The following is a 57,276-nucleotide window of genomic DNA, read 5'->3' as shown; positions in this document are numbered from 1 at the left end:
TGCCGTACGTGAGAGGACGCCGCTCTGCGCGCCTTTCTTTGCGGGAGAGGCATCCCGTACGACGGCACGGGCGGGGGCGGCTTCGGCGGCTCGTACCAGGGTGAACCTGGACGATGTGGAGGCCGTCCGCCCGGGCGGAGTGAACTGATCAGGGCTGCGATGCGCAAGGCGCCCGTCAGCTCGCCTGGAAGGTCACCACAATCGAGTGGATCGGCATCCGCTTCGGCACAATGGTCGCCGCTCGGGACGCTCGGGAGGTTTCCCGAGGAGTACCGGCCGGTGGTCGACGCGGCGATACACGAGCGCATGAGTGCGGTGATGGCCAGGGGGTCAGGCGGGCCGGGCGGGCGGGCCGGGCAACATGCCTGTCCAGCGCGGCTCGGTCGCCCTGATGACCCGGGAGTCCGCACAGTTGTCGCCGCGGCGAACGCCTGAGCGGCCGCCCCGAACACGCCCGCCTGACCGGCTCAGCCGGGGGCTCCGTTCCTCGTCGTGGTCACGGTCGTCGCCCAGTCCACAGACGCCCACCCCCGTGTGGCTTTCACAGCGCGCAGGAGTTCTGCCCGCAGTCGCCCTGTCCGTACGCGCACGGCCCACCTGCAAGAGAGGTGATCTGGCCATCCACCGCTCAGGGCCGACCGCAGCCCCTCAGGAGGGATCGGGCGGTAGCTCACCAGGGGCGTTGTCAGTGGTGGCAGGCAGGATGATGGGCATGACGACTCCAGCTGCTCAGATCGTGGATTCCGCCGCCTACGCCCAGGCGGTCGAGACCGTGGTGAAGGCCGCGGCCGCCTACTACGCGGACGGCACCTCGCCGATGGACGACGACACCTACGACCGTCTGGTGCGCGGCATCGCAGCATGGCGGTCGCTGACCTGCACCGCGTCCGGTGCGCCGTCGGTGATGGCCTGGCGGTAGACCAGCGAGCCGTCCCGGCAGACCACCTCGACACCGGGGTGCGTCCGCAGCCAGGCGGCCAGCTGCTCGGCGTCGCGCCCGGCCCACAGCTCGATCGGCAACCGGGTGTCGGCATCCACCAGCAGGGTTCCGTAGACGTCCGCATACAGCGCGAAGTCGTCCACTCCCAGCACCCGCGGGGTCGCTGCTGGCGGAAGCGGCAAGCGCATCAAGTGGAACAGCACGCTGGTCCGCGACAGCGGCACATTCAGGATTTGCAGGAGCCGGGCGCCGCCCCGGCCGGCGAGCAGCACCCCAGCCATCTCCACCAGGTGCTGCAGCAGCGGGCTGCGGCGCTGGTAGCGCACCGTCAGCCCCTCGACCCGTTCGGCAAACGTCCGCCGACCGCAGCTCGGACTGTCACAGAACAACCGCCGCACCGACAGCCCGATCAGCACCGGACGCCCACCGACAGCGACATCGGCCAGCGCGCGGCAATAGCGACTGTGCACCCGCGCAGAACCGCGACCACAGTCCGGACACGCCACCGTCAACTCGCGGGTGCAGGCCGCGATACGGACCACGCCGCCCGCCACCCACACCCGTTCCACCCGCACCGCATCGAGATGCGGAGACATGATCCGTACGAGGTCATCACACTCGCTGACAGTGCCGCTACTCGTGACGGAGCGTCACCGGCGCACGGTGGCACACCCTAGCTTCACGAAAATCTTGCCAGGGCCACGTTCGCGTGTACGCGAAGACGACCATAGGCATCGGGAACTTGGCCACCTACACCGTCCCGTGCGCGGACACGCCCTCAACGACTTACAACGAGATCGGGCTGGGCAACAATAAGCAACACGTCAAGATGACGATCACGGCCGGTGCCGGAGTCCACTGGGGCTTGTCCGTCGGTTGGCGTTCGGGCTATCAGAACCCCTCCTGACGCAGTAGTGGAGACGGCCATGGCGCGGTACGGCGTCAGGAACCGGCGCGTCCTGGGCGGTGCGGGGAAAGGGAATCGTCAGCCGGCCTCCGGGATCGGCCTCGCCGAGCAGGACGCCGAAGAAGCTCCACACCAGTGCGCGTGCGCTGTCCGCCCATGGCATCAGCACCGGCGAGTTCGTCCTGGCGACCCGAAAGAGACAGGGGCGGTCGGTCGACCGAGGCTCGACCATCGGACGGCCGTGGCCTGCAGACCGCGACGGCACTGATCCCGACCGCCGAGCACAGCCTGTGCCGATGAGGTCCGAGACCGATCATCAGGCACGGACAGGGACGACACACGCAGTACAGAGGCCCTACGAGGCGGCTACCGGGACCGGGTGATCCGGAACACCAGCCGGTCGGGATGCCGCTTGCGCCCCGGATGCCGGGTCCGACGCTCCACCTTCGGCAGCGGCGGCTCAAACACCGCCCACGGCTCGTCGTCGTGCAGCGCGACCACCGGAGACCGTATCGCCGTTACCCTTCATGGTGTCAACGGCGTCACATAGCGGGCGCCAAACCACTGGAGGCAACACCCCGTGCTGATTGCTCAGCGTCCGTCCTTGACCGAAGAGGTCGTCGACGAGTTCCGCTCCCGGTTCGTGATCGAGCCGCTGGAGCCGGGCTTCGGCTACACCCTCGGCAACTCCCTGCGTCGTACGCTCCTCTCCTCGATCCCGGGTGCGGCGGTCACGTCCATCCGCGTCGACGGCGTTCTGCACGAGTTCACCACCGTGCCGGGCGTCAAGGAGGACGTCACCGACCTGATCCTCAACATCAAGCAGCTGGTCGTCTCCTCGGAGCACGACGAGCCGGTCGTGATGTACCTGCGCAAGCAGGGCCCGGGTCTGGTCACCGCCGCCGACATCGCGCCCCCGGCCGGTGTCGAGGTGCACAACCCCGACCTCGTCCTCGCCACGCTCAACGGCAAGGGCAAGCTGGAGATGGAACTGACGGTCGAGCGTGGCCGCGGTTACGTCTCCGCCGTGCAGAACAAGCAGGTCGGTCAGGAGATCGGGCGTATCCCGGTCGACTCGATCTACTCGCCGGTTCTCAAGGTCACCTACAAGGTCGAGGCGACCCGTGTCGAGCAGCGCACCGACTTCGACAAGCTGATCGTCGACGTCGAGACCAAGCAGGCCATGCGTCCGCGTGACGCCATGGCGTCGGCCGGCAAGACCCTGGTCGAGCTGTTCGGTCTGGCCCGTGAGCTCAACATCGACGCCGAGGGCATCGACATGGGCCCGTCCCCCACGGACGCCGCCCTTGCCGCCGACCTGGTTCTGCCGATCGAGGACCTCGACCTCACCGTCCGTTCGTACAACTGCCTCAAGCGCGAGGGCGTCCACTCCGTGGGTGAGCTCGTGGCGCGTTCCGAGGCCGACCTGCTCGACATCCGCAACTTCGGTGCGAAGTCGATCGACGAGGTCAAGGCGAAGCTCGCCGGCATGGGCCTGGGCCTCAAGGACAGCCCGCCCGGATTCGATCCGACCGCCGCCGCACTCGGTGCGGACGACGACGCGGACGCGGGTTTCGTGGAGACCGAGCAGTACTGAACACTGCGCTGCGCCGGTCATAGCGACACCTGAGCGGAGACAGGAGAACATCCACTCTGTTCCCTGCCCGCTGGGCGACGTCGACCGGATCCGCGCCCACGCACAACCCGGGAGGAAGGCAGCCGGCGACAACGCGGCGCAGCTCGGCCACTTCACGTGCGGCCCGCTGCTCGGCCAGCGTATGGTCGCCGGCTTCCGGCCTGGTCTGCTGTGCTCGTCACCGAGCTGCTCTGACGCGAGGCGACCTCGGCCGGCATCGGCCACTCAGGGGCGTACATCAGAGGCCCGACCGCAGAGATGCTGGGGCCAGCGTGGTGTGCGGGCCTCGGGCCGGCTGACACTGCGCCACGCAATGACCCAGTGTCGGCGGTCGGGCCGGGCGCCCGGGGCGGGACCCCGCCCCGGGCGCCCGGCGTGGGCAGCCGAACCCGTTGCGGCGGACGGGGTGCAGCAGCCCGTGCTCGGCCAGGCGTCGCGGGCTTCCTTGACCGCGATGACGGCGATGGCGGCGATGGCGGCGATGACGAGGGCAGCGACGGGGTCGGCCCAGGACCAGCCGAGGGTCGCGTTGAGGACCAAGCCGACCAGGAGCACGGCGGAGAGGTACGTGTACCTGCTCCCTGGCTCGGCGAGATCGAAGGACTGGCGCGCCGTCGGCGGCCTCGCGCGCGCTGAACGCGCCACGGCACCCGAGGTCGCGGCGGTCTGCTTCCGATCCCTCTCGGATTCGTAACCTCGCAGCTCGCGGAGCGGCTCGCGGAGCGGCTCGCGGAGGGGAATGCAGGATCGTTGCGGCAGAGGACCCTCTGACCTGTGCATACGCGCCTCTGAGGTACTCCGGGAGGGGTGACCGTCCGCTGTGCGTCCAGCGTCCCGCTTCGGGCGTCGTGCTATCCGTTCACTTCCGGCACACGCTGCATGCCTGAGCGATGAGTTCGGGCGGCGAAACGGGTCTGCCCTGGCATGACTCGAATCATCGCTGACATCTCCGTCTCCCTCGACGGCTTCGTCACCGGGCCCGACCCCGGCCCGGACAACGGTCTGGGCACCGGCGGCGAGGCCCTGCACACCTGGGCGTTTTCCGACGACCCCGACGACCGCCGGTTCCTGCGCGAGGGGACCGCCCGTTCGGGCGCCGTCGTCCTCGGCCGCCACCTCTTCGACGTGGTCGACGGGCCGAACGGCTGGGACGACAAGACCGGCTACGGCGCCGGCGAGGTCGGCAAGCCCGCGTTCGTCGTCGTGACGAGCTCGCCGCCGGAGTCGGTGCGGCTCACCGACCTCGACTGGACGTTCGTCACCACCGGTCTGCCCGACGCCGTCACCGTGGCGCGCCAGCGCGCCGAGGCGGCGTCGTCGGACAGCGGCAAGGACCTCGACGTCGTCCTCATGGGCGGCGGTGCCACGATCGGCTCGGCGATCGACGCCGGGCTGGTCGACGCACTGACGCTGCACCTCGCGCCCGTCGTGCTGGGTGCCGGGACGCCACTGTTCACCGGCGGAGCGCCACGCACACTGGTGCAGCGGAAAGTGACCTCGACCTCGACCGCGACGCACCTGACCTACGACGTCCTCCCGGTGATCCGATGACCACCGTCAACGTCGATGAGATCGCCTTGGGCATCGAGTCGTTCGGTGACGACGACGCGCCACTCGTCCTGCTCGCGGGCGGGACGACGATGCTCTCCTGGCCCGACGCGCTGTGCGAGCGCCTCGCCGCCGGCGGGCGCCGCGTCGTGCGCTACGACCTGCGCGACAGCGGAGAGTCGACGACGGCGGACCCGCAGGCGCCCGCCTACACCCTGCGCGACCTCGCCGCCGACGCGGCGGCCCTTGCCGACGCGCTCGGCGGCGGGCCCGCGCACCTCGCGGGGATCGGTGTCGGTGGGATGGTCGCCCAGGTGGCCGTGCTCGACCATCCGGGCTCGTTCTCGGCGCTCACCCTGGCCGGCACCCGCGCGGTTGCGCCCGGCCCGCCCGACGACGACCTCCCCGACCATGACCAGGCGACGATGAGCCGGCTGTTCTCGCAGCCGATGCCCGACTGGACCGACCGCGAGGCGGTGGCGGAGTTCGCCGCCGCCGGCGCGGAGATCCTCGGCGACGACCCCGTCGCCGCGCGCGCGATGGCCGCGCGCATCTGGGACCGCACGCCCGGCACCGCACCCCCCATCCAGATGGCCAACCAGCTGGGCATGGTGTTTTCCAGGCTCGACTGCACACCCCGCTGGCGCGAGCGCCTGCCCGAGATCGAGATGCCCACGCTCGTCGTCCACGGCCGCCGCGACCGGTTCTTCCCCGTCGGCAACGCCGAGGCGATCGCGCGCGAGATCCCCGGAGCGCGGCTGCTCGTCCTCAAGGAGGCCGCCACCGCGATCCCCGACGCGGCGGTCGACGAGGTCGCCGAGGCGATGCTCACGCTCGGGTAGAGGACGGCGCGTGCCGCGCGGGTATGGCATCCGCGCGGCAGCGGGCGTCGGAGGCACGACCCGGCCGCGCGCCCGCGATCGGCGCTCGCGGATGACCGACCTCACGGAACAGTCCACCGACGTCTCTGATCAGCGGATCTGCAAGGCCGCGGCCGTGGTCTCCATCGACCTGAGTGGCTGTCGTACGGCAACAGCTCCACTCCCGGTGTCCGTTACGCCTTCCGGGCGAGTCCGCCGTGCTCGGCGATGACCTCCGGGGTGGGCGAACCGGGCTCCGGGCGCCACTGCGTTACCGAGACGACGCCGGGTTCGAGGAGCTCCAAACCGTCGAAGTACGTGGTGATCTCGTCGACGGTGCGCAGGTTGTACGGGACGGCGCCGCTGTTGTTGTAGGCGTCCTGGGCCTGCTCGAAGACCGGGTCGATGCCGCGTGAGCCGTCGTTGATGGAGAGGTAACTGCCCGAGGGCAGGGCGTCCATCAGCCGGGTGACGATGGAGCGGGCCTGATCGTAGTCGGCGACGTGGCCCAGGATGTTGCTGAGGATGAGCGCGATGGGGCGGCCGAAGTCCAGTGTCTCGGCGGCGGCCGCGAGGATGCGGTCCGGATCCGTCACGTTGGCGTCGATGTAGGCGGTCGCGCCCTCGTGGCTGGAGTACAGCAGGGTGCGGGCGTGGGCGAGGACCATCGGATCGTTGTCGACGTAGACGATCCGCGTCTCGGGGGCGAGCCTCTGAGCGACCTCGTGGGTGTTCTGAGCGGTCGGAAGGCCGGTGCCGACGTCCAGGAATTGCCGGATGCCCGCCTCGGACACGAGATACGTGATGTTGCGGCGCAGGAACGCACGGCTGCAGCGGGCGATGGTGACGATGCCGGGGAAGACTGCGGTGTACGCGTCACCGGCCTCCTCGTCGACGGGATAGTTGTCCTTACCGCCTAGCCAGTAGTTCCAGATACGGGCGGAGTGCGGAACCGACGTGTCGATCTTCTGATGCTTCGCTGGTTCGGGCGTCGTCACAGGGTCGGTCATAGCTCGCGTCCGTCCTTCAACCGAGGCGTGGATCATTCACGGCACAACCTACGTCCGAACACCCTGCGTGTGCCCACTAGTTCGGGTTTTCCGGCTGGTCGGTCAGCGACGTCCGGTCCCCGACCGACCCGAGCCGTTCCGCCGATCAAGCGCACGGGCAATCAGCTGCGCTGGTCATGGGGAGGGCTGATATTCACTCAACGAAGTAAGGGCTGGCGACACGCAGGGCGTAGCCGCCACGGAAACTCGGCCACCACCAATCAAGCCGCGAGGGTCACTGGCGCCGTCGACGCGGCGGGAAATGCCTTGCCGGGATCGAACTTCTCCCCGGTCTGCAGGCAGTGGCAGTGGCGGAGGCATCCCAAGAAGCGATCAATCGCGTGGCGCGGGGATGCGTCGACGAGGACCCGAAGCCGGCCCAGGCGTCGCCCGCGTGAGAATGCGGCTCGGAGGAGCCGCCGATGCTGAAGAAGCGGTACGGGATTGTCCACGACCTTGGCCGCCGTGCCGTGGACCAGCTGACGTAGCAGCAGGCGGGACGGGGTGGCTTCACAGTTCTGGGAGACGAGCGCATGCGTAGCTCGTCAGCCCTTCGGACAGAACCACACCGCGGTCTCGCCCGCAGCTGGGGACCGCCATCCCCGCCCCGCCGCCGAGCGACCTACACGCGACGCACGCGGTCCGGCGCCTGTTCGCCACCACGACCTGGCCAAGGACAAGCTCTACGGTCACATCAAGCCGAAGAAGAATCAGACGGATCAGACGGGGTTTCTCGAATTCTGCCGCTGCCTGCGCAGCCTGCACTCACCCGAGATCCGGAATGCCGGGCATGCCCGAGCGGCGCACGCACGATTACCGTCTTCGACGGCGCCATGATCCTCTCTGTCAGGCGATGTTCACGAGGCTCGACGGCGCTGAGGCGGGGCCGGTCTACTGCGACTTCGGGGCCGCGGCTTCCAGATCCTCGATCCTGCCGGACATGATCGTGCGGATGTGCTCGGTGATGTGTGGGGCCGGCCAGTCCCACCAGGCGACCGCCAGGAGGCGGGCGATGTCTTCGTCGCCGAAGCGACTGCGGATGAGTCTGGCGGGGTTGCCGCCGACGATTCCGTAGTCGGGGACGTCGTCGACAACGACGGAGCCGGAGGCGATGACCGCTCCGTGGCCGATGCGGACGCCGGGCATCACCATGGCCCGGTATCCGAACCAGACGTCGTTGCCGACCACGGTGTCACCGCGGCCGGGCAGGGCTGTGATCAGGTCGAAGTGGTCAGCCCAGGAGCCGCCCATGATCGGGAAGGGGAACGTCGAGGGACCATCCATACGGTGGTTGGCACCGTTCATGATGAAGCGCACGCCCTCGCCCAGCGCGCAGAATTTGCCGATGACCAGCTTCTCCGGCCCGTAGTGGTACAGCACGTTGCGGGTCTCGAACGCGGTCGGGTCGTCCGGATCGTCGTAGTAGGAGAACTCTCCCACCTCGATCAGCGGCGAGGTGACCAGTGGCTTGAGCAGGACGACCCGAGGTTGGTCGGGCATCGGGTGCACCACGGTCGGATCGGCAGGAACAGCTGGCATCACGGTCGGCTTCCTCACACGTCGCAGACTGCTTACGCCCATGATCGCAACCGGCGCCTCTACGTCGCCACCGCATTTTCCGCGACGGCGTCGGCACCGCCGTCGCATAACACGACAGGGGGCACCGTCGCACACCCACGCCGGTGACCCGCCCACTCCGACACGGTCCAGCTCGATCACTGACGCGGAGCCGCCCATGGCCATCACGACCAAGACCGACACCACCGCATCAACCGGCCGCCGATCCCCCGCACATACCCGCGGTACCCGCGACCCGACTACCCGTTCTGCCCGCTCTGCCCGTTCGTTCTGCCGCATCGCGCCCCGAGGGCGCGACATCCGCCCAGTTGCGTGCGATGTTCACCAGTTGATTCCGGCCGCCACCGGCAGGTGGTCACTCCCCGTGGCCGGCAGCGACCACGCGCTCTCCGGCTTCACGCCGCGGACCAGGATCTGGTCGATCCGTACCACCGGGAACTTGGCCGGCCAGCTGAAGCCGAAGCCGTCCCCGGCCGCGTCCTGGGCAGAGCGCAGCTGTGAGGCGATGTCGGCGAACGCGCGGTCGTCCATGGTGCCGTTCAGGTCGCCGAGCAGCACCACGCGCTCATTCTGTTCGGCGGCGATGGCCTTGCCGAGCGCCTGCGCGTTTCTGTCCCGCGAGTCCGTCCAGAAGCCCGTCCTGGGAGTCACCCGTGCGGACCCCAGGTGGGCCACATACACCGCCAGCGGACCCTGGTCCGTGGCCACCGTGGTGCGCAGCGCCCGGTTGTCGGTCATCTTGACGTCGGCCGGCTTGGTGTCCGCCAGCGGCCCGACGTCCTGCTGGATGTCGACCGGCTGGGTGTCCGACAGCGGCAGCTTGCTCCACAGCCCGACCGTGCCCTGCACCGTGTGGTAGGGGTACGCCTTCGCCAGGCCCTTCTCGTACGTGCCCCGGGCCTGCTCGGTCATCTCCTGCAGGGCCAGCACGTCCGCGCCGGAGGCGGCCAGGTCGCGCGCGGTGCCGGCCGGGTCGGGGTTGTCGGCGCCGACGTTGTGGCTGGCCACCGTGAGGTCGCTGCCCGGGCGGGACTTGTCGCTGAGCAGCCCGCCGAAAAGGTTCAGCCACACCATGACCGGCAGCAGCAGCGCGGCCACCGCGGAGGCGGAGCGGCGCAACAGTGCCCCGGCAAGGAGTACCGGGATGAACAGGCCGAACCATGGCAGGAAGGTCTCCACGAGGCTGCCGAGGTTCCCGACCCGGTTCGGGATCTTCGCGTGCAGCAGCATGAGCAGGCCCAGCAGTAGGGCCAGCGCGGCGAGCACCGGGCCCCGCTTCCAAAGCCCCGGCCGGAAGCCGGTGCGGATCGCCCGGCGGATGCCCGCGTGCCAGGCACCGGAGCCGGCTCCCCAGCGGCCTGAGCCGTCCCGTCCGGTCTCCGTCGTGCCAGCCGCGTCCACCGCGTCCGCCGCGTCCACCTGCTTCATCGTCTGTCCTCGCTCGCTGCCGGTCACTGCTGCATCCTCGGGTCCTGGGTGGGATCGGCATACATACGCGGGCAACCACGGTCGATCGCATCGGCGCGCAATTCGTAGTGCCAGGGTTCGTTCTCGTAGATCTGGCACAGCCCGTACTCGGCACCGTGCTCGGACAGCCACTCCGTCGCATCGGAGTTCCCCATGTCGACCGCGTCCCCCGACACGTGAGGAGACGTCGTCGCGGTGGCCACCCATCGGGCGGCCTCCTCTTCCGACCCGTACTTGAAGACCGCCTCACGAAGAAGCTCCTCCTGGTACTCCGGGGAACGCCAGCCGCTGTTGACGTAGAACTCGACTCCGTCGTCCGCGGCAGCCGTCGCAGCCTGGCGGAGGGCGTTGAGCAGACCTGGATCGAGTTTGGACACAGCCGGAATCGCGTCGTCGTAGATCGTCACGCCATCGGGGACGACACCGTCGGCCGAACCGAGCGCACCGAGCGCACCACGGTGTTCACTCCGAGGTGCATGCGAGGGTGCTGCGGCCGAGGGGCTCGAAGGCGACGACGAAGGTAAGGAAGGCAAGAAGGACAAAGAAGGCAGGGAAGACGAAGAAGGAGACGAGGACTGCGGCGCCCGGTAGCCGAGGACTGCGGCGATCACTGCTGAGACGACCATCAGGCCGACGACCATCAACCGGCGAACCCGGCGGGTCGTTGTTCGTGCTGAGGGTGGGGTTCGACGCATACCGCCACTCAAGGCAGCGCGGTGTTGCCGACACGTATGCGGTTTTCGATATGTCGACGATATGCGCCGACTCGTAGCCTTGATGACATGCGTGTGTTGATCGTCGAGGACGAGCTCTATCTGGCAGAAGCCATCCGCGATGGTCTTCGCCTGGAAGCGATCGCCGCCGACATCGCAGGTGACGGCGGCACCGCTCTGGAACTGCTGAGCATCAACGCCTACGACATCGCCGTCCTCGACCGAGACATTCCCGGGCCCTCAGGAGACGAGATCGCCCAACGCATCGTCGCCTCCGGCAGCGGCATGCCGATCCTCATGCTCACCGCCGCCGACCGTCTCGACGACAAGGCCACCGGGTTCGAACTCGGTGCCGACGACTACCTCACCAAACCGTTCGAGCTTCGAGAGCTCGTCATGCGGCTCAGGGCGCTCGACCGCAGGCGCGCCCACAACAGACCACCCGTACGAGAGATCGCAGGCCTGCGGCTGGATCCGTTCCGCCGCGAGGTCTACCGCGACGACCGCTACGTCGCGCTCACCCGGAAACAGTTCGCCGTGCTCGAAGTCCTCGTCGCCGCCGAGGGCGGTGTCGTCAGCGCCGAAGAACTCCTGGAACGCGCGTGGGACGAGAACGCCGACCCGTTCACCAACGCCGTGCGCATCACCGTTTCGGCACTGCGCAAGCGTCTCGGCGAACCCTGGATCATCGCCACCGTGGCCGGTGTCGGCTACCGGATCGACGCAGCGCCCGGCACCGGACGTGTGGGAGAAGACCGTGGATAGAGCCCCTGGTTTGAGTGTCCGCCTCAAACTCACCCTCAGCTACGCCGGGTTCCTCATGGTTGCCGGTGCCTTGCTGCTCGCCGCGGTGTGGTTGTTCCTCCTGCGTTATGTCCCCGACCGTGCGATGCTCATCAACCCCGATGACATGCCCGGGAATGGTGTTTTTCCCGTCCGCTCCGCCCTCCTGGACGTTTTCGCTCCGAGGGCAGCCGCAGTACTGGCGTTCCTGCTGGTGTTCGGCCTCGTGGGAGGGTGGGTCCTCGCCGGCCGCATGCTCGCCCCGCTGACCCGCATCACCGAGGCCACCCGTCTGGCCACGAACGGATCGCTCTCCCACCGGATCCGGCTGCCGGGCCGCAAGGACGAGTTCCGGGAACTCGCCGACGCCTTCGACACAATGCTCGTACGGCTTGAAGCACATGTCGCCGAACAGCAGCGATTCGCGGCCAACGCCTCTCACGAACTGCGCACCCCGCTGGCGATCTCGAAGGCCCTTCTCGATGTGGCCCGCACCGACCCGAACCGCGACACCGGGGAACTCATCGACCGCCTGCACGCCGTCAACACCCGGGCGATCGCCCTCACCGAGACACTGCTCCTGCTCAGCCGCGCTGACCAGCGGTCCTTCACCCGCGACCACGTCGACCTGTCCCTCCTGGCGGAAGAATGCACCGAAACGCTCCTCCCCCTCGCGGAAAAGCACGGCGTCACCATCGAGACCAGCGGCGACATCACCCCCACGATCGGATCGCCGGCGCTCCTGCTGCAGCTGACCACGAACCTCGTACACAACGCGATCGTCCACAACCTGCCTGAAGAGGGCACTGTGTGGGTCCGCACCGGCGTCCACTCCAAGACCGCGGTGCTCACTGTCGAAAACACCGGCGAGCAGCTCACCCCACAGCAGGTCTCGACCCTCACCGAACCGTTCCAGCGCGGCACCGAACGCATCCACACCGACCAGGCAGGCGTCGGCCTCGGCCTGACCATCGTCAGAACCATCACGCACGCACACGACGGAACACTCACCCTCACCCCGCGCCCTGCCGGTGGGATCCGCATCACCGTGGAACTCCCCGCGATATCCCCTCATACGGACAGGTGAGTCAACGACCACGGGAGCAATGCGCCGCCATCGTTACCGGCTCACCAGGTCCTCGATGACCAGGACGCCGCGGGCCACGAGGGCTTCACGGTTGCCGGTCCGGCGCAGATCACCGAGGACCTCGGCGATCACTCCGGAGGAAGTGATCCGGCGATGGCGCCCGGCACGGCGTTGAACACGATGTCGACTACGCCGGAGGGGTATTGGGTCTTGAGGTTGGTGACGAGGTCGGAGGCGCTGCACTCCAGACCGAACGAACTGCCAGACAGCGCAGCTGCACACAGATCCGACCGGCTACGTCAGCGGCGTCCACCGAGGTGAGCGGCGCATGCTCTCTGACACGCCCCGGGAGACCGAGGACCTGGCACAAGGTCTGCGCATGGTGGTGATACGGCGGGGCCGCGACACGGCAGGCGACACGAAGCGGTCCGCGGGCCCCTGGCCCACTGACGACGTGTTCCGGCACCGACGCAGGCGGACACAGCCAAGCTTTCCGCTCAGGCTTGCCTCTACGAGCCATGGCGGGTGGCACCCACGGGAGACCACCCGCCGGAGGCGTTCACAGTGCGCCGTACCTGTTCAGTGCTGCCGCTTGCCGTGGTAGCGCTCGGCGAGGCGCGCGAGTGCGACGGCGCCGAGGAGCAGGCCGAAGTCGCGCAGTGCGATGTCGTAGTAGTCGGGAATGGTCAGCAGGTTGATGATGATGCCCGCCAGCCACCCGGCCACCAGCCAGGCTCCGAAGCGGGGCGCGAGGGCTACGGCGATGCCCGCCGCGATCTCGATCGCGCCCACCGCGTACATGGCCGCCTGGGCGCTGCCGGGGACGACGTCGTTGATCCACGGCGCGAGGTAGATGGGCCAGTCGACGAGCAGGTTGGCGAACTTGTCCAGCCCGAAGAGGATCGGCGCCACCGTGAAGGCGGTGCGCAGGACCACGAACGCCTGGTAGCCGGGGTCGGCGAGCAGCGCACGCCGCGGGGCGGCGGACGTCGTGCTGGTGGTTGCGGAGGACATGGTGGCCTCTCCTTCTATTGACAACCTTCATTAACTATAGAAGCGCGGAAGTTTTCTTTAGTCAATGGCCGTGGGTTTTACACTGGTGTTCGTGGACATCCCGAACGAAGTACGCGACGCCGACCTCTCCGCCATCGCTGCTCTGGATGAGCCGACGCGCAGGCGCCTGTACGACCACGTGGTGCGCCAGTCGGGGCCCGTCGGCCGGGACGAGGCAGCCGCCGCCCTGGGCCTGGCGCGGCAGACTGCGGCGTTCCACCTCGACCGGCTCGCCGATGAGTCCCTGCTGGACGTGGTCTACGAACGACGCAGCGGCCGTACCGGGCCGGGGGCGGGCAGGCCGGCAAAGCTGTATCGGCGCTCGGCGAAGCAGATCGCGGTGAGTCTGCCCGACCGCCGGTACGAACTGGCCGGGCGACTCCTCGCACAGGCGGTGGAGGAATCCGGCGCAACCGGTGAGCCGGTGACGGAGGTTCTGCACCGCAAGGCCGAAGAACTCGGCACACACCTGGGTGGGCAGAACAGCGCACGCCTCGTCGACCTGCTGGAGCGGTACGGGTTCGAGCCACGGCACGAGGAAGGCACCGTCGTGCTGGCCAACTGCCCCTTCCACGCCCTGGCCCGTGAGCACACGCAGACCGTGTGCGGTATGAACCTGCACCTGCTGCGCGGTGTTCTTCACGGGCTGGGCGAGTCCGGATACACGGCCTGCCTGGCGCCGAGCCCAGGCCGGTGCTGTGTCCGGCTTGAACCCGTCACCTGATCACCTCGGGCGCCAGGCCGGACCGTGCTCCGCGCGGACGGCGGACGGACTGGCCGTGCCGGTATGCCGCCGCTGTGCAGTTCGATGACAAGCGGAAGATGAAGCCGGCGCCGATGCCGGCGTTGACGGTGCGGGGCACAGCCTGCCGGAGTGCCCGCTTGGCGGTGCGGGCGAAGGGTGCCTTGTCGCGGCGGCTGAGTTCTCTGATGCGGTCGAGGACGACGACCGAGTCGTTGACGAAACAGTCGATCACGGTCAGGAGCGCAGCCAGGAAGACGCCGTCGACCGGTCCTGCCGAACCCGGCGAAGATGCCGACCATCACCTGAGCGGCTCATCCCGTCCGAGTGGCGGCGCAGCAGCGCCCGGACGTGTCCCTCTGTCCCGGCTGACAGGTAGTCAACGTGACCCGGCCCTGAAGGACCGGGCTTGGAGGTAGTGCCCGGCTGGCTGCTGGGGTGGACTCCTCCGTCCAGACACCCCTATTGGGTGGCAGGGACGCGTGACTCACGCCCCGCGTTCCACACGCTGTCGCCACGGGTGGCGATGTTGTGGGAAGCGTTCCGGTCGGCGTGGGCAACGACCCCGCACCCCCGGCAGATGAAAAGCCCCTGGTCGACACGGTTGCGCTTGTCGACGTGGCCACACTCGGCGCACGTCTGCGACGTATACGCGGGATCAACGAAGACCAGGGGCACACCGGCCCGCTTGGCCTTGTAGACGACGAAGTCTCCGAGCTGGGCGAAGGCCCAGGAGTGGAGTGCGACCCGTTGGGGCTTGCGGAGCCGTACCCGGTTGCGGATGCCCTTGAGTTCTTCGAGGGACAGGCCGCGCCCGGTGCGTTCAGCCTCGGTCACGATCGTCTTGGAGATGATGTGGTTCTGGTTGGCGGCGTGCCGCGCCTCTTTGCGGGCACGGGCCTTGAGCCGCCGCTTGGCGCTCTTGGTGCGCTTCTTCTGGAGCTTGGCGCGCAGGGCAAGCTGTCGCTTGCGGTACCGGTTGAGCCCCCGCCCGGCCGCGAGGTAGCCGGTGGAGGCGGTGGCGATGTTCTCGATACCGAGGTCCACGCCGATGAAGCCGTCCGGCTCATACTGCTCGGCCTCGGGCGCGTCGCAGGTGGCGACGAGGTAGAAGACGCCGTCGCGCTCGATCAGGTCGGATTCGCCCTGCCGGTGCGCCTGGAGCATCTTGAGCGCGTCGACGGAGCAGGCGAAGCGGATGTTCTTGACCCGGCCGTCCACGGTCCAGATGGACACGGTCCGCTGGTCGTACTGCCAGCTCAGGCACCGGTCGTCATACGGCTGGGCGGCCTCGGGGCGAAAGGTGAGAGGCTTGGACTCGGCCTTGCGGCGACGCCTGGAGCCTTCCTTGCCGAGATGGCCGGCCCGGATGTTGGCCTTGAGCGTGGTGTACGAGTCGCGCACCCTCTCGATGACGTGTTACGCAGCCTGCGCTCCCAGCCCACGGGCTTTGAGTTCGGCGTAGGTGTGCTTGCGCAGCTCGTACTCACGCGGCACACCGTGCTCGAACGCCACCTCCGACACCCAGTTCGCGGCGTCATTGACCGTGCCCAGGGTGCGCTCAAGCGCGGATGCCTGTGCGGCGTCCGGCATGAGCTTGACCTGCGTCACGATCTTCACGGGCGTGAACGTAGCATTGCTCTATGTCACGAAGCTGGGGGCCAAACCCTGGTATTCGCAGGGGCCGTAGCGTTGTCTAGACCCTGCACGCACACTTGGTCTTCACCCCCAAGTACCGGCGCGGACCGTTCACCGACGAGATCCTTCGGCGCTGCGAAGAGGTCATGCGCGACGTGTGCACCGACTTCGGCGCGGAGCTGCTGGAGTTCAACGGCGAACGCGATCACGTCCACCTGCTCGTGCACTACCCGCCCAAGGTCGCCATCTCCCGCCTCGTCGGCTCCCTCAAGGGCGTCTCCGCCCGGCGCCTGCGGCAGGAGTTCCCCGGCCACATCCGCAAGTACCTGTGGGGCGAACGCTTCTGGTCGCCGTCCTACTTCGCTGCCTCGTGCGGCGGCGCCCCGCTCTCTGTCATCAAGGAGTACATCGAGAACCAGAAACGTCCCGGCTGAGGTCAATAGAGCAGACCCGTGCGCCCGCGCGGGTCAGAGCAGTGTTAGAAGCGCTTCCTCCCGGTGTGAACGCCCAGGGTTCCACGCTAGATCATGCTGAAAAGCTCTGAGCGGGGCAGGGGTCAAGCAGCGGTGCGCCCTGACATGAGGTGGCGCCTGACGAGAGGGACCGAGGGTGGCGATGCGTGCGGTGACCGTGCGGCCCGGCGAGAAGGACTCCGCAGCGGTACGGGATGTGCCTGAGCCCGTCCCAGCGGCCGACGAGTTGTTGGTGCAGGGCCTGGCCGTGGGGGTGTGCGGAACGGACAAGGAGATTGTCCGCGGCGAGTACGGCTGGGCCCCACCTGGACGTGAGTGGCTGGTACTGGGGCACGAGTCTCTCGGACGGGTGCGGCAGGCGCCGCCCGGCAGCGAGTTCTCGGCCGGCGACCTTGTCGCCGGAGTGGTACGGCGGCCGGACCCCGAGCCGTGCGGGGCCTGCGCACGTGGGGAGTTCGACATGTGCCGCAACGGCCGCTACACCGAACGCGGTATCAAAGAGATCGACGGTTACGGCTCGCAGGCGTGGTGCGTGGAAGCCGACTACGCGGTGAAGCTGGAGCCGCATCTGGAGCACGTCGGTGTGCTCATGGAACCGACCTCGGTGGTGGCCAAGGCATGGGAACAGGTCGAGCGTGTCGGTGCCCGCTCGTGGTTCGAACCCCGCTGCGTCCTGGTCACCGGTGCGGGGCCGATCGGTCTGCTGGCCGCCCTCCTGGGCACACAGCGCGGGCTGGAGGTGCATGTGGTCGACCGGGTGACCGAAGGGCCCAAGCCCGCACTCGTACGGGACTTGGGCGCCGTTTACCACTCACAGGACATCGAGCAGATCATGTCCGCCGTGTGCCCGGATGTCGTCATCGAAGCCACGGGTGCGAGCGAGCCCGTCTTCGCCTCGCTGACGGGCACCGCGTCCTACGGAGTGGTGTGCCTGACCGGTGTGTCGCCTGCCGGTCGCACGATGGCCGTGGACGCGGGCGCCATCAACAGGGAGATCGTGCTGCAGAACGACGCGGTGGTGGGCTCGGTCAACGCCAACCTGCGTCACTACCGCCAGGCGGCCGACGCGCTGGCGAGGGCCGACCTGTCATGGCTCGGTCGCATGATCACCCGGCGGGTACCGCTGGAGCGCGCGACGGAGGCGTTCACGCCACAACCGAATGACGTCAAGGTCATCATCGAGTTGTAGGCGGCAGGATCCGATGGCAGGTCCTAGCCTGGACGGATGTCTCACAGCACTGTTCCCCTGGTCGTGGTGATGGGCGTGTCGGGCTCGGGCAAAACCACCGTGGGCCACCTGCTGGCACAGGGTCTGGGTGTTCCTTGTGCCGAGGGGGACGACTTCCACCCCGCAGCGAATGTGGCGAAGATGCGAGCCGGCCACCCGCTCGATGACGAAGACCGCCGCCCCTGGCTGGACAAGATCGCACGATGGCTGACCGGACATGCGGACAGCGGCGGTGTGGTGACCTGCTCGGCGCTGAAGCGGCGCTACCGCGACCGGCTTGCTTCCGCCGCACCGCACGTCCTTTTTCTCCACCTCGACGGCTCGTCTGAGCTGATCGCCGCACGGATCACCGCGCGACAGGGCCACTTCATGCCGCCCGAGCTGCTCCGTACGCAGATTGCCGACCTCGAACCACTCGGCGACGACGAAGCGGGCGCGGCCATCCCGATCGACGGCACGCCACAGCAGACCGCTGCCCTCGCTCTCGCCGCCGTCACCTCCTCCTGAGCCGTTCACACTTCGCAGCCGCACCCGCCCGCTGTCGTTGCGAACTGGCACCCGGTCACGCGGGGCGAAGGCGAACACCTCTGTGGCAACCGTTGCAGTGGCCGTCACGGAGGACGGCAGAGTGATCGATGCCGAGCTGAAACGACCCGGAACAAAGTCCTGCTGGAAATGAAATGGGCCGACTCGTACATCGGCTGCCTGGATTGTCGATGTCTCAGATTCAGACAGCGCCGGGCCCGGGTGTGCCGCTCCAGATGCGTGTACGGAAGGTTCCGCTCCGCCAGGGCCCTCGCGACCGCCGGCCCGGCAAGCCCCGCCCCGATCACGCACGTATCAAACTGGCCTTTCCGTCAGGGCCTGCCCCTCGTTCGTCCCGCTTCAAAGGCGCTGGGAACGTGTTCATCCGCCGCTCAGCAGGACTGACCTGCGCGGCGACGGCAGCCAGCTGCGCGCCGCCTGACTTGTTCGGACGACTTATTCAGGAGACTCAGTCGGTATGATGCAGTCATGGCTCACGTTCCCGCGGCCGAGCGCCGCCCTCAGCTGATCAAAGCGGCCATCGCTTATATGACAAGGGAAGGGGTCGCGGCCGGAAGCACTCGGGCCATCGCCGCCGAACTGGGAGTGGCCCAGGCCACGGTGCACTACACCTTCGGCACGAAGGAGGGGCTGTACCGCGCCGTCATGGAGCAGCTCACACACGATCTGATCGCGCAGGTCGAGCGGGCCGCGCCGGCCGGCGCGGGGTTCGAGGAGACAGTGAGCACGCTGGCCGCCGCCCTGTGGCGGACGGTCCGCGAGCAGCCCGCCAGCCATCAGCTCCTCACGGAACTGACCATGTTCGCGCTCCGCTCCCCCGCCTTGAGCGAGGCCCTCGAGAGTCACAACCGGAGTGTGACCGAGGTGACGGCGAGGCTGGTGGCCGAGGCGGCCGAGCGCACCGGCCAGCCCCTTGCCCAACCTGCGGAAACGATTGCACGGTTCTTCCTCGCCGGCTTCGACGGGCTGACCACACAACGCCTCTCCCACCCCGATGAGGAGGCCGAGCACACCTGCCTCCAGGCCTTCGTGTCCGCCGTGGTGGCCATGGCCGCCGGTCGGCTGGACCTGGTGTCCGTGCCTGCGAGCTGACAGCGGTCACACACTCGTACGTTACATACTCGCCCGAGTTCGGTCGCCGGCCGACTAATGCCATGAGCACACCCGGTTCACCGCTGAGGGGCGTTGCTGAACCTCTCGCGACGGATGGACCTTCCCCCGGTTTGCCGTAGACGGCCACGCACTTCATGAACGTGCTGAAGGGCAGGCCCTCGAACAGCTGGTGATCTGCTGCGACAGCAGCAGCCCCCTGGCAATCCCAGCCTTGCACAGCGGCGTTCGTAGGACATGCCGTCCGGTTCACAGGCGTACGAGGCCTGCCACGCCGTCGGCGGGGACAGTTTGCCCGCCCGTGATGTGCGCCCGAAGGACCACTTGACTGCACCGTCGCGCATGCAGCCCCTCTCGCGCAGGCACGGCGGCCTCGTACGTGGCCACACCGACTTCCTTGGCTTCGACGGGAAGCGGTCCTGGGTGGAGCCGACGAACTGCCCGCCGATCTCCGTCGCCCGGCCCTCGCCGAGATCGTGATGGAGCATCCGCCCGGCGACCGGCCCAGGCTTCCAGGACGGTCACGGACTTGGCCGCCGCGACGAGCTCCCGCGCCGCCGTCAAGCTGTGCCAGTCCCGCGCAACCCGCCAACGGGTGCTGGAGCCGAGAGGCTGACGTCGTTGTGATCCGCGCAGCTGCGAGCGCCACGCAGGCATGTTGTCAATCGACAAGGTCGCTCGATTTCGTCGACTGAAAGTACCGTATGGCCTGCGCTTTTGGCGAGAGCGGCGCATGCGACAGGCGTCCGACTCGGTCGTTCGACTTGAGCAGGTGATAAAGTCGCCCTATCGAACGAGGCGGCCGTCGGCTGGACCCGTCACGTGGCCGGAGTCCGACAGGTGTCACCTCCACTTCCCGCCCAAGTCCGCGTTCGAGCGGGCGGGACCCCACTGTCCTAGGGAGTTCGTCATGGCCGTCCTGCTCCACCGGCTGGGCCACAAGGCCTACCAGCAGCGAAAGCTCGTCCTGGGCATATGGCTCTTCGTCCTGGCCGCGCTCATCACGTGCGTCAGCATCTTCAGTGGCAAGCTCGACGACCGCTTCGCAGTGCCCGGCACCGAGTCGCAGCGTGCACTGGACAGCCTGAGCAAGACCCTCCCGGAAGGATCGGGCGCAGGCGCCGAGATCGTCTTCACCGCCCCCAAGGGCCACCAGGTCACCGAAGCCCCCTACGCCGCGACCATCGCCCGGACCGTGACGGAGGCCAAGAAGGCTCCCCAGGTCAGCGAGGTCGTCGACCCCCGCGCCTCCGGCGCCGTCTCGGCCGACCGGACCACGGCGATCGTCCAGGTCCAGTACCGCGTGCAGAGCGCGCAGGTCCGTGCCTCATCGGTGGACGCGATCGAGGACGCAGCCAAAGCGGCAGAGAAGGGCGGGCTGAAGACGTCGGTGGGCGGGTCCGTGTACAGCAGCAAAGGCGTCCACGTCGGCCCGTCGGAGATCATCGGCGTGGCCGTTGCTCTGCTCGTCCTCGTCGTCACCTTCGGTTCGTTGCTGGCCGCCGGCATGGCGCTGATGCCCGCACTGATCGGTGTGGCGGTCGGTCTGGCCGGGCTGCTCGCTCTCGCGCCGGCGGTCAGCATCTCCTCCACTGCCGTCACGCTCGCCCTCATGCTGGGCCTGGCCGTCGGCATCGACTACGTCCTGTTCATCCTCTCCCGCCACCGACAGCAACTGGCCCGCGGAACCGACCCCAAGGAATCCATCGCGCTGGCCACCGGCACCGCCGGAAGTGCCGTGGTCTTCGCGGGCATCACCGTGATCATCGCGCTCGCCGCGCTGAGCGTCATCGGCATCCCGTTCCTCACCACGATGGGTCTTGGGGCCGCCGGAGCCGTACTCATCGCCGTACTGGCCGCGATCACCCTCGTCCCCGCCGTCGCGGGATTCGCCGGCTCCCGGCTCACCCCCAAGCCCGGCAGCCGCGCCGCCCGGCGGGCCGCCGACGCCGAGGGCTCCACCGGCCGCACCACGATGGGCACTCGCTGGACCAAGTGGGTCATCGCCAAGCCGCTTCTGACGGTGCTCGCCGCGGCGGGCACTCTGTTGACCCTCGCCCTGCCCGCCACGGAAATGCGCCTGGCTCTGCCCGACAACGGCTCGGCTCCGCACACCTCCTCCGAGCGCAAGGCCTACGACACGATCAGCGACACGTTCGGTCCCGGCTTTAACGGCCCGCTCCTCGTACTGGCCGAGACCAAGAACGGCACGGCTTCCGCGAGTGCGCAGGCCGGCGCACAGGTGGCCCAGAAGCTGCGGACCCTCAAGAACGTCAAGGCCGTCCTGCCGCCCCAGCCCACCAGCGACCCGGGACAGAGCGTCATTACCGTCCTCCCCGCCTCCGGCCCGGACAGCGTCCGTACCGGCCGGCTTGTCCGTGACATCCGCAAGGCCGCGCCCGACATCCGTGAGAGCACCGGCGCCTCCGTCGCACTCACCGGCACCACCGCCGTCAACATCGACGTCTCCAACCGGCTCAGCGACTCCCTGCTGCCCTTCGTCACCATCGTCGTCGGCCTCAGTCTGCTCCTGCTGATGATCGTCTTCCGATCGCTGGTGATCCCCGTCAAGGCCGCCATCGGCTTCCTGCTCTCGGTAGGCGCCTCGCTCGGCCTGGTCGTCGCCGTCTTCCAGTGGGGCTGGCTGGCCGACACCCTTGATGTGCCGCACAGCGGCCCCGTCGTCAGCTTCCTGCCCATCATCCTGATCGGCGTGCTCTTCGGACTGGCCATGGACTACGAGGTGTTCCTCGTGTCCGGTATGCGCGAGGAATGGGCACATACCCGCCGGGCCCGCCAGTCGGTCATCGACGGCGCACGCCACAGCGTACGGGTCGTCACCGCGGCCGCGCTGATCATGTTCACCGTCTTCGCCGGGTTCTTCCCCCTGGACGACCCCCTGATCAAACCCATCGCGTTCGCCCTGGCCGTCGGCGTGGCCGTCGATGCCTTCGCCGTCCGTATGACACTCGTACCCGCGGTGCTCGCCCTCGCCGGCCGGGGCGCCTGGTGGCTGCCGGCCTGGCTGAACAGGATCCTGCCCGACCTCGACATCGAAGGAACCAGCCTCCAGAAGACTCCGGCGACGGACCAGAAGGAACCACAGCCTGTCTCCTGAGCCGTTGAGCCCACCGGGCGGGCTCGCGGGCGGCGTCGACCTCGTCGCGAGCCCGCCCACCTGAGCGGCGCCACAGCCGACCAAATCCCCACACCCATGGCGACCCAAGGGACGAACGATGCACCGGGTACTCCTGACGGGCGGCCCCGCTCTCACGCGCGACGCCTACGCACGCATCATCGAGGACTCCGCCCTCCTGACCGTCCAGGCCCAGAGCCCCGACCTCACCCACGCTCTGGCGCAACTCCCTTCTCTGCGACCCGACATTCTCCTCATCGACGCCCTGGCCCTGGCCCTCTCCCCATGGACCACCACGCTGCTGTGCCTGCGCCGCGCCGCCGCCCATACCGCGCTCGCCGTCATCGGCGACACGCCCTCCGAGGAGATCAGTTCACTCCTGCAGGTCGGAGTCACCGGCATTCTCGGCCCACGCATCGAGGCCGACCCCTTCGTGACGGCACTCGCCCTGATAAGCCAGGGAGGAACGGTCATCTCCTCGCCGTCCGCCACGACGAAGATCTCCGCCACTTCGCCGAGTCCCGCGCTGGACCAACTCTCCACGAGGGAGCGCCAGATCCTCGCCATGATTGCCACCCAGCCGGACAACAAGACGCTGGCACAGCTCCTCGGCATCAGCCCCCTCACGGTCAAGTCCCACGTGAACCGGATCCTGCGAAAGCTCGGCGCTTCCTCCCGCGCCCACCTGGTCACGATCGCCTACGAGAGCGGACTCATCAGCCCCGGACTGCTGGCCGGGCGCACGCCCGCGTACTGAGAATCAGCCAGTGGGTTTCTACGATGCCGCCGACCGGAGGGCACCATGACTGTGGACGCGTACGCCCCGCCCATCACGGTACGGTGCCCTCCCGGCGACAGCCTCATGCTGCACGCAGCCATCCACCGCGTAGCGCCGCGGCGTCGCGGTCTTCGTCGCCGACGGACTGATCCGCGACCTGACTGAGGTCCGGGAGATCGGCATTCCGATGTTCGGCCGGGCGTGATCCCAGCCGTCGGCGTTGCGGACGCCCTGCCACCAGCCGTCGTCGAGGTCGACGTACTGGTGGCCCGCTGCTGGTATGCGGGAGGAGACCAGGGCGTCCGTCTGCTGCTTGATGACGTCGTAGCCGATGCTGCGGGCGAAGCTGTTCCAGGACGTCCAGGCCATCGGCGGCGGGGTGACGGCTGCCTGCGTGGTGCTCCCCCCTCTCCCCCGGTCGGCTCGGCGGACAGCGGTGCCGACGACTCGTGGCCGGCTACCGCCGTCAGGCCTGCCAGACCGAGGGCGAGGGCGACGACCCGCAGGGTGACACGTCTGGCTTACCTTCGTACGGAACCGTGCGCCATACGGGTGTCCTCCCTCGTCAGTATCCGACGCGGAAAGTGGCGTCCTGCCGCTCCGTGGTCGTGGAGATCGGGTCGATGCGCAGCACGTAGTTCGAGTGGCGGATGTACCGGGTCGGGTAGTTGTACGAGCGGAACGACGCCCAACTCGCGTCCGCCAGGCCCGCCGTGCGGTAGAAGGTCGCGTCCGCCGAGAACGTCGACGTGCCGTCGCTGACGTCGAGCTGGAGCTGGTAGTTGTAGTGGCGCAGGTACCTCGTCGGGAACTTGACCGACTGGAACGAGACGCCGGCGGGGTCGGCGAGACCGGGGACGAGCTTCCACTGGGAGTCGGAGGGCGGGTCGATGGGGTACTCGTCGATGCGGCCGATGTAGTTGGAGTGGCGGATGTAACGGGCCGGGAGGTTGTAGGACTTCAGGCGGTTCCAGGCCGGCGCGCCCCACTTGGTGATGAGGTTGTCGTACTGAGCCGTGGTGATGGTCGTGATGCCGCAGTGCTTGGAGTTCAGGGGCTGGGTGTAGGTCTTCTGGTCGAGGGCGGTCCAGGTGCCCGAGGCGAGGTCGGTGGACTGCCAGGCGTAGAAGACGCCGTTGGGGGTGTAGGTGTCGCCCCACAGGTACCAGGTGCTGGACGTCAGGGACTTGACGAGGGTCGGGGCCTCGGTGCCGCCGTGGGCGACGCCCGTGGTGAACTCCTTGAAGCTGCCCGGGTCGAGGGAGGTGGATCGCGTCCCGACGAGCGTCTGGTTCTTCTTGAAGTACATGTAGTTGACGCCGTTGACGCCGACGGCCATGTCGCCGTCGATCACGTCGTAGCCCGGGTCGAAGAAGACCTGGGGAGCGGAGGCGGTGAGGAAGTCGGTCGTGTAGTTGACCATGATGACGTTGTGGCCACTGCTGTTGACGGCGGAGTAGATGATCGCGTACTGGCCGCGGCCCGCGTCCCAGAACGCCTCGGGCGCCCAGCAGTGCGTGTTCATGTCGTGCAGCTTCAGCCGCCGGTAGCCGGTGAAGGTACGCAGGTCGGCCGAGTCCCACACATGGATGTACTGGCTGACGTAGCTCCAGTCGGTGCCCTTGAGGTCGGTGGCGAGGACCACGAAGGTGCCGTCCTGCTTGCGCAGGATGAACGGGTCGCGCAGGCCCAGCGCGCCGGCGGTGGGGGTGACCACCGGGTTGTTCTGGTTGAGCGGCGTCCAGTTCAGCGAGTCCTTGCTGACGGCGAGATGGAGGCCGTAGTCGGTCCCCTCGCCAAGGCTGGTCGACTCGGTGAAGTAGCACATCACGTACGCCGAGTCGGCGGCGTACGCGGTGCCGGCACCGAGGGTCAGGGCGCCGGTCACGGCCAGAGGCGTGGCGGTGGCCATGCCGAGGAAGTGACGGCGGGAGGGGGCGGGGCGGGGAGTCATGCGCGCTCCAAGGGGTGTGCGGTGCCCTCAGGTGACGATCAGTCGGAGAAACTGACAGTTCCGGTCGATATACCGAACAGAGTTCGGTAAGTCGGTCAGAAGGTAGAGTCCCGCCATGAGCGCGTCAATCACTCTGCCCAACCTTTGTGATTCCTGTACCTCCGGAACGCGCGTGCCCCGGCCGGAAAACCGCGCCCCGGGCCGGAAGACGGAGCAGTGAAGGCACTTGGGTGAAGAGTGCGGTGTGGCAACGATGCGCCACGGCGACCTCAGGATGAGGCGGCGCAGCCCGATCCGGCCCGGGGCGCGCGGACGCCTGCTGCTCGCCAGGGCGACCCAGCCGACGGTGCCCGCTGAGGAGGAGCCAGAGGCGGAGGGTCCCCTCGAAACAGTTGGGTCGTGTGCGCGTTGTGGGCGGCGGTCGTGGGGGTGGTCATCAACCGCTTGGCGTTGTTTGGCCGGAAGCTACGGATCGGGCTGCTCGGTGTGGTCGGTGTGGTCGGTCAAGACAGGATCTCGACGTACCCCTCGGTTCCGTGCACGCGGATCCGCTGCCCGTCCCGGATCAGCCGCGAGGCGTGCTCCACGCCCACGACGGCCGGCAAGCCGTACTCCCGGGCGATCACTGCGCCATGGGTCATCAGACCGCCAACTTCCGTAACCAGGCCCGCAATTCCGACGAACAGCGGCGACCAGCTGGGGTCCGTGGAGGTCGTGACCAGGATGTCGCCCGCTTCGAGTTCGGCCTCCGCCATGTCAAGGATGACGCGGGCCCGTCCCTCGATGGTCCCGGCGGAAACCGGCAGGCCGATCAGGGCGCCGGCCGGGACGTCTTCGCGCCGGTACGCCCCGGTGACGGCCTCACCGTCCGAGGTGAGCACCCGGGGTGGTGTGAGCGCGTGATACGCCCGGAACGCGTCCTTGCGCTGCTGGATGAGCTGGTCATCTACCTGGTTCGAGCGCACGACGTCGTGGAGTTCTTGGAAGGTGAGGTAGAAGATGTCCTCCTTCTCAGGAAGCACGTTGGCCTGCACAAGGCGCTCGGCCTCCTCCAGCAGGGCCTGCTTGTAGACGAAGTAGCGGCAGACGATGGCGTACTTCGGGTACTCCCGGTACCCGATGAAGGTTCGGACCCGGTCGATCATCCGCTTGGTCTCGTCGGCCTTGTGCTCCCCGTCCGGCAGAGCCCGCAAGCGTGACAGCACGTCCTGTTCCTTCTTCCGCGCCTTCTGCCGCCCTTGCTCGAAACGCCGCTGGGCGGCACCCGGCTCGAAGTTCCTGACGTTGTCGAGGATCACGGGCACGAGCGTGGTGGGGCGCTCGCGCCAACGTGGCCTCGTGATGTCGATCTCGCCGACGCAGCGCATGCCGTACCGGTCGAGGTAGGTCTCGATGGCGTCGCGCGCTTCGGTCCCGCCCGCGAGCTTCGCCAGCTCGTCCAGGAAGCCCTCCTCCTCGACGACCTGCAGGAACGCCACCACCTCCGCATGTGGGCGGATCACATCCGCGACGTCGAGCAGCGCCAGTCCCATCTCGGAGGTGACGTTGCCGGGGGCGGACAGGGTGAGCGTGTCAGCCGCGTTCTTCTCGCCCAGCCACTCCAGCAGCTTGTCGTTGAGCCACCACGTGGCCTCCATCCCCGCCATGATCGCCTGCAGGTTCAGCGGGTCACCGAGGACCCGCTTGTGCTCCTCGAAGGCCTCCAACAGGAAGTCGAACAGCGCCGGTCCGGTCTTCGTCCGGATGTCGCGCTCCAGGGCGGCGATGGACGCCTGGCTGCGCTCGATCAGCTCGGTGACGATGGCCGGATCGGTCTCGATCGGGGCGGACGCACCGCCGGCCGGCGGCCCGCCGGGACCCGTGTCCGGGAACGACGGGACGAAATCCTCGCGGTCGAGGACGGTCTCCAGAGCGTCCCTGATCAGCGGATCGCCTCTCCCCATGACGTCCAGGAGGCCGGCGCGGCTCGCGGGGGAGGCCAGGCGCCGGGTGACGTCGACGAACAGCCTCCCGCCGGCCTCGTGCATCGGCACCATGGCCGTCAGCGGCCACACGGAGAGCCCCAGGGGCTTCATGGGGTCGGTCATCATCTGCCCATGACCGACGGAGACGTAGACGTGATTCTCCTGGTCGCCGGTCTCGGGGATGGGGAACAGCGTCGTGATCGGCCGGCTCTGAACGATCTGGAAGCCATCGTCGACCAGGCACCATTCGATGTCCTGCGGGCGACCGAAGTGCGCTTCGATCCGCCGCCCGAGCTGCACGAGCCGCACGACCTGCGCATCTGTCAGCGCCGGCTGCTCCTGCCGCTGCGAGTCGACCGCCACTTCCTGCGTACCGCCGGCCGGCAGGGCCTGGACGGCACGCTGTTTGGCGGCGATCGCCTTGGCGACGACTTCGCCGTCTCGCACCTTGAAGACGTCCGGATTCACCAGGCCGGAGACCAGGGCCTCGCCGAGGCCGAAGCCGGCGTCCACGGTGGCGACCTTCCGGTTGCCCGTGGCGGGGTCGGCCGTGAACAGGATGCCGGCCGCATGCGGGAACACCATCTGCTGCACGACCACGGCCATGTGGACCGTACGGTGGTCGATGCCGTTGCGCTGGCGGTAGGTCACGGCCCGCTCGGTGAACAGCGAGGCCCAGCACCGGCTGACGTGCTGGAGAATCGCCGTCGGCCCCACGACGTTCAGATACGTGTCGTGCTGGCCGGCGAAGGAAGCCGTCGGCATGTCCTCGGCCGTCGCACTGGATCGGACTGCGTAGGCGGCTTGCTCGCCGACCTGGTCGAGCGCGCGGGCGATCGCCGCCGCGACATCGCCCGGGATAGCAATCCCTTCGATGGTCCGGCGAATCTGCGCGCTGAGCGTGCGGATCGCCTCCCGGTCGTCCGGGTCCAGGCGCGACAGCTGATCGAGCCGATCATCGATCGACGGCCCTTCAGCCATGATCCGCCGGAAGGCCTCCGTCGTCACGCAAAAGCCACCCGGCACGCGGATGCCTTCGATCCGCGACAGCCTGCCCAAGTGCGCGCCCTTGCCGCCAACGACGGCGACCTTCGTCTCGTCAACCTCTTGAAGACCCAACACGTACGGCTCGATCACTGCGACACCTCCGAGGCAGCCGTGCTCCGTTGCACCGCGGTGGCCGATCGAATCACCGGCTCCTCCAACTCTGTCGAACCTCTTGTCGAGCACGTCCTCATCCCCGGTTGCCTTGCCTCTGAGCCAGCAATCGCACCTGGCGGTCCCTCCACTGGTTCGACGTCACCGCGTCCCCATGCGTCGTCAACAACACACGCACGTCGTGCTCCCATCTCCGCAGGTTGGGGCATCGGCCGACGATTCTCCGGCGTGACCCGGGTCTTGCGGCAAGCCCCCCAGCGCGCTATACGTTGAGAGTGGCAAGGAGAGAGTTCTCCTTGCCTTTGCCATTTGCCGTCCAGTGGAACTGACGAGCTGGGCGCAGGTGTCGGCGGCCGCAGTGAGCAGGGCGGCGGCAGGCCAAGGGAGCGTGAGCGGGGCGTACAGGACCGCCCAGCCGCCCACTGTGAGGGCTGTACGTGCGGCGGTGACCTCGGTCCCTACCTGATCCGACAGACAGAGCCTTCGTTCGGGTCGCGGTTGAACAGCGAGGTCGACCAGCGGGAGCCGAGTGCGGTCAGGCCGATACACCAGGCCAGGGCGAGCCACCCGTTGTGGCCGATCCCGGTGCCGAGCAGCAGGCCGCGCAGGGTCTCGATGGCGGGCGTGAAGGGCTGGTACTCGGCGATCGGCTGGAACCAGCCCGGGATCGCGTCGATGGGGACGAAGGCGGACGAGATGAGCGGGAGGAGGATCAGCGGCGTTGCCATGTTGCCGGCCGCCTCGGGATTCGGGCCGGCCATCCCCATCCCGACCGCGATCCAGGTGAGCGCCAGGGTGAACAGTGCGATCAGTCCGAACGCCGCCAGCCACTCCAGGACGGTGGCGCCCGTGGACCGAAATCCGATGGCCACCGCGATGGCACCGACGAGGACCACCAGACTGGCGAGCACCTGCAGCGCGCTGCCCACGACGTGCCCGACCAGCACGGACCCGCGGTAGACCGCCATCGTGCGAAAACGCGCGATCAGCCCCTCCGCCATGTCCATGGAGACGGAGATCGCGGCCCCGATCACGGTGCTGCCGATGGTCATCAGCAGCAGGCCCGGGACGAGATAGGCGATGTAGTCCGAACGGTCGGCACCGCCGCCCCCGATGCCCGCACTCATCACGCCCCCGAAGACGTAGACGAAGAGCAACAGCAGCATGATCGGCGTGAGCAACAGATTCAGCGTCATGGACGGGTATCGGCGCGCGTGCAGCAGATTACGGCGCAGCATCGTGGACGAGTCCCGCACGGCGAGAGACAGGGCGCTCATCGGACGCCCTCCTTGGGCTGGTTGGTTTTCGGCTGGTTGGTTTTCGGCTGGTTGGTTTTCGGCTGGTTGGCTTTCGGCTGGTTGGTGCCGCCCATGCTGATCTGCGGAAGCTCAGAGAAGGCGACCTGAGCGATTGTGGCTCCATGCATGCTCATGCGCTTTTGGACGCGTCACATGGCACCAGGCGGCACCGGATGGCGCCATATGGTGTCACCCGGCGTCATGTGGTGCCACGTGGTGCCACGTGATGTCGCAAGAACGTGGCCAGCCTTCGCATGCGTCTGCCGAAATGAGGAGACTAGCGAGGCTCGGGACTTCGAGGCCGAGCTGCTGGCGTGGTGGGCGGCCTGCGCCCGGACCGACGGCGCTGTGCCACCGCCGGGTGCCAACACACCTGGGGTGAAGCACAACCGGCCTCGCGGCACCGTTCTTGCGGCGGTTTGACGCCTCACTGGCGGTCGCCGCCAACCGAGGACTGGACGTGGAAGCAGCGCACCCCTTCTACTCCTGCCCGCCGATCGCCTCGACCGGCCGGATCCTCAGCAGCACCCGCGTCGGCACCATCATGCCCGCCGCCGCCAGCACCGCCGTCGCCCCCGCGATCGCCAGACAGCCGAGACCGGACACGGCCGGCCACGGCGAGTCGCTCAGTGCCAGGGACACGAGGATCAGCGGGAACGCGGACAGCAACGTCCCGATTCCCACCCCGGCCACGATCACGATGACGGTCTCCCGGCGCATCATGCCCACGACTTGACGACGGGCCGTCCCGGACAGCCGCAGGAGCGCGAACTCCCGCCGTCGTGCGCCCGTGCTCATCGCCAGCGTATTGACGACAGTGATCGCCGTGTACCCGATGATCAGCCCCACGACGAGGTAGTTGACCCAGGCGTTCGCCTGCTGCTCCGTCAGCTGGTCGTCGACGGCGAGCCCGTCCCGGAGCACGGTGCCCGGGTAGTCCGCCGCCACGTCGGAGAGCACCTCGGGGATGACTGATGCCTTGGGGTCGGAGCGTACGAGTACGGACGCGTCGACCTTTCGCGTGGTGTGGGCGAGCAGCAGGTCGTGCTCCAGGGTGACGTCGGCGAACCCGAAGCCGCGTTCGTAGATGGCGACGACCTGTCCCCGGAACGGGGTGCCGTCGCCCAGGTACAGCCTGGCCGTGTCGCCGACTCCGAGGCCGAGCCAGGACGCGGTGGTGGTGCTGATCGCCACGCTGGTGTCCGACAACGTGGTCAAGTCCCCTGCGCGCGACCGTAGATCGAGTGCGGTACCGAGGGCGCGAGGGTCCACGCCCTGCGCGCTGAGCGAGACGGACGCCTCTGCGCCCAGCAGCCTGCCCACAGCAACGACCTTGGATTTCACGATTCCGGTGGCGGACCGCACCTGCTTCATGGCCCTCACCTTGTCGGCCAGTTCGGGTGACACCCCGGACGGCGCCGTGAGGACGTGGTCGGCGACAAGGCCGGACCGCAGTTGGTCGGCCGACTCCCTCAGGCCGGTGGTCTGAGTGAAGACCACGGTCGACGCGAAGGCGACGGCGAGCACGAGCGGTGTGATGGCACCGGCCAGTCTGCCCGCGTTGGCCTGCGTGTTGGCCGCCGCCAGGAACCCCGTGACGCCGGTCCTGTTCACCAGCGGGCCGAGCAGGCGTACGGCGGCGCGGGAGACCAGCGGGCCGAGCACTGCGACGGCGATCACGAGGAGGAGTACGAGGGAGTTGGCGAGCCCGACAAGGGTGAAGAAGTCGGCGTTCTGCGCGAGGCCGGCGGCGAAGATGCCCGCGGCCAGGACAAGGAGCACACCGCCGGCGACCTTGCGTCCGCGGCCGAGACCGGGGGCCTCCAGCGCGGCTTCTCCGAGCGCCTCCGTCGGCCGTATCCGGGTCGCGCGCCCGGAGGCGGACAGTACCGCGACCAGCGCGGTCAGCTCGGTCACGAGCACCGCCGCGAGGAAGGGCAACGGGCTGATGGCGAGCCCGAAGTCGGGCGGCACAATGCCGTGTCCGGCGAACCGGTCGCGCAGCCAGTACACCAGGGCCAGCCCGACCGGACAGCCCAGCGCCCCGGCGACCAGGCCTGTGACGGCGGCCTCCGCGGCGACCATGCGCCGGATCTGACCGGGTGTGGTGCCGATCGCGCGTAGCAGGGCGATCTCGCGGCGGCGGTGCCGGATGGACAGCGATGTCGTGGCGAACAGCACGAAGACGGCGATGAGCATGACGTTGCCGCCGACCGCGGCCGCCAGCACCACGAGGTTCGACCCGCTGACGGTGATGTCGAGGAACTCCACCCGTCCGCGCCCCTCCCCCGTGTGCACGGCGAGCGTGTCGTCGTCGAGCGCCGCCTTGATGCCGTCGGCCAGTCGCTCGGGTGATGTGCCGGGGGCGGCAAGGACGCCGAAGGCGTATACGGAGGGTGCGGGCGCCAGTTGGCGCAGGGCCGGCTCGGACATGAACGCGACCGACCGGCGGGGCGCCCGGCCGTCCTTCAGCGTGACGAGTCCGGCGACCTCGAAGGTACGGGGCACGGACGTGGTCATGAGGCGGACCTCGTCCCCGGGGCGGATGCCCGCCCGTCCGGCGATCTCGGTGTCCAGGGCGATCTCCCCAGGCGGGCGCGGTGCGTGGCCGGCGGTCAGTCGGAAGTCGCCGAGAGGCAGGCCCGACCAGTTGTGCGCCTCCGGTGCCTGACCGTGCCGCCCGGCGACCGGCTGCCCGTCCCTGGTCACCAGGCGCACCGATGCGCCTATGTCCGCGATCACCGACCTGACGCCGTCGACGCCGGTGATCCGGTCAGCCACCGAGACTGCCAGCGGTACGCGTTCCGGCAGCGGCTGCGCCTCCTTGAGGGTCGATCCGTCCAGGTCCTTCAGGGTCAGTTCCACTTCCTGCCGGCCTGCGACGACCGCGTCGGCCGCCGCGTATCGCTCGGGGGACGACCCGGCCCGTATGCCCGATTCCAGGAGCATGCCGCAGGCGCTGAGGACGGCGGCACCCAGCAGCAACGCGACGAACGTACCGGTGAAACCGCCCTTGCGGGCCTTCAGCGTCAGCAGGGCGAGGCTCAGCATCAGGCGGTCCTCCGCAGGCCGGAGAGGACTTCCGCGACACGGTCCGCGCTCGGTGCGCCCATTTCGTCGACGATGCGACCGGTGCTCAGGAAGACAGCGTGGTCGGTGTGTGCGGCGGCCACCGGGTCGTGCGTGACCATGACCACCGTCTGGTGCAGATCGGTGACCGCCTGCCGCAGCAGGCCCAGGATGTCCCGGGCGGTCTCAGGGTCGAGTGCTCCGGTGGGCTCGTCGGCGAAAATCACCTGGGGGCGGGTGACGAGGCCGCGCGCGATCGCCACCCGTTGCTGCTGACCACCGGAGAGCTGCGTGGGAAAGCGCGCGAGGCAGTCGCCCAGGCCGACCGTGGTCATGATGTGGTGGAACCAGGCCGCGTCGGCCTCCTTGCCGGCCAGCCGCAGGGGCAGCGTGATGTTCTGCTCCACGGTGAGGGAGGGGAGGAGGTTGAAGGCCTGGAAGACGAAACCGATGCGGGTGCGCCGCAACTCCGTCAGCCGTCGCTCTCTGAGTGCCGCCAGGTCCTGGCCGCCGAGGCGGACCTCCCCCGAGGTGGGCCTGTCGAGGCCGGCCGCACAGTGCAGGAACGTGCTCTTGCCCGAGCCCGAGGGGCCCATCACCGCCGTGAACGTGCCGGGCTCGATGCCCAGGCTGACCGTGTCGAGCGCCAGGACGGCCGTCGGGCCCTCGCCGAACTGCTTGGTCACGCCCGTCAGTTGCACCGCGTACCGGCCTTTGGCGGCGGACACGTCCGGTTGTTGGCCCCACGACCGCACCATGACTCCTCGACTCCTCGGCACCTCGACGGCTCCTCAACACCTCGACGCCTCGACGCTTCGACGCCTCGTACGGCATTCCGTTATCGGATTCGGATTCCGTGCTCCCTCAAGTGCATCGGCGACAGCGGGTCGTAGCCTCGGCCGCACAGTCGAACTCGTGCGTCCGTCGCCCGGGCGAGCCTCCGTGTGGTCTCCGCCGTACGAAGGAGCAGGGGGCGCCCCTGACCTGCCGCGCGCTGCGGCCTCCTCCTCCCTGCGGAGGATGCCTTCACGAAGGAGACGGCCACCCCTGTCTCAGCCCGAGGACAGATCGACGCACCTGGCGATCCGTCTAACGTGGGGTCCATGACGCTGGATTCGTTCGCGGGGCGCCGCATACCCCCGGCCGTCACCGACGCGGGTCTGGCCCTGCTGCTCGCCGCCGGACTGATGGCCGTGGCCGAGGCGATGCCGCCCGGCGGACCCGAACTGCGCACCCACGACGCGCGGTTCTTCGTGTTCGCCCTGCTGTCCGTGCTGCCACTGGCCGTCCACCGTCTCTTTCCGTTGCCCGCTCTGCTCGTGATGGCGGCGGCAGCGAGCGTCCTCCAGGGGCTCCACTACGTCCCGCAGCTCTCCAGTCCCGACGGCACCTCCATCGGGCCGAGCTACCTGGGCGTGGCCACGGCCGTGTTCCTCACCGCCGTGCGGGGCACGCCGAGGACCGCGACCCTGGTGGTGACCGTGCTCATCCCGGCGGCGGCCGTCACCGAAGCGGCGCTCGCCTCGCCCGGCCACCGGATCGCCACGCTGCTGACCGAGGCGATGATTCTGGTCGCCGCGTGGGCCCTCGGCCGGCTCCACCGAGCGCGCGACGCCATCCGGAACCAGGCCGTGGAACGGGCCGCCGCGCTCGAACGCGAGCAGGTCGCCAACGCGCGCGCCGCCGTCATGGAGGAGCGCGCCCGGATCGCCCGCGAACTGCACGACATCGTCGCGCACAACGTCAGCCTGATGGTCGTCCAGACCATCGCCGCCGACCGGGTCCAGGACCGCGACAGCCAGAAGGCGCACGAACTGCACGGCACCATCGAGGAGACCGGGCGGGCAGCCGTCACCGAACTGCGCCGGCTCCTCGACCTCCTGCGTACGGACGAGGAGGCCGAGACCGATCCCAACAAGGAGCCGCCACAGCCCACCGTCGAGGCCATCCCGGAGCTGGTGGACTCGGTGCGCGCCGCAGGCCTCGCCGTCGACTTCGAGACCACGGGAACCCCCGCCGAGCTGCCGGCCGGTTCACACCTCACCGTCTACCGCGTCGTACAGGAGGCCCTCACCAACACGCTCAAGCACGCCGGCCGCACCCGCACCGACCTCAGCGTCGCCTGGGAACCGGAGCGTCACCGCCTCACCGTCCGGCTCTGCGACGACGGTCCACGGCCCGGCGACGGGACTCCGCGTCCGCCCGCCCTGCCCAAGGGCTCGGGCCATGGACTGGTCGGCATGCGAGAGCGCATCGGCGCCGTGGGCGGCTCCCTGCACACCGGCCCCCGCCCCGGCGGCGGTTACTGCGTCCACGCCGTCATCCCCCTCCCCACACCCGACTCACACCAGGAAGGGCACTGCCCGCATGCAGGCCATCCGCGTCCTGCTGGTCGATGACCAGCCCATGATCCGGACTGGATTCCGGCTCATCCTCGAAGCCGAACCGGACATCATGGTCGTCGGCGAGGCACCGGACGGCGTTTCCGCCGTCGCGAGCGCCCAAGCCCTGCGGCCCGACGTCGTCCTGATGGACATCCGCATGCCGCACATGGACGGTGTGGAGGCCACCCGGCTCATCGTGCAGACGGGATCACCGAGCCGCGTCGTCATCCTGACCACCTTCGACCTGGACGCACACGTCGTGGACGCCCTGCGTGCCGGAGCCAGCGGCTTCCTGGTCAAGGACGGTCCCGCCGACTCCCTCGTGGACGCCATCCGCACCGTCGCCGCCGGCGACGCCGTCCTCTCTCCCCGCGTCACCCACCGCCTGTTGGACCGCTTCGCCCATCTCGCCGCGCCCACGACCCCGGCCGTCCCGTCCCGCCTCGACGCCCTCACCGGCCGCGAACTCGACGTCCTGCGCGCCCTCACCCGCGGGCTGTCCAACGCGGAGATCGCACGCGAACTGGGCGTGGGAGAAACCACGGTCAAGACACACATTGCCCACATTCTGGAGAAGTACCAGCTCCGGGACAGGGTGCAGGCCGTGATCCTGGCATACGACAGCGGGCTCGTGCTGCCCCGCGGTACCCGATGAACGGGCCCGGCGGATGATTAGTACTCCGTCTCTCGGTGCGGCGGATCACCGACCCCGTGGAGGTGCTGCGGCACCTCGGCGTTCCCGCGCCCAGGCCGAGTACCTCTCGCTCGCGCGGGGTGATGGCCGGCACCGGGGTGTCCGTAGGGGTGTCGGAGGCGCAATGGGAACGGAGAGCCTGCGCAACGAGGCGGTCGAGCGTGTCCCGGCTGAAGGGGGCCTCTCCCTTGGCGGCCCGGCGTACGGCCCCGCGGCCAGCCCCGGCCATCGTCGGACCGGTGGTGTGCACGCCCGCGGCAGAACGCCTCCAGGCTGGAGGTGTCGTGTACGGCTCCCCGGGCGACCGCGGCCTCGACGTCGCCGGTATGCGTTCCACAGCGCCGTCCCCCGCGTGACGTCGCCGCCAACACCGGCGATTCCGAACAGGTTCAGGTGGATGATGCTGGAAGGGGGATGGAAGAGGAGCGAGAGATGAGCAGCATGATCAATCGGATCCCCGGCTCGCCCACTGTGCCCGACCTGCCCGACCTGCCCGACTGGGACGAGGCAGGATTCCCCCACTGAACGCGGCTTCGGCAACGCACGGCATCCACGTCGAAGAACGCCTGACGCAAGGGACATACGAGCTGCGCGCGGAGCTACCAGGCATGGACCCCGACAAGGACATTGAGATCACCGTCACGAACGGCATCCTGACGCTGCACGCCGAGCATCGCGAGACCACGGAGAGGCGCCCCGTCCACTTCCGCTACGGCCCCTTCGAACGGCTGCCGGTCGGGGCGAAGTACGACGCAGCGGCTGCGGAGTACCGGGACGGTGTTCTGACCATCACGGTCCCGATCCCGGCGCCGGAGACGAACGCGGACTCCACGGCCATCCCGCTGCGGCATTCCTGAGCTCCGCTCCCGCCCCCCAGCAGAGCCTGTACCTGACCGCGTCCTCCGGAGGCTGCACACTCACGAGGTGGCGGGCCTAGAACAGACGACCTTGGGTAGTCGGCACCTGCTTGCAGGGAAGCGGCGTAGCGCCTGGGGAGGTCGACGCCGCTTCCCTGCTGCTTGCTCAGAGAGGCCCCAACAAAGCCGTTGGAGGTGTCGGTGGTTGATCAGGCGGCGGCGAGGCCGAGGACAGCTTCGGGGATGTCGTCGCGTCGTTCCCAGCCGCGGGAGGTCTTCCGCGCCGACTGTTCCACCGGCCACCGCCGGCCGAGGACTCGCTCGGCAAACAGATGCTCGCCCTGCTGGGGCAGTTGGAGGCCGCCTGCGCGGATGTGGACGATCCTCAGTTTGCCCGGGCTCGGCGTCCAGCAGCAGGCAGCCTCACGTCCGGCTCCGTGAGATGTCTGTTTATGGTCCCCGGTCCTAAGTAGCCTTGGGTCCTACGCTGGCGTGGTGTCCGAGCGCACCGGACGGCCTGGGGAGAGAAACTGAGGGTGACGAGGAAGCCGACGCAGTGAGCCGCGAGCCGTTCGCGCACGACACGGCCACTCGAATCGAGTACCTGGCGCAGACTGAGCCCGCGTCCTTGGGTCTGCCCGAGCAGACACCAGCGTCATCACCACGGAATAACCGAGTCCGGTTACTGGGACAGGGAGAGAGCTACACGGCCTGGCGCCTCGACGCCGACGGAAGTCCTCCCTTGGTCATCCGGGTCCCACGCCGGGCTCCCGAGGACCTGCCCCGGCCGATGAGCAAGGAGTTCGCCGCCCTCCCCCTCATTCCGGATGGCATCGGCCCCTCAGCCGTGCTGCTGGAACAGAAACGCGACAACCCTCTGGGATCTCCCTACATGGTGTGCGGGTACGTTTCCGGCCGGGTTCTCCACCCCGCAAAGTGGAACGACGGCCTTCTGGCCGCTCACGCCCGCCAGCTGAGCAGACTTCACGCCCGGACCTTCGATCGGTGCGGTGACGTCGACGCACCGGCGGAGGAACAAGGCACGAATCTGTCACTGACCCACCTGTTCACCACAAGCCTCACCTGGTGGAGCGAGACATTCCCGCACGTGGTCGACGACCCGGAGGTCAGCCGACTGCTCCCCCGCGTGGAAGCCTTCATGGCGGCGGCGGAACCCGCCTTCCGGCGCTTGGAGCGGTTCACCCTCATCCACGGCGACCTCGTGGTTCCCAACATCCTGGTCGACGACGCCGGCACGCCACGCTACGTGGACTGGGAATGGGCCGAGATCGGCGACCGGGCCAAGGACCTGGCCTACATCGGTGGCTGCATACCGACTCCGCCGTGGTACCTGCCGCTGGATCGTACGAGGATCCGCAGGTTACTGGAGACCTATCTGCGGCACGCCTCCGACACCTGCGACGAGACGCTGGACAGCCTGCAGACGCGCCGCGACGCGTGGGAGGTGTACGAGCGGTTCTTCTCCTCCCTGCACTTCCGCACCCGCCGCAACAGCCCCGAGGACCTGCAGACCGGTCTCTATACCCACGCAGTCGCTCAGCTCACAGCCGGTCTCCGCCACCACCTCGCACCGTCCTGATTCAGCCTCGAGACCGCCCGCATCGCCGTATCTCCACGACCACGGCCCGCAAGCGGGATCTCGACCGCGCAGGCGCTCGCACAGGGGGTGCGTCGTGTGAGGCCGGCATGGCGGTCTCCTTCGTGGGCCGTGACGTTTCCCCTATAGCGTTCACTTCTGATTCATTGCAACGAACCGGGTGACGTTTGTTGCATTAGACTCCAGGCCATTGCAATGAATTCTCTGTCTTCATCTGCACTGATGGTGATTTCGCGCAACGAGTCTGTTGCCTAGACCTTGAATGCAACGTAGCTTTTCCTTCATCGGAAACAACGAGCCGAAGGAAAACACGATGCAGAAGTTCGCCACCCCCACCCCCATCTCCGCCCTCCTCGACATCCCCGCCGGACACATCCGCTTCATCGCCGCCGACCGGACCGACACCACCGTCGAGATCCTCCCCGCCGACGCCTCCAAAAGCCGCGACACCAAGGCGGCCGAGCAGATCACGGTCACCTACAGCCACGGCGACGGCGTCCTGCGGATCGAGGCCCCGCCCGCCAAGAACCGCATCCTCGGCGCCTCCGGAGCCGTCGAGGTGACCGTCCAACTGCCCGCCGGCTCCCGCGTCGAGGCCAAGGCCGCCGACGGCGAGCTCCGCGGCGTCGGACGGCTCGGCGACGTCACCTTCGAAGGCGCCCAGGGCACGGTCAAGCTCGACGAGACCGCCGACGCCCGCCTCGTCCTCATGGCCGGCGACATCTCGGTCGGACGCCTGGGCGGCCCCGCCGAGATCAGCATCCAGAAGGGCGACATCCACATCACCGAGGCCCTGCACGGCACCGTCGACCTGCGCACCGAGGCCGGCCACATCACGGTCGGCGCCGCCCGCGGCGTCTCCGCCTCCCTGGACGCCGGCACCAGCCACGGCCGGATCCACAACGCCCTCAAGAACACCGACGGCGCCGACTCCGCCCTGACCATCCACGCCACCACCGCCTACGGCGACATCACCGCCCGCAGCCTCTAAAAGGCACCCTCTCTCTCCGGAAGGACGCAGCCATGAAGTCGCCCCTCGCACCGAAGCCCGAGACGGCGACTTCGGCCTCTCCCGGCCCCATCGCCTCCTTCCTACGGTTTGTGATCTTCGGAGGTGGCGTCGGGATCCTCTCCAGCTTCGCGGTGCCGCTGTTAGCCATGACCATGCCCTGGGCGGTATCGAACGCGGCCATCACCATCGCCTCCACCCTGCTGTGCACCGAACTCCACGCCCGCTTCACCTTCGCCAAAGGACGCAGCGCCGGATGGCGAGAGCACTGGCAGTCCGCGGGCTCGGCAACCGCCGCGTACCTGACCACCAGCGTCGCCATCTACGTCCTGCATGCGGTGCAGCCCTCCCCCGGCACGCTGACGGAGCAGACCGTCTACCTCACCGCCTCCGGCCTCGCCGGCACAGGCCGCTTCATCATCCTGCGCCTCTACGTCTTCGCCGGCCGCCACGGCCGGACCACACAACCACTGACTCAGCAAGGGACCACAGCCATGCCCCTCCCGACAGGAATGCGGCAGCCGTCGTACACGAGCCGGCCCAACGGACCGCGGCCACAGCTGGCTGCGTAAAAGCCCCCGCCCCCCCCCAGCCCCAATGACACTCACCTTCGGAGCACCTCGGCGGGCAGCGGAGCCCGGTACAGCGCCCACCGGTCTCCGATGTCGGGGGCCGCGGCCACCAATTGGGACGGCAACCGAGCAAACTTGCACGACCTGCCCCAGTCAGAAGGACCCGTCCCGCCTTCGCGGTCAGACATCACCACGCCCGCGCAGCCGCGCCGTCGCGAGCATGTAGAGCCCTCCGCCGACGAGCACGGCAAGGGACAAGCGCACCTGTCATGGACGGAGTCGCATGCGTATCGCTGTTACTCGCACTCGCCGCCCCTTCTCCCCTGGTACGGCCGTCATCCGTCCACTCAGGTGGGCAGGCTGCGCCTGCCGTTTCTCGCCGTCCGTCGCGCCCGGCACCACACCAGCCGTTCCACCAACCCGCCGATGCCCAGGCGGATCCCGGCCCACGAGGCCGGGCGGCGGTCTCGTCGACGAACGCCGCCTCACCCGTCTTGCCCATGGCGTTGCGTACAGCGTCCCGGGTGCGGTCGATCAGCGCGGCGACCGGCCCGAGCGTGATGTTCTTGGCCGCGGACTCGGTGCCCGTGCCAGACGCCGGGAGGCGCGTCACGGCGTTCGTCGCCCGTGGTCTGCCCGACCTCGTCGAACAGGTTGCGGATGTCGCCGTGCTGGCGCATGAGCAGAGCCACCAAGTCGGCGTCGCTCGCGGCGATCCCGGCCATGTCAGCGCCTCTCCCTGGACGCCGCGTCAGGGATGCTCGCCCTCGCTCTGCGAGCGGTACTCGCGGCCGAACAGCTCCCGGTGCTGGGTCATCACCCGCTCGCTGGGCGGCTCCTCGCCACCGGGGACCTGCTCCTGCAACCGCCCGAACCGCTCGTGCGCGTCCCGCACACAGCCCGTACCGAGCGTGGTCAGGTCCATCTGGGTGCCGAGGAGTTCGCGGACGTACGCCATGTTCGGCTCGAAGGGGAGGACGTTCGGCAACTCGGGTGCGACGATCTCCTGAGGATCACGGCGTTCCCCTGGCGGACTGGTTCATGGCTGCTGCTCCGCCGACATGATCGTCAGCGCGTGCAGCCTGGAGAGCGGGTTGACCGTCCCCCGGTCGGACGGCTCGCGTGCGCCGTCGGTCGTGCTCCGCTGCGAGATGGGTCTGCCGTCGCCGCGCCGTGCTCGACGCCGCGGCGACCTGCAGGAGCCTTGCCGGTTCCCCAGGGCCTGTTCCGGCCCTGGGGAGGCACGGGTCAGGCGGGTGTGATGTTCTCCGCCTGCGGGCCCTTCTGGCCCTGGGTGATGTCGAAGGTGACTGCCTGGCCCTCCTGCAGCTCGCGGAAGCCGGAGGCGTTGATGTTGGAGTAGTGCGCGAAGACGTCCGGTCCGCCGCCATCCTGGGCGATGAAGCCGAAGCCCTTTTCGGCGTTGAACCACTTCACGGTTCCGCTGGCCATGCTCGTGCCTCTCAGTCAATGTTCAGGAGCCGCACCGCGCGGTCCTGGAGGTGATCGCCCTGGTTCGGCACCGCACAGCAAAGCGCCCGCGCCAAAGCGCGGGCAGGTCCTGCGAACCACGACAGCTGGCAGTGACGCTACACGGCAAAACCGGCCCCCACCAGAGAACAACACCTACGAGCCGCGCCGCACTTCGGGAAGCCTCTGCCTGGATCGAGTCCGCGCGCCGGGCAGACCCTCCCTCACGCACCCTCGCTCCGGATGCGGCGCTGCACCTGCGCAGTCCGGATCGGACACGCACCGACGGCGTCGGCACACGGCTGGAGTGAATCCGGAGGTCTGCGGATGACGGCACGGCACGCCGTGCCCGCTGGGGAGAACAGGCTTTCGTACATCCGTGGTGCTGGTCGCCCGTCCGGGCACAGCACGCACGAGCAGACGTCCCCGAACGGCTGGCGCGTCGTCCGCACCGCGTCGTCCCGACCGGACAGGCCAGCGTGGGTGCCCCCGCCGCCAACACCGCCATGCCCGCGCCGTACCGGAGGCACCGCGCACCGGAGCACCGTACGACAACTGGCTGCTCGTCTTCGACAACGCGGAGGACGTCGAGGCGGTGGGGTCGCCACCCCGCGGCCGGTGCCCTGAAACGATCGCCCGACCTGAGCACCGAGGACTCCGAGCAGGCGGGCGCCCGGCGCCCCTGGCCGGAGCTGGTCGCCCGACGGGGCGCGATGGCTCCTGTGCGCTGCGCGAACCGTGATCAACAGCAGGGGTGGCAGGAGTCGAACCTGCGGCATCCGGTTTTGGAGACCGGCGCTCTGGCCAGCTGAGCTACACCCCTTCGGTGGCGTCCCAGCGTGACACGCCCGGCCGTGGGGCCACCACGGGTTTTCCCCCGGCGTTCGGCCGCACGCGGGCACATCTGCCGCCGGTTCGTCCTGCATGACTCAGACATGGAGGGCGGGCCGGTAGATGAGTTCTTGGATGTGGCCGTCGAGCGTCCGGTGCTCGATCAGTTCGAGGTCGAAGTCGGCCGCACCCTGGAAGATCGGGTCCAGTCCGGTCTGACCGGTGATCACGGGGAAGAGCGTCACCTGGACGCGGTCGACCAGCCCGGCGGCCATCAGTGCCCGGTTCATCGACAGGCTGCCGTGCGAGCGCAACGGCACCTCGGACTCCTTCTTGAGCCGGGCGACGACGTCGACGGCATCGCCGCTCACGACGTTCGCGTCCGGCCAGTCGAGGGGTTCCTCCAGTGTGGTCGACACCACCGTTGTCGGCAGGTTCCTCATCCGGGTGACCCAGGGGTCACGCACCTCGGACTCCTCGGTGCTTGAGGCCAGCATCTGCGCGAACGCCCGGTACGTGTTGGCTCCGAAGATCATCCGCTGCTCCTCGGCGTAGAGGGCGAGGCGGTGGTCGAGGAGCTCGGGGCCTTGTTTGCCCCAGTAGCCGGTCCAGTTGCCGCCGGCGGCGCCGAAGCCGTCGAGGCTGGAAAAGACGTCGAAGGTGTAGGTAGCGGTCATGGTGTTCTCCTCGATTGCGGTTGATCGCGTGTTGGGGCTGATGCTCCCTTCGGGCGACCGGACCCGCGACGCCCTGCAATACAGACCGGCAACCACGGCGAGACTCATCGCTCTTGGACTGCTGGAGCTCTTGTACTCCTGAAGTTCTTGGACTCCTGGAGCTCTTGGACTCCTGAAGTCCCGCCGCCCCGGATGCGGCCCCAGAAGCTTTACCGCAGCCAAGGAGGCGGAGGGACAGCGTGTTCGGCGACGCGGCGGGCGGGAAGCAGAATGCCTCTCGCGCCGTCCGCCCCAGAGCAGCGCCGAGCACCGGACTGTGCCCTCACCGGGTGAGTCCGGCTTCGTCACAGGCGGGCTGGAGCTCCCGGGTGCAGATCTGGTCGACGCTGTACACGCCGTCCTTGACGAGTGTCTGCTTGATGGTGTCGGCCGTCACCGCGGTCGGAGTGAGCAGGACGGACGGGATGTTCCGGGTGGTGGGGCTGTCGATCGCCGTCGTGGCGATGTCGCGGGCGTCCTCGCCGCGTCCCAGGGCGACAGCCATGGCTGCGGCTGCGGCGGCTTCCGCTTTGAATGGTTTGTACACCGTCATGTACTGCTCGCCTCTGATGACGCGCTGCACGGCCGCGAGTTCGGCGTCCTGGCCGGTGATCGGAGGAAGCTCTCGCACATGGGCGGCTTTGAGGGCGGCGATGACGCCTGCCGCGATGGCGTCGTTGGCGGCCAGGACCCCGCCGATTCGGTCCGGGCCCAGAGCCGACACGGCAGCGGACATGTTGGCGTGGGCGTTCGCCGTGGTCCACCCCAGGTTGTCGTACGACTTGGCGATCTTCGTCTTGCCCTTGAGGACGGACAGGGCGCCCTTGCGGTACGACGCCGCGTTGGGGCTGGTGGGATCGCCGTTCATCATGACGACGTTCTCGTCGTCCGCTTTTTCACCCATGGCCTTCAGGAGTGCCTCGCCCTGGAGCTTGCCGACTTCCTCGCCGTCGAAGCTGACGTAGCCGGAGATCGGCCCTTCGGCGAGCCGGTCGTAGGCGACGACGGGGATTCCCTCCTGCTGTGCCTGCCGGATGGAGGAGCGCAGCGCCCTGGTGTCGGCGGCGTCGAGGATCAGGACTCCGACCCCCTTGGTGATCATGGAGGTGACCTGGTGCAGCTGCCTGGTCGCGTCGTTCTCGGCGTTGGCGTACTCCATCGTGCAGCGGGGACAGAGCTTTTTCAGGTGCTGCTCGATGAAGGGCTTGTCGGAGTGTTCCCAGCGTGGGAGCGCTCGGCTGGGCAGCAGCAGGCCGACGGTGAAGCTGTCCGCGCCCGCCTCGTCGTCTCCTCCGCAGGCGGCCAAGGGGATCGTCATGAGGCCGGCGACCAGCGCCGCGACGACATGCCGGATACGTGTCCTCATGGCAGGACCCCTCGTTCTGGCCGAGGTTCCGAGTCCGCGGGTGCGGACTCGGAGCGCGGCACAGCGATCTCGCTCCACACCTGCTTGCCGCCGGCCACGGGCATCGAGCCGAAGGAGTCCGACATCGCCTCGACGAGAAGCAGGCCCCGGCCGCCGGTCGACTCCCAGTCCACGATCACCGGCTTCGCGGGCGCCCGGGGCGAGGAGTCGCTCACACTGACGCGTACGCGGTCACCGCGGAGCGTCAGATCGACGCGGACCGGGCCCTGGGTGTGCACCAGCGCGTTGGTGACCAGCTCGGACACGACCAGGAGCACCGTGTCGGCTGCTTCCTCGGTTTTCCACCGGCGCAGAGTGCGCGCGGTGAAGCGGCGGGCGTGCATGACGGCGTCGGGCAGCCGCCACACCACCCAGTCGGCCCGGATCGGCCGCGTCTTCAGGCCGTCGTAGCGCAGCAGCAACAGGGCCACGTCGTCCTCACGTCGGCCGACGTCGCCGAGCAGTTCGTCGGCCATGCGCCCCGGGTCGGCCGGATCGGCCGCGGCGAGTGCGGTGCGCGTGCGGTGCATGCCCTCGTCCAAGGGCAGGTCGGAGGCCTCGACCAGACCGTCGGTGACCAGGGCGAGCACCGTTCCGGGCTCCAGCGCGAGCGCGGTCATGGGGAACTCCGCCTCGGCGAGGATGCCGAGCGGGAGCCCGCCTTCGACCTCCACCTCCTCGGTACGTCCGTCAGGATGGCGCACCAATGGTGAGAGGTGGCCGGCCCGTACGAACAGGGTGTTGCCCTCCTCCAGGTCCAGTTCGACATAGCAACACGTGGCGAACAGATCGGTCTCCATGCCGACGAGGAGGCGGTTGGCGTGGGACACGACCACGTCGGGCGGATGGCCCTCCACCGCGTACGCCCTGACCGCGGTACGCATCTGGCCCATGATCGTCGCGGCTCCGGCGCTGTGTCCCTGCACGTCACCGATGACCAGTGCGACCCGCTCCTCGGAGAGGGCGATGACGTCGTACCAGTCGCCGCCCACCTGCAGGCCCCTCAGGGCGGGCAGATAGCGTGCGACGGCCGTGCACCCGGGCAGTTCAGGAAGGCGTCGGGGCAGCAGGCTGCGCTGGAGCATGGTCGCGAGTTCCTGCTCCGCGTCGTGCGCGTGCGCACGCTGGAGGGCCTGTCCGACCAGCGCGGCGGTGGCGGTCAGCAGTGTTCGTTCCTCGGGGACGAACTCGTGCGGATGGTCCCAGCCGACCAGGCACACGCCGGCGACCCGCCCCTTGGCGGGGAGCGGCAGCACGGCCAGACCGCCGCTGCCGATGCCTGCCAGTCCGGATTCGAGGGCCGACCCGGCGGGCCACAGGTCCATACGTCCGTCCTGCAGGGCCAGCTGCAGGGTGGGAAGAGCGCTGACGGGCGCGTCGGGCCATTCCGAACGCCACTGGGAGCGCCATATCTCCGGCCAGGCGGCGGGCTGCGGCGGGTCCAGCACGGTGACCATGAGCCGGTCTTCGTGCAGTTCGGCGAGCGCTACGCGGTCGGCGCCCAGCGGCTCGCGCAGTGCGGTGACGGCCACTCGGCCGACGTCTCGGACCGTGGCCGCGGCGTCGAGTGCGGCGGTCAGCCACTGGATCCTGGAGACGTCATCGGCGCTCCGGCTCAGGACCGACGTCGCCGTCACCACGCCCAGCACCTGCTCCGGCCGAGCGTCGGTGCCCGCCGCCGTTCGGCAGCTCAGACTCAGCCAGCGCATTTCACCGGTGGGGCGCCGGACACGGAACTCCAACTCCCGCCGGTCGTATGCCTGGCCTCTGGGTTCCAGGAGCGACATGAGTGCGTGCATGTCCTCCGGGAAGGCATGCGCGAGCAGGGTGTCGGCCTTGCCGTCGAAGTCGTCCGGCGTGATGCCGACCAGTTCGAGGAGCGCCTCGTCCGCCTCGATCAGGCCGGTGTCCGGCACCAGGACGAAGGTGCCCACGCGCAGACTCCGCAGCGCGGGATGCAGCACCGCCGAAGGGTCGGGGCGACCGGTGGCGGCCTGCAAGAGGTTGGCGATCGCGTCGGCATAGCGCTCCAGGAAGCGCCGTTGCTCGGCCGCGAATCCGTCCGCGGACCCGCCCATGACGACCAGGCAGCCCAGCCGTCTGCTCCCGGACACGAGAGGCAGCGCGCCGAGGGCCATCTCCGCTCGCGGTGGCGCCGGCGCGTTCTCGAAGTAGGAGGTGAGTACGGCCGGCGTGAGCCACACGGGCCGGTCGGTGTGGAAGGCGTGCGCCGCGGGTGAGCCGCCGGACAGCGACAGACGCTCCGGCACCCCCTCCGGCACGCCGTACGGGGAAGTGGCGCGTCCGGCCGTCTCCACCAGCCGAAGCTCTTCGTTGTCGGCGTCGGGCACATAGACCGCTGCCAGTTCCACGCCGGCGAATGTCAGGGCCCGATCGCTCACGGCGGCCTCCGGCATCGCAGGCTGAGGAGATCCACTGCCTGCCGTGCCGGCCTCGGCTGCCCGCACCTCGGTGACTCCGGCCCGGGCCCGGCCGTCATGAGGCATGTCCGCAACGTACCTCCCGCCCATGGCGCAGGTGCCGATGCGCTGGGAGACCAGGCACCCACCTACCAGAGTCTCATATGTGCAGGAAACGGACAGATTCCCGGTGGTCGTCACGGGTCGCGGAGCGCCGGTGCATTCGCAGATCACCGCCCCCGGTGCCACACTGACGACGTGGTCGTGTTGCTCCTTCCACGCGGTGCGTTGGAGTCTGACGTCGGGCTTCGGTATCGCGGCGGCCCGCCGACTGCCGATGCCGGGACGGTCGGGCGGAGGCCTCAGCACGCGAGCAGACTCACCACAGCGATCGGCGTCGCACGCCGTCACGCCCTGCTGACAGGGCCCCGACCTCGTGCGGGCCCCTCACGCCGTGTCCCACGCGCGCCTGCCGCCGCCGGTTCTGCGTGCACCGGTCGTCCGCCACCTGGCGAACGCCGGCGGGGCGCGGCCGTTGGACCTCGCGCCCGTCGACGGCCGGTCACGGGTAGCCGACGAAGGAGGTCCCCCGCATGAAGGCCTGCACACGGGAGGCGGCCCTCGCCATGTCCGCCGTCTCCACGGCCGTCGCCCTCGCGGCCTGCGGACCCGACGCCGGGAAGGACAGCGACGGGAACGACGCACCGAGGATCGGCCTGCTCCTTCCGGACGCCACCACGGCCCGCTGGGAGGGGCAGGACCGGCCCCTGCTCGAAAGGAAGATCGACGAGCTGTGCGCCGACTGCGCGGTCGAGCACACCAACGCCAAGGGCGATGTGGCCATCCAGCAGGAACAGATGAACTCGATGATCGCCAAGGGGGTCGATGCCATCGTGCTCGTGGCCGTCGACGCCAGATCACTCGGCGCCGCGGTCAGGAAGGCCGACGAGGCGGACATCCCGGTCATCGCCTACGACCGCCTCGCGGAGGGCCCGATCGCAGGCTACGTCTCCTTCGACGGCGAGGAAGTCGGCAAGCTCCAGGGCAGGTCGCTCCTGAAGGCCATGGGTGACACGGTGAGCGACGGCCAGATCGTCATGATGAACGGCGATCCCAGTGACCCCAACGCCGTGTCGTTCAAGAAGGGCGCGCTGTCCGTCCTCGATGGGAGGGTGAGGATCGGCAAGGAGTACGACACCCTCCAGTGGCGGACGGAGACTGCGAACATGAACATGTCCGCCGCCATCTCGGCCCTCGGCGTCGGCAACATCAACGGGGTCTACGCCGCCAACGACGGCCTCGCCGCCGGCAGCATCACCGCCCTCAAGGCGAACAAGGTCGATCCGCTGCCCCCGGTCACCGGGCAGGACGCCGAACTGGCAGCCGTACGGCGCATCGTGGACGGCGATCAGTACATGACCGTCTACAAGCCCTTCAGCCCCGAGGCGTCCGCCGGAGCCGCCTTGGCCGTGGCTGCCGCCCGCGGTGAAAGCCTCGCCCCGGTTGCCCAGGACAAGGTGAGGACCAGCACGGGCGAGGAGGTTCCGGCCGTCATGCTCGCCCCCGTGTCCGTGACGGTCGACAACATCAAGGACACCTTGGTGAAGGACGGCGTGTACACGGTCCAGCAGATCTGTACGCCCCGACTTGCCACCGCCTGCAATGACGCCGGGCTGACCTGACTGGTCGGTTCCTCACGAGGTCCGGTCCGGGAAGGAGATGTTCTCCGTGCCGACTCCCCCCTTGCTGGCGCTGCACGGCGTGTGCAAGCGCTTCGGCGTCGTCGAGGTCCTCACGGACATCGAGCTGGAGATTCGCGCCGGTGAGGTCGTGGCCCTGCTGGGCGACAACGGGGCCGGCAAATCCACCCTGGTCAAAGCGATCTCCGGAGTGACGCCCGCGGACCGGGGCGTCATCACGTGGGAGGGCCGGACGGTCCACATCAAGCGCCCCCACGACGCCCGTGACCTCGGTATCGCCACCGTCTACCAGGACCTCGCCCTGTGCGGAAACCTCGACGTCGTGGGCAATGTCTACCTCGGGCGGGAGATCCGCCGGTTCGGCTTCCTCGACGAGGTGGAGATGGAGCGCCGCACCAGACACCTCTTGGAGGGCCTGACCAGGAGCATTCCTGATCTGCGTGCTCCCGTCGTGTCACTGTCCAGCGGTCAGCGGCAGACGGTCGCCATCGCCCGCTCGCTCCTCGGCGACCCGCGGCTCCTCCTCCTGGACGAACCGACCGCGGCGCTCGGCTTCGACCAGACGACCGAGGTCCTGGACCTCGTCGACCAGTTCCGTGACCGCGGTCTGGGAGTACTGCTCATCAGCCACAACATGGGGGACGTGAAAGCTCTCGCGGACCGGGCCGCCGTCCTGCGGCTCGGCCGCAACAACGGCTTCTTCAACGTGAGCACCGCTTCTCAGGAACAGATCATCTCCTCCGTCACCGGCGCCACGGAAAACGTGCCACGCCGGATGGCCCACCGGGAGGCCGGATGGTGAAAGGGATGCGCAACATGGCGGACGACACGCAGCCCGAACCCGCCGCGCCCACCGCCAGGACCAGCCGGCCGCACGGCGGGCAGGCCGTCACCCGCGCGGTGCGGGGCTGGGGTGCCGCCGTCCGACGCAAGGTGAGGGCCGGCGAACTGGGCTCGTTCCCTGTCGTCCTCGTCCTCGTCACGGTCTGGATCATCTTCCAGGCCCTCAACGAGAACTTCCTCTCGCCCCGGAACCTGTCCAATCTCAGCGTGGACATCGTGGGCACCGGGCTGATCGCGGTCGGTATCGTCTTCGTGCTGCTGCTCGGTGAACTCGACCTGTCGGTCGGCTCGATCAGCGGCCTCGCGGCGGCTGTCTTCGCCGTACTGAACGTGAACAACGGCGTGCCGGAATGGCTCGCCCTCATCGTCGCGGTCCTCGCGGGCACCGCGGCGGGGACCGTTCAGGGCTACTCCTTCGCCAGGACCCGGGTGCCGGCCTTCGTCGTCACGCTCGCGGGGCTGCTCACGTGGAACGGCTTCATGCTCTCCGTCCTCGGGACCAGCGGCACCATCAACCTCGACGAGAACGGGCTGGTGGCCAAGCTGACCAGCTACTACTTCACCCATGACGGCGTCGCCTACGGCGTGGCTGCGGGCGCGGCGGGCGTGGTCTTCCTCGTCTCCCACCAGGACAGACGGCGGCGCAAGGCCGTCGGCATGCCGCATCGCTCGCTGCGGGGAATCGCGGCGCGCAGCGGAGCACTCGCGGTGATCGCGTTCGCGGCCGCGTATGTGCTCAACCGGTTCCAGGGCCTGCCGCTCGCCCTCCTGCTCTTCCTCGTACTCGTGGCCGGCCTCGACGTCGTGCTCCGCCGCACGCACTACGGACGGCAGGTCTACGCCCTGGGCGGCGGCGTCGAGGCGGCCCGGCGCGCCAGCCTCAGCGTGACTCGGGTGCGGACCGCGGTACTCGCGGTCTCCGGCACCATGGCCGCGATCGGCGGCCTCTTCCTGGCCTCGCGGATCACCTCGGTGAGCCAGAACTCCGGCTCCGGCATCCTGCTGCTCAACGCCATCGCCGCAGCGGTCATCGGCGGCGCCAGTCTCTTCGGGGGACGCGGCTCGCCCTGGAACGCGGTGCTCGGCATCCTCATCATCCAGTCGATCGCCTCAGGCATGTCGATCACGGACACCCCCACCGCCGTCCAGTTCATCATCACGGGCGGGGTGCTTTTCGCCGCGGTGGTCATCGACTCCCTGTCACGACGCTCGCACGAGGCACACGGACGGGCTTGACTCGTCCGTCTCTGGGCGCGGGGAGCCGACACTCGCTCGGCATGGCTCAAGCGATCCGGCACAGTCTCCTACGGAGCGGGCAGGATCTGCTCGGCCCAGATCGTCTTTCCGCTTCCCGTATGGCGGCTGCCCCACCGCTCGGTCAGCTGGGCGACGATCATCAGGCCCCGGCCGCCCTCGTCGAACACGCGTGCACGGCGAAGATGAGGGGCGGCACTGCTGGCGTCGGAGACCTCGCAGATGAGAGAGGTGTCGCGGATCAGCCGCAGCTGGACGGGCGGCCCGCCGTAGCGCAGGGCGTTGGTGACGAGTTCACTGACGACAAGCTCGGTCGTGAAGACCGCGTCCTCGGGCAGGTTCCACGCGGACAACTGGGCACAGGCCAGTTCGCGGGCGCGGGCGACGACCGCGAGGTCGGCGGGCAGGTCCCAGGTGGCGACCCGGTCGGCGCCCAGCGTCCGGGTGCGGGCCAGCAGGAGTGCGGCGTCGTCGGTACGGGGGTCGGACAGCAGGCTCCGCACCGCCGTCTCGCACGTCTCCTCCAGGGGGCGGCCGGGGTCGGCGAGGGCGTCACGGAGCAGGGCATACCCGGCGTCGGGATCACGTCCTCCGGCTTCGACGAGACCGTCGGTGCACAGGGCGAGCACGCTGCCCTCCGGCAGGTCGAATTCGGCGACCTCGAAAGGCAGGCCGCCGAGCCCCAGCGGAGGTCCGGCCGGTACGTCGAGCAGCCCGACCGTGCCGTCCGGGGTGGCCAGAACCGGCGGGGGATGGCCTGCCCTGGCCATGGAGCAGCGCCCGGAGACGGGGTCGTACACGGCGTAGAGACAGGTGGCCCCGACCTCGCCGACGTCCTCCCCGGCCGCATCGGTGCCGTCGTCCACCGAGTCCTCACGGTCCAGGCGTACGACGAGATCGTCGAGCTGGGTGAGCAGCTCGTCGGGCGTCAGATCCACATCGGCGAGGGTGCGCACCGCGGTGCGCAGCCGGCCCATGGTGGCGGAGGCCCGGATGCCGTGGCCGACCACGTCGCCCACCACCAGGGCCACCCTGGCGCCGGAGAGCGGAATGACGTCGAACCAGTCGCCGCCGATGCCGGCCCGGGCATGGGCGGGCAGGTAGCGGGAGGCCACCTCCACCGCGGCCTGCCGGGGCGCGTGGCGGGGAAGGAGGCTGCGCTGCAGGGCGAGCGCGACAGCGCGTTCCCGGGTGTAGCGGCGGGCGTTGTCCACACACAGCGCCGCTCGAGCCGCCAGCTCCTCCGTCAGGATCATGTCGTCCCGGTCGAAGGGGTCCGCGGTGCGGTGGCGGGCGAGGATCGCCAGCCCCAGGGTGACGCCGCGCGCCCGCAGGGGCACCAGCATCATCGAGTGCATCCCATGCGCCTCGATGCTGCGGGCGCGCTCGGGTGAGCCGGCCGCCCACCAGCGCAGGGCTTCGGCGTCGATCCGCTGCCGCACAGCCCGGCCGGCGGCCAGGGCACAACCCGCGGGCGAGTCCACCGGGAAGGTGTGCGTCCCGCCGAGCGGAACCACCGTCTCCGGGCAGCCTGCGAGCACCGACCGCTGTGCCGCCCGGTTGAAGACCAGGATGTCGCCCGGCGGAGCCGCGTCCATGTCCGCACCCTGAAGAGCGCTGTCCAGTGGCCGCCCCGTGCAGGCAACCCCCAGCGCGCGGGTCAGTGCGGTGACCTCACCGACCCGTCCGATCAGGCCCCGCTGCTGCTCAGCACGGTTGTTCATCGGCTCGCACGCTAACACCGGCGGGGATGGCCGCCTACTGGGTGGCGCAGGCGCGGATGAAGGCGTCTGCGAGTTCGGCGGGACGGGTGAAGAGGGCCTCATGGCTGCCCGGAGTCTCGATGACCAGCGGGTTCTTGAGTCGTGGCAGGAAGCGGTCGGCCCAGGCCCACTCGCCGGGAAGGGCGAGGTCTTCCGTGCACAGGATGTAGGCGGTGGGGATGTCGAGCGCGGCGAACGCCGTCGTGTCCGCCTTCTCGGTGAAGGTGCCCAGGGGCTGCGGAACGAGCAGGGAGTGGATCAGGCGCTGCGTCTCCTCACTGGCGTCCTGCATGAACGCCTGCTGGAAGACCTCGAACGGGAACGTCACCGTGTCGTTGCCGGAGGCGGCCGCCACGCCGAGGAACATCTCGCCGTAGTGCGGCGGGCACGCGTCGATCAGGGACTCGCCGTCGTTCGGGACGAACGCGTTCCAGAACACCAGGCGCCGTATCCGGGCTTCGAGCTTCGCCGCCGCGCCGGTCAGGACGAAGCCGCCCCAGCTGTGGCCGAGCAGGGTGATGTCGGTCAGCCCGGCACGTTCGACGTAGTCCACGAGGCTGTTCACACAGTCGGTGAGGGTCACGCCGCGCGGGTCGTCGTCGGCGCCCAGCCCGGCCAGGGTGGGGGTGTGCACCTGGTGTCCGGCAGCTCTCAGCTCGGCCGCGACCGGGCGCCAGGCCCATCCGCCGTGACAGGCTCCGGTCACCAGGACGAAGGTCTCGCTCATGTCGATCTCCTTTGATCGATCAGCCACATCCGGCTCACAGCCAGCGTGGAAGTTCCGGGAGTTCACCGGTGATGTGCAGTTCGTCGGTGCCGCTGCGGCCGGTGAGCCAGGCGGCCAGGGCGTGCGGCGGTCCGGTGACCGTGACGCCGGGGGCGGGTGTGCCCAGGACGACGGGGTCGTGGCCGTCCGCCGACAGTTCAGCGCCGACACCCGGGGCGATACGGGCCGACATCCACCCTGCCACCTCGCGTACGAGGGCCCAGGCGAAGTCGGGCGGCAGCGCGTCCATGCCGACGCCCACGCGCAGGTCGACCAGGTGGATCCACACCTCGCGGGCCCGCAGCCAGGGCACCTCCGATGCCGGGATCTCGCGGCCCTGCGCGCTGACGACGGTGGCCGACCAGGCGTCGGGCGAGAGTGCCTCGGCGGCTTTCCGGAAGCGGTCGGCGGACTCTCGTACATCCGCTTGCTGTTCGGCCAGGGGCCGTCCGGAGCCCGCCTCGATGTCCGTGCCGCGCTGGTCCGGAGAGTCGTACATGGGCGTACGGATCCCCGTCCGGGCCCAGGTCAGCAGGTTGACCAAAGCGTCGGCGTTGCGGGCGAGGTGGGTGAGCAGGTGGCCGCGGGTCCAGCCGGGCAGGGAGGACGGCTCGGTCACCGCGTCGGCAGGCAGCGCCTCGACCGATCGCTGCAGCGCGAGCTGCCCCTCCTCCGCCCACTCCAGCGGTGTCACGGCTGCTTGTCCTCGACGACGGTGTTCACGCACTCCCCGATCCCCTCGACCACGGTCCGTACGACCTGTCCGGGCTTCAGGAACACCTTGGGGTCACGGGCCGCGCCCACCCCGCCCGGCGTACCGGTGAGAACGAGGTCGCCCGGCTCCAGCGTCGTGAACGTGCTGAGGTACGCGGCGATGTCCGCCGGGGTGAAGAGCAGGTCGGACGTGCGCGAACGCTGCATGACCTCGCCATCCACCTCGAGGCGGATCTCCAGATCGGCGGCGTCGTCGATCTCGTCGCCCGTGACCAGCCAGGGCCCGGCCGGAGTGCTGGCCTCCCACGCCTTGCCCTGCAGCCACTGCGGGGTGCGCCACTGCCAGTCCCGCATGGAGATGTCGTTCACGACCGTGTAGCCGGCGATCGCGGCCGCCGCCTCGTCCTTGGTGGCCCGGCGGCGCAGTCGGGAGCCGATGACGAAACCGAGTTCGGCCTCCCAGTCCAGTTCCTCCGTCTCGCCCGGATGGGCGATGTCGTCGCGGGCGCCGAGCAGGACGTTGGCGAACTTGCCGAAGAGAGCGGGGTACGACGGCATCTCACGGCCCATCTCCGCGATGTGGGCACGGTAGTTGTGGCCCACGCAGAAGATCTTGGCCGGGGTGGTCACGACCGGGGCCAGGTCGAGGGCGGCCACGTCGTGCGTCGGACCGTCGGCGGCGGCCGCGTACGTACGCCAGTCCGGGCGGCGCAGCAGGGCGGCGACGTCGGTGGCGCCGGTCTCCACGGCACGGTCGCCGTCGAGACGGACGGCCGCTGTGCCGTCGGCGGTGCGGATGGTGGCGAGCTTCATGCGCGGGTACTCCCGGTCGTTTCGGTGCGAGCGAGTGTTTCGGTGCGGGTGAGCGTTTCGGTGCGGGCGAGGTCGAGCGCCTCGTAGACGGGCGCGTCGTTGAAGGTGAACAGGTCGAGCCGGGTGTCCGCGGCGATGGTGAGGGCGCACCAGGAGGGAACCGCGATCAGGTCGCCGTCGGCCACCTCGATCACGCGGTCGTCGAGGGTGACCGTGCCGCTGCCGCGGAAGACCTGCCAGACCGAGGAGCCCACAGTGCGGCGGGTGGCGGTGGTGGCGCCCGCCCGCAGCCGGTGCATCTCGGTGCGCAAGGTGGCGAGGGCGTCGCGCCCGGTGGCGGGGTTGGTGAAGCGGATCCCGGCGTGGCCGGGCTCGATGACGCCCGGGTGTCCCTCGTCCTCCAGCTCCAGCTGGGCGGTGAGGGCGTCGTCCGTGTCGGCCCAACGGTAGGCCATAAGCGGGGAGTTGGGGCTGACCGGGGCCGCGATCGGCCGTAGCCCCGGGTGACCCCACAGCCGCTCGTTCCGGGACCGGGACGGGGTCGACCGGTCCGAGACGCCGTTCTCGCCGAACTCGAAGAAGCCGGCGTCGAGCCGGTGCACGAGCGGGATGTCGAGGCCGTCCAGCCAGACCATCGGCTCGTCGCCGACATGATGGTGGCCGTGCCAGTGCATCGACGGGGTGAGCAGCAGGTCGCCGGGACGCATCTCGACCGCGTCGCCGTTGACGACCGTCCACACGCCCTCGCCCTCCAGGATGAACCGGAAGGCGCCCTGCGCGTGGCGGTGCGCGGGGGCCACCTCGCGCGGACCGAGGTACTGAACCGCCGCCCAGAGATTGGGAGTTGCGTAGGGGCGTCCGGGCAGTCCGGGGTTGGCGAGCGCGATGGCACGCCGCTCACCGCCGCGCCCGACCGGCACCAGGTCACCGGCCCGGCGGGCGAGCGGGAGCAGCGTGTCCCAGGGCCAGACGTGCGGGACGGCCTCGGGCTGCGGGGTGAGCGGCATGAGGTTGCCGATCTCTGTCCACAGGGGAATGAGCCCGGCTGCTGTGAATCCGTCGTACAGCTTGCGGAGTTCGGGGTCCGTCTCCTCCGGGGCTATGACGGGTGTGGTACCGCCGGAGTCACTGGTCATCGGGGGTTCCTTCGGCGTCGAGCCGGCGCGTGATGTCGGCGCGCAGGGCTTTCTTGTCGATCTTTCCGACCTTGGTGGCGGCGAGTTCGGGGACGATCTCCAGCCGGTCCGGGAACTTGAAGCGGGCGACACCGGCGCGCTCCATGACCTGGTGGACGTCGTCGAGGGTCACCGTGTGCCCCGGTTCCGGTACGACGTAGAGGCAGACCCGCTCGCCGAGTCGGTCGTCGGGCATCGCCACGGCGGCGGCACGGGCGATCCCCGGGGTCTGGTAGGCGAAGTTCTCGATCTCCTCCGCGGAGATGTTCTCCCCGCCCCGGATGATCATGTCCTTGTCGCGGCCCTCGACGACGAGGTTGCCGTCGGGCAGCAGCCGCACGATGTCGCCGGTGCGGTACCAGCCGTCCTCGGTGAACGCGCGGGCGTTCTGCTCCTCGGCGCGGTAGTAGCCGCGCGGGGTGTAGGGGCCCCGGGTGAGCAGCACACCGGGTGTGCCGTCGGGGACCGGGTCGCCCAGCTCGTCGACGACGAGGAGTTCGTCGCCCTCGGACATGGGGCGCCCCTGGGTCGTACAGATGACGTCTTCCGGGTCGTCCAGGCGCGTGTAGTTGAGCAGCCCCTCGGCCATGCCGAACACCTGCTGGAGCGTGCAGCCCAGTTCCGGGCGGACCCGGCGGGCGACGTGGTCGGCCAGCCGGGAACCACCCACCTGGAGGACGCGCAGGGAGGCGAGGCCGGTCCCCGGGTTCTCCTGGTGGTGGTCCAGCCAGGCCTGGGCGACGGCCGGGACCAGGGCGCTCGCGGTGACGCCCTCGCGCTCGATGAGCGGGAACGCCTTCTCCGGGTTGGGGGAGCCGAGGACCACCCGGCCGCCGTTCAGCAGCGTGCCGAGCAGGCCGGGGCAGGCGAGCGGGAAGTTGTGCCCGAGGGGCAGGGCGGCGAAGTACACGGTGTCCGCGCCGAACGCGCAGACCTCGGCGCTGCGGCGGGCGTTGTAGACGTAGTCGTCGTGCGTACGGGCGATGAGCTTCGGCAGTCCGGTGGTACCGCCGGAGAGCAGGAAGACGGCGATGGAGCGGCTGTCGGGCCGGTACGCGTCCACGGCGGCCCGGTCTGCCGGAGTGCCGGGAGCGGAGCACAACTCCCCCAGATCCACGGCATCCTCACCGACCTTGTCACCAAGGACCAGAATGTGCCTGAGAGTTGGCGAGTCCTCGGCGATGTCGAGAGCCATCGCCTGGTGGTCGTGGCCCTTGAGGAAGTCGGGGACGGCGACGGCGACCGCCTCGCTGTGCTCGACCAGGTAACCGACCTCGTGTCTGCGGTGCCCGGGCAGCGCCATCACCGGGATGACGCCGAGGCGCAGACAGGCGTACGTGAGGATCACGAACTCGGCGGTGTTGGGCAGCTGCACCACGAGCCGGTCGTCCGGGCGGAGCCCGAGCGCGGCGAGGCGCAGTGCGGTGGCGTCGGCGTGCTCGGCGAGTTGACGGTACGTCAGCCGCCGGTCTCCGTCGACGAGTGCGACCGCGTCGGGAGCGGCGTCGGTGGCGGCGTGCAGCCGGTCGCCGATCGCGTGCCCCTCCCAGTAGCCCT

At 69.1% G+C, this 57,276-nt stretch carries 46 protein-coding genes, 1 tRNA gene and 5 pseudogenes (1 of these 52 cut by a window edge); 22 read left to right on the top strand and 30 right to left on the bottom strand.

The genetic code is table 11. From position 1 onward, the window contains the following. The first annotated feature begins 712 nt into the window (after nt 1-712). The gene (locus OG252_RS49580; RefSeq protein ID WP_266449100.1) at nt 713-919 is read left to right on the top strand and encodes a hypothetical protein; all 207 of its coding nucleotides are present in this window, start codon (nt 713-715) and stop codon (nt 917-919) included. On the opposite strand, the gene OG252_RS49575 is transcribed toward OG252_RS49580, so the two are convergent. After that, a complete protein-coding gene (locus OG252_RS49575) occupies nt 832-1,536 on the bottom strand; it encodes a transposase family protein (RefSeq protein WP_266447003.1) in 705 nt (234 codons plus the stop codon). The two genes, OG252_RS49580 and OG252_RS49575, sit on opposite strands and share 88 nt — an antisense overlap. Before the next feature lie 891 nt (nt 1,537-2,427). Here OG252_RS49575 and OG252_RS49570 point away from each other — a divergent pair. Beyond that, nucleotides 2,428-3,444 (top strand): DNA-directed RNA polymerase subunit alpha, encoded by a 1,017-nt coding sequence (locus OG252_RS49570; protein ID WP_266447001.1) that lies wholly within the window; start codon nt 2,428-2,430, stop codon nt 3,442-3,444. 399 nt (nt 3,445-3,843) lie between these two features. Here OG252_RS49570 and OG252_RS52535 read toward each other — a convergent pair. Next, nucleotides 3,844-4,053 (bottom strand): annotated as a pseudogene (locus OG252_RS52535) (cation transporter); the annotation flags it as partial. 354 nt (nt 4,054-4,407) lie between these two features. Here OG252_RS52535 and OG252_RS49560 point away from each other — a divergent pair. Then, nucleotides 4,408-5,034 carry a dihydrofolate reductase family protein gene (locus OG252_RS49560; protein ID WP_266446999.1) on the top strand — a complete coding sequence of 209 codons (627 nt, stop codon included), beginning with the start codon at nt 4,408-4,410 and terminating at the stop codon, nt 5,032-5,034. Beyond that, nucleotides 5,031-5,873, top strand: a complete 843-nt coding sequence (locus OG252_RS49555) for an alpha/beta fold hydrolase (RefSeq protein WP_266446998.1) — start codon at nt 5,031-5,033, stop codon at nt 5,871-5,873. The genes OG252_RS49560 and OG252_RS49555 overlap by 4 nt, the downstream gene beginning before the upstream one ends. Before the next feature lie 212 nt (nt 5,874-6,085). Here the strand turns inward: OG252_RS49555 and OG252_RS49550 are convergent, their stop codons facing one another. The 4 genes from OG252_RS49550 to OG252_RS49530 form a co-directional block, all read right to left on the bottom strand. Continuing rightward, a complete protein-coding gene (locus OG252_RS49550) occupies nt 6,086-6,901 on the bottom strand; it encodes an SAM-dependent methyltransferase (protein WP_266446997.1) in 816 nt (271 codons plus the stop codon). A gap of 930 nt (nt 6,902-7,831) precedes the next feature. Beyond that, nucleotides 7,832-8,479 (bottom strand): CatB-related O-acetyltransferase, encoded by a 648-nt coding sequence (locus OG252_RS49540; RefSeq protein WP_266446996.1) that lies wholly within the window; start codon nt 8,477-8,479, stop codon nt 7,832-7,834. A gap of 360 nt (nt 8,480-8,839) precedes the next feature. After that, nucleotides 8,840-9,946 (bottom strand): endonuclease/exonuclease/phosphatase family protein, encoded by a 1,107-nt coding sequence (locus OG252_RS49535; RefSeq protein WP_266446995.1) that lies wholly within the window; start codon nt 9,944-9,946, stop codon nt 8,840-8,842. 23 nt (nt 9,947-9,969) lie between these two features. After that, nucleotides 9,970-10,626: a M15 family metallopeptidase gene (locus OG252_RS49530; RefSeq protein WP_266446994.1), complete on the bottom strand. Its 657-nt coding sequence runs from the start codon at nt 10,624-10,626 to the stop codon at nt 9,970-9,972. Between the two features lie 141 nt (nt 10,627-10,767). Between OG252_RS49530 and OG252_RS49525 the strand changes: the two genes are divergently transcribed. Next, nucleotides 10,768-11,463, top strand: coding sequence for a response regulator transcription factor (locus OG252_RS49525; RefSeq protein WP_266446993.1), 696 nt, complete (start codon nt 10,768-10,770; stop codon nt 11,461-11,463). Then, nucleotides 11,456-12,568, top strand: a complete 1,113-nt coding sequence (locus OG252_RS49520) for a sensor histidine kinase (RefSeq protein ID WP_266446992.1) — start codon at nt 11,456-11,458, stop codon at nt 12,566-12,568. Before OG252_RS49525 ends, OG252_RS49520 begins: the two co-directional genes overlap by 8 nt. Before the next feature lie 45 nt (nt 12,569-12,613). Here the strand turns inward: OG252_RS49520 and OG252_RS49515 are convergent. Together OG252_RS49515 and OG252_RS49510 are read right to left on the bottom strand one after the other, a co-directional pair. Continuing rightward, nucleotides 12,614-12,819: pseudogene (locus OG252_RS49515) on the bottom strand (cation:proton antiporter); the annotation flags it as partial. Nucleotides 12,820-13,147: 328 nt separating this feature from the next. Then, entirely contained in the window at nt 13,148-13,582 is a 435-nt protein-coding gene (locus OG252_RS49510; RefSeq protein ID WP_329344734.1) for a hypothetical protein, read from the bottom strand. 85 nt (nt 13,583-13,667) lie between these two features. Here OG252_RS49510 and OG252_RS49505 point away from each other — a divergent pair, with 85 nt between their 5' ends. Then, a complete protein-coding gene (locus tag OG252_RS49505; RefSeq protein WP_266449006.1) occupies nt 13,668-14,345 on the top strand; it encodes a helix-turn-helix transcriptional regulator in 678 nt (225 codons plus the stop codon). Nucleotides 14,346-14,442: 97 nt separating this feature from the next. Here the strand turns inward: OG252_RS49505 and OG252_RS49500 are convergent. Both OG252_RS49500 and OG252_RS49495 read right to left on the bottom strand, forming a co-directional pair. Then, a pseudogene (locus OG252_RS49500) lies at nt 14,443-14,668 on the bottom strand (protein translocase subunit SecD); the annotation flags it as partial. A gap of 157 nt (nt 14,669-14,825) precedes the next feature. After that, nucleotides 14,826-15,956: pseudogene (locus OG252_RS49495) on the bottom strand (RNA-guided endonuclease InsQ/TnpB family protein). A 110-nt stretch (nt 15,957-16,066) separates the two neighbouring features. Here OG252_RS49495 and tnpA point away from each other — a divergent pair. The 3 genes from tnpA (at nt 16,067) to OG252_RS49480 (ending at nt 18,209) form a co-directional block, all read left to right on the top strand. Continuing rightward, nucleotides 16,067-16,435, top strand: coding sequence for an IS200/IS605 family transposase (gene tnpA / locus OG252_RS49490; protein WP_266449003.1), 369 nt, complete (start codon nt 16,067-16,069; stop codon nt 16,433-16,435). Between the two features lie 181 nt (nt 16,436-16,616). Further along, entirely contained in the window at nt 16,617-17,663 is a 1,047-nt protein-coding gene (locus tag OG252_RS49485; RefSeq protein WP_329344733.1) for a glucose 1-dehydrogenase, read from the top strand. 36 nt (nt 17,664-17,699) lie between these two features. After that, complete coding sequence (locus OG252_RS49480) at nt 17,700-18,209, top strand: gluconokinase (RefSeq protein WP_266446988.1); 510 nt, start codon at nt 17,700-17,702, stop codon at nt 18,207-18,209. A gap of 104 nt (nt 18,210-18,313) precedes the next feature. Here OG252_RS49480 and OG252_RS49475 read toward each other — a convergent pair whose 3' ends face one another. Further along, entirely contained in the window at nt 18,314-18,535 is a 222-nt protein-coding gene (locus OG252_RS49475) for a hypothetical protein (protein WP_329344730.1), read from the bottom strand. Between the two features lie 181 nt (nt 18,536-18,716). Between OG252_RS49475 and OG252_RS49470 the strand changes: the two genes are divergently transcribed. The 3 genes from OG252_RS49470 (at nt 18,717) to OG252_RS49460 (ending at nt 23,251) form a co-directional block, all read left to right on the top strand. Beyond that, entirely contained in the window at nt 18,717-19,340 is a 624-nt protein-coding gene (locus OG252_RS49470) for a TetR/AcrR family transcriptional regulator (RefSeq protein ID WP_329344729.1), read from the top strand. A 928-nt stretch (nt 19,341-20,268) separates the two neighbouring features. Then, complete coding sequence (locus OG252_RS49465) at nt 20,269-22,476, top strand: MMPL family transporter (protein WP_329344727.1); 2,208 nt, start codon at nt 20,269-20,271, stop codon at nt 22,474-22,476. A gap of 118 nt (nt 22,477-22,594) precedes the next feature. Next, nucleotides 22,595-23,251, top strand: coding sequence for a helix-turn-helix transcriptional regulator (locus OG252_RS49460; protein WP_266446984.1), 657 nt, complete (start codon nt 22,595-22,597; stop codon nt 23,249-23,251). Between the two features lie 18 nt (nt 23,252-23,269). Here OG252_RS49460 and OG252_RS52530 read toward each other — a convergent pair whose 3' ends face one another. The 7 genes from OG252_RS52530 to OG252_RS49425 all read right to left on the bottom strand — a co-directional run bounded on the left by OG252_RS52530 (nt 23,270) and on the right by OG252_RS49425 (nt 33,473). Continuing rightward, complete coding sequence (locus tag OG252_RS52530; RefSeq protein ID WP_443068470.1) at nt 23,270-23,641, bottom strand: hypothetical protein; 372 nt, start codon at nt 23,639-23,641, stop codon at nt 23,270-23,272. Between the two features lie 196 nt (nt 23,642-23,837). Then, nucleotides 23,838-25,226, bottom strand: coding sequence for a glycoside hydrolase family 43 protein (locus OG252_RS49450; RefSeq protein ID WP_329344724.1), 1,389 nt, complete (start codon nt 25,224-25,226; stop codon nt 23,838-23,840). Between the two features lie 503 nt (nt 25,227-25,729). Beyond that, nucleotides 25,730-28,327: a rifamycin-inactivating phosphotransferase gene (gene rph / locus OG252_RS49445; RefSeq protein WP_329344723.1), complete on the bottom strand. Its 2,598-nt coding sequence runs from the start codon at nt 28,325-28,327 to the stop codon at nt 25,730-25,732. A 479-nt stretch (nt 28,328-28,806) separates the two neighbouring features. Continuing rightward, nucleotides 28,807-29,625: an ABC transporter permease gene (locus tag OG252_RS49440; protein WP_329344720.1), complete on the bottom strand. Its 819-nt coding sequence runs from the start codon at nt 29,623-29,625 to the stop codon at nt 28,807-28,809. Continuing rightward, nucleotides 29,622-29,780, bottom strand: a complete 159-nt coding sequence (locus OG252_RS49435; protein WP_329344717.1) for a hypothetical protein — start codon at nt 29,778-29,780, stop codon at nt 29,622-29,624. Before OG252_RS49435 ends, OG252_RS49440 begins: the two co-directional genes overlap by 4 nt. Nucleotides 29,781-30,126: 346 nt before the next feature. After that, nucleotides 30,127-32,697, bottom strand: coding sequence for an ABC transporter permease (locus OG252_RS49430; RefSeq protein WP_329344715.1), 2,571 nt, complete (start codon nt 32,695-32,697; stop codon nt 30,127-30,129). Then, nucleotides 32,697-33,473, bottom strand: coding sequence for an ABC transporter ATP-binding protein (locus tag OG252_RS49425; RefSeq protein WP_266446824.1), 777 nt, complete (start codon nt 33,471-33,473; stop codon nt 32,697-32,699). Before OG252_RS49425 ends, OG252_RS49430 begins: the two co-directional genes overlap by 1 nt. Before the next feature lie 345 nt (nt 33,474-33,818). Here OG252_RS49425 and OG252_RS49420 point away from each other — a divergent pair, with 345 nt between their 5' ends. From OG252_RS49420 to OG252_RS49395, 6 genes are all read left to right on the top strand, one after another. Next, a complete protein-coding gene (locus OG252_RS49420) occupies nt 33,819-35,114 on the top strand; it encodes a sensor histidine kinase (RefSeq protein WP_329344712.1) in 1,296 nt (431 codons plus the stop codon). Further along, nucleotides 35,083-35,754, top strand: a complete 672-nt coding sequence (locus OG252_RS49415; RefSeq protein WP_266446818.1) for a response regulator — start codon at nt 35,083-35,085, stop codon at nt 35,752-35,754. Before OG252_RS49420 ends, OG252_RS49415 begins: the two co-directional genes overlap by 32 nt. Before the next feature lie 647 nt (nt 35,755-36,401). Further along, complete coding sequence (locus OG252_RS49410) at nt 36,402-36,650, top strand: Hsp20/alpha crystallin family protein (RefSeq protein ID WP_266446816.1); 249 nt, start codon at nt 36,402-36,404, stop codon at nt 36,648-36,650. A 556-nt stretch (nt 36,651-37,206) separates the two neighbouring features. Further along, complete coding sequence (locus OG252_RS49405) at nt 37,207-38,250, top strand: phosphotransferase family protein (RefSeq protein WP_329344710.1); 1,044 nt, start codon at nt 37,207-37,209, stop codon at nt 38,248-38,250. 331 nt (nt 38,251-38,581) lie between these two features. Continuing rightward, on the top strand, nt 38,582-39,259 hold the full coding sequence (locus OG252_RS49400) for a DUF4097 family beta strand repeat-containing protein (RefSeq protein WP_329344708.1): 678 nt from the start codon (nt 38,582-38,584) through the stop codon (nt 39,257-39,259). Nucleotides 39,260-39,291: 32 nt separating this feature from the next. Beyond that, entirely contained in the window at nt 39,292-39,849 is a 558-nt protein-coding gene (locus OG252_RS49395) for a GtrA family protein (RefSeq protein ID WP_329344706.1), read from the top strand. 751 nt (nt 39,850-40,600) lie between these two features. Here OG252_RS49395 and OG252_RS49390 read toward each other — a convergent pair. The 6 genes from OG252_RS49390 to OG252_RS49365 form a co-directional block, all read right to left on the bottom strand. Continuing rightward, entirely contained in the window at nt 40,601-40,837 is a 237-nt protein-coding gene (locus tag OG252_RS49390; protein ID WP_266446807.1) for a hypothetical protein, read from the bottom strand. Between the two features lie 260 nt (nt 40,838-41,097). After that, nucleotides 41,098-41,301 (bottom strand): cold-shock protein, encoded by a 204-nt coding sequence (locus OG252_RS49385; protein WP_037751662.1) that lies wholly within the window; start codon nt 41,299-41,301, stop codon nt 41,098-41,100. Nucleotides 41,302-42,068: 767 nt separating this feature from the next. Then, a tRNA-Trp gene (locus OG252_RS49380) sits at nt 42,069-42,142 on the bottom strand. Nucleotides 42,143-42,248: 106 nt separating this feature from the next. Beyond that, nucleotides 42,249-42,827, bottom strand: a complete 579-nt coding sequence (locus OG252_RS49375; RefSeq protein ID WP_329344702.1) for a dihydrofolate reductase family protein — start codon at nt 42,825-42,827, stop codon at nt 42,249-42,251. Nucleotides 42,828-43,149: 322 nt separating this feature from the next. Further along, a complete protein-coding gene (locus OG252_RS49370; RefSeq protein WP_266446792.1) occupies nt 43,150-44,232 on the bottom strand; it encodes a sugar ABC transporter substrate-binding protein in 1,083 nt (360 codons plus the stop codon). Next, nucleotides 44,229-46,688 (bottom strand): SpoIIE family protein phosphatase, encoded by a 2,460-nt coding sequence (locus OG252_RS49365; protein WP_443068518.1) that lies wholly within the window; start codon nt 46,686-46,688, stop codon nt 44,229-44,231. Before OG252_RS49365 ends, OG252_RS49370 begins: the two co-directional genes overlap by 4 nt. A gap of 596 nt (nt 46,689-47,284) precedes the next feature. Here OG252_RS49365 and OG252_RS49360 point away from each other — a divergent pair. Genes OG252_RS49360 through OG252_RS49350 form a run of 3 tightly spaced genes read left to right on the top strand, consistent with a single transcriptional unit; the run spans nt 47,285 to nt 50,470 of the window. Beyond that, nucleotides 47,285-48,373 carry a sugar ABC transporter substrate-binding protein gene (locus tag OG252_RS49360; RefSeq protein ID WP_266446787.1) on the top strand — a complete coding sequence of 363 codons (1,089 nt, stop codon included), beginning with the start codon at nt 47,285-47,287 and terminating at the stop codon, nt 48,371-48,373. 37 nt (nt 48,374-48,410) lie between these two features. After that, on the top strand, nt 48,411-49,193 hold the full coding sequence (locus tag OG252_RS49355) for an ATP-binding cassette domain-containing protein (RefSeq protein WP_266446784.1): 783 nt from the start codon (nt 48,411-48,413) through the stop codon (nt 49,191-49,193). A 5-nt stretch (nt 49,194-49,198) separates the two neighbouring features. After that, the gene (locus OG252_RS49350) at nt 49,199-50,470 is read left to right on the top strand and encodes a sugar ABC transporter permease (protein ID WP_266446782.1); all 1,272 of its coding nucleotides are present in this window, start codon (nt 49,199-49,201) and stop codon (nt 50,468-50,470) included. 68 nt (nt 50,471-50,538) lie between these two features. Here OG252_RS49350 and OG252_RS49345 read toward each other — a convergent pair. The 6 genes and pseudogenes from OG252_RS49345 to OG252_RS49320 all read right to left on the bottom strand — a co-directional run. Further along, nucleotides 50,539-52,179 (bottom strand): annotated as a pseudogene (locus OG252_RS49345) (ATP-binding SpoIIE family protein phosphatase); the annotation flags it as partial. 67 nt (nt 52,180-52,246) lie between these two features. Further along, nucleotides 52,247-52,978: an alpha/beta fold hydrolase gene (locus OG252_RS49340; protein WP_266446730.1), complete on the bottom strand. Its 732-nt coding sequence runs from the start codon at nt 52,976-52,978 to the stop codon at nt 52,247-52,249. A gap of 34 nt (nt 52,979-53,012) precedes the next feature. Next, a complete protein-coding gene (locus OG252_RS49335; protein ID WP_266446727.1) occupies nt 53,013-53,711 on the bottom strand; it encodes a maleylpyruvate isomerase family mycothiol-dependent enzyme in 699 nt (232 codons plus the stop codon). Continuing rightward, complete coding sequence (locus tag OG252_RS49330) at nt 53,708-54,544, bottom strand: fumarylacetoacetate hydrolase family protein (RefSeq protein WP_266446725.1); 837 nt, start codon at nt 54,542-54,544, stop codon at nt 53,708-53,710. Before OG252_RS49330 ends, OG252_RS49335 begins: the two co-directional genes overlap by 4 nt. Next, nucleotides 54,541-55,680 carry a cupin domain-containing protein gene (locus OG252_RS49325; RefSeq protein ID WP_266446722.1) on the bottom strand — a complete coding sequence of 380 codons (1,140 nt, stop codon included), beginning with the start codon at nt 55,678-55,680 and terminating at the stop codon, nt 54,541-54,543. Before OG252_RS49325 ends, OG252_RS49330 begins: the two co-directional genes overlap by 4 nt. Next, nucleotides 55,670-57,276: the 3' portion of a (2,3-dihydroxybenzoyl)adenylate synthase gene (locus tag OG252_RS49320; RefSeq protein ID WP_329344693.1), read on the bottom strand. Its footprint extends 67 nt past the window's final position; only the last 1,607 of its 1,674 coding nucleotides appear in the window; its start codon lies beyond the right edge, outside the window — the gene reads right to left on this strand; the stop codon is at nt 55,670-55,672. The genes OG252_RS49325 and OG252_RS49320 overlap by 11 nt, the downstream gene beginning before the upstream one ends.

Source organism: Streptomyces sp. NBC_01352 (assembly GCF_036237295.1).
Lineage (GTDB): Bacteria > Actinomycetota > Actinomycetes > Streptomycetales > Streptomycetaceae > Streptomyces > Streptomyces plumbiresistens.
This window is presented reverse-complemented; position numbering and strand designations above follow the sequence as displayed.

Coding starts and splice junctions, on each gene's coding strand:
- OG252_RS49355 (WP_266446784.1), top strand. CDS start 48,411: ATGTTCTCCGTGCCGACTCCCCCCTTGCTGGCGCTGCACGGCGTGTGC.
- OG252_RS49425 (WP_266446824.1), bottom strand. CDS start 33,473: ATGGTGCGGTCGTGGGGCCAACAACCGGACGTGTCCGCCGCCAAAGGC.
- OG252_RS49420 (WP_329344712.1), top strand. CDS start 33,819: ATGACGCTGGATTCGTTCGCGGGGCGCCGCATACCCCCGGCCGTCACC.
- OG252_RS52530 (WP_443068470.1), bottom strand. CDS start 23,641: ATGGCCTGGACGTCCTGGAACAGCTTCGCCCGCAGCATCGGCTACGAC.
- OG252_RS49325 (WP_266446722.1), bottom strand. CDS start 55,680: ATGACCAGTGACTCCGGCGGTACCACACCCGTCATAGCCCCGGAGGAG.
- OG252_RS49560 (WP_266446999.1), top strand. CDS start 4,408: ATGACTCGAATCATCGCTGACATCTCCGTCTCCCTCGACGGCTTCGTC.
- OG252_RS49580 (WP_266449100.1), top strand. CDS start 713: ATGACGACTCCAGCTGCTCAGATCGTGGATTCCGCCGCCTACGCCCAG.
- OG252_RS49360 (WP_266446787.1), top strand. CDS start 47,285: ATGAAGGCCTGCACACGGGAGGCGGCCCTCGCCATGTCCGCCGTCTCC.
- OG252_RS49435 (WP_329344717.1), bottom strand. CDS start 29,780: ATGAGCATGCATGGAGCCACAATCGCTCAGGTCGCCTTCTCTGAGCTT.
- OG252_RS49395 (WP_329344706.1), top strand. CDS start 39,292: ATGAAGTCGCCCCTCGCACCGAAGCCCGAGACGGCGACTTCGGCCTCT.
- OG252_RS49550 (WP_266446997.1), bottom strand. CDS start 6,901: ATGACCGACCCTGTGACGACGCCCGAACCAGCGAAGCATCAGAAGATC.
- OG252_RS49470 (WP_329344729.1), top strand. CDS start 18,717: ATGGCTCACGTTCCCGCGGCCGAGCGCCGCCCTCAGCTGATCAAAGCG.
- OG252_RS49440 (WP_329344720.1), bottom strand. CDS start 29,625: ATGAGCGCCCTGTCTCTCGCCGTGCGGGACTCGTCCACGATGCTGCGC.
- OG252_RS49450 (WP_329344724.1), bottom strand. CDS start 25,226: ATGACTCCCCGCCCCGCCCCCTCCCGCCGTCACTTCCTCGGCATGGCC.
- OG252_RS49365 (WP_443068518.1), bottom strand. CDS start 46,688: ATGCCGGAGGCCGCCGTGAGCGATCGGGCCCTGACATTCGCCGGCGTG.
- OG252_RS49430 (WP_329344715.1), bottom strand. CDS start 32,697: ATGCTGAGCCTCGCCCTGCTGACGCTGAAGGCCCGCAAGGGCGGTTTC.
- OG252_RS49385 (WP_037751662.1), bottom strand. CDS start 41,301: ATGGCCAGCGGAACCGTGAAGTGGTTCAACGCCGAAAAGGGCTTCGGC.
- OG252_RS49530 (WP_266446994.1), bottom strand. CDS start 10,626: ATGGTCGTCGGCCTGATGGTCGTCTCAGCAGTGATCGCCGCAGTCCTC.
- OG252_RS49575 (WP_266447003.1), bottom strand. CDS start 1,536: ATGTCTCCGCATCTCGATGCGGTGCGGGTGGAACGGGTGTGGGTGGCG.
- OG252_RS49480 (WP_266446988.1), top strand. CDS start 17,700: ATGTCTCACAGCACTGTTCCCCTGGTCGTGGTGATGGGCGTGTCGGGC.
- OG252_RS49525 (WP_266446993.1), top strand. CDS start 10,768: ATGCGTGTGTTGATCGTCGAGGACGAGCTCTATCTGGCAGAAGCCATC.
- OG252_RS49415 (WP_266446818.1), top strand. CDS start 35,083: ATGCAGGCCATCCGCGTCCTGCTGGTCGATGACCAGCCCATGATCCGG.
- OG252_RS49460 (WP_266446984.1), top strand. CDS start 22,595: ATGCACCGGGTACTCCTGACGGGCGGCCCCGCTCTCACGCGCGACGCC.
- OG252_RS49375 (WP_329344702.1), bottom strand. CDS start 42,827: ATGACCGCTACCTACACCTTCGACGTCTTTTCCAGCCTCGACGGCTTC.
- OG252_RS49340 (WP_266446730.1), bottom strand. CDS start 52,978: ATGAGCGAGACCTTCGTCCTGGTGACCGGAGCCTGTCACGGCGGATGG.
- OG252_RS49400 (WP_329344708.1), top strand. CDS start 38,582: ATGCAGAAGTTCGCCACCCCCACCCCCATCTCCGCCCTCCTCGACATC.
- OG252_RS49465 (WP_329344727.1), top strand. CDS start 20,269: ATGGCCGTCCTGCTCCACCGGCTGGGCCACAAGGCCTACCAGCAGCGA.
- OG252_RS49370 (WP_266446792.1), bottom strand. CDS start 44,232: ATGAGGACACGTATCCGGCATGTCGTCGCGGCGCTGGTCGCCGGCCTC.
- OG252_RS49485 (WP_329344733.1), top strand. CDS start 16,617: ATGCGTGCGGTGACCGTGCGGCCCGGCGAGAAGGACTCCGCAGCGGTA.
- OG252_RS49540 (WP_266446996.1), bottom strand. CDS start 8,479: ATGCCAGCTGTTCCTGCCGATCCGACCGTGGTGCACCCGATGCCCGAC.
- OG252_RS49350 (WP_266446782.1), top strand. CDS start 49,199: ATGCGCAACATGGCGGACGACACGCAGCCCGAACCCGCCGCGCCCACC.
- OG252_RS49510 (WP_329344734.1), bottom strand. CDS start 13,582: ATGTCCTCCGCAACCACCAGCACGACGTCCGCCGCCCCGCGGCGTGCG.
- OG252_RS49410 (WP_266446816.1), top strand. CDS start 36,402: ATGGACCCCGACAAGGACATTGAGATCACCGTCACGAACGGCATCCTG.
- OG252_RS49535 (WP_266446995.1), bottom strand. CDS start 9,946: ATGAAGCAGGTGGACGCGGCGGACGCGGTGGACGCGGCTGGCACGACG.
- OG252_RS49330 (WP_266446725.1), bottom strand. CDS start 54,544: ATGAAGCTCGCCACCATCCGCACCGCCGACGGCACAGCGGCCGTCCGT.
- OG252_RS49555 (WP_266446998.1), top strand. CDS start 5,031: ATGACCACCGTCAACGTCGATGAGATCGCCTTGGGCATCGAGTCGTTC.